The organism is Jannaschia marina, assembly GCF_013404595.1.
Classification (GTDB): Bacteria; Pseudomonadota; Alphaproteobacteria; order Rhodobacterales; family Rhodobacteraceae; genus Jannaschia; species Jannaschia marina.
Map to the genome: position 1 here is coordinate 160,824 of NZ_JABVAX010000005.1, position 55,245 is coordinate 216,068.

Genomic DNA, 55,245 nt, shown 5'->3' on the forward strand with positions numbered 1-55,245 from the left:
GGGCATCACCGCGCGCGCGCAGGCACTTGCCCGTACCCTCACCGATGCGGCGCTCGACGCCCATGTGGCCGCGCATCGCCGCTTGACCCACCCGGCAGAGATGGGCGACCTATTCAAGGCAATGGCGCTCGTTCCTCCGGGTGCCGCGCTGCCGCCTGGATTTGACCCATGACGCTCGAACGCCTGACGTCCGACCTGCTCGCCCCCGTGGCGCATGGCTTCTTCACCCGCAAGGGCGGGGCGTCCTCCGGTATCTTCGGAGGCCTGAACTGCGGCCTCGGCTCCTCGGACCAGACGGAAGCGGTCGAGATGAATCGCTCCCGCGTGGCCGAGGCGATGGGCGGCCCGCTCCATGGCGTGCATCAGGTCCACTCCGCCGACGTCGTCGTGATCGACGGCCCGCTCTGCGACGCGACCGACCCCGAGGGCAACCCGCGGCGGGCGGACGCGCTAGTGACGAACGTGCCGGGGCAGGTGCTCACGATCCTGACGGCTGATTGCCAGCCGGTGCTGTTCCATGACCCGGAGGCCGGGGTGATCGGCGCAGCCCATGCCGGATGGAAGGGCGCGCTCGACGGCGTACTCGAGGCGACGGTGGACACCATGGTCGGACTTGGCGCGGAGGCGCGGAACATCAATGCCGTCATCGGCCCCACGATCAGCCAGCGGAACTACGAGGTCGGACCCGACTTTCCCGAACGCTTCCTCGATCGAGAACCGGAGGCGAGCCGCTTCTTCTCCAACGGCGCGGCCGATCACTACCATTTCGACCTGCCGGCCTACGGCCTCTGGCGGATCCGCCGGACGGGCGCGACGGCGGAGTGGACGGGGCATTGCACCTATGCCGATCCGACCCGGTTTTATTCCTACCGCCGGAAAGTCCATTCGGGCGAGGCCGACTACGGCCGGCTGATCTCCGCAATCCGGCTCTGACGCGCGCTCCGGCGGAGCGGGGCCGAAGACTTTTCTCGGAAAAGTCTTCCCGCGCGCCGTTGGCGGAACGCGTCGTCCCAAACCTGCCACATTCCCGCCCCCGAAAGACCCGGGCCCGGTCGCACCGCCGCCCATCCCCGCCGCCATACCGTCGTCAACGCAACGCACGACACCCGGAGGACGCCATGTCCCGCCAGACCTGGATGGACCGCACCATCGAAGCCGCCCGCGACAGCGACATCCGGATGCCCTGGGCCCGCCGGCCGGCACCCGTCGCTCCCGCCGAGGAGGCCCCTGCGGCCCAGACCGCCGCCCTGCGCGCGCGACGCTGATACCTCTTTCCGATTGACCGGTCGTCGAGTCCCTCCGGCCGGTCGAACCCGAACGCGGCCTCCGTCTGCCAGCGGGCCGCGTTCGGCCTATTTCGCCGCCGCCCCCCGCCGCACGGCCCCCGCGACCTCCGCCTCGAGCGCCCGCACCGCCAGGGCCACGTCCGCATCGGTCGTGCGATGGTTCACGATCGCCGCCCGGAGGCAGGACCGCCCGGCCACGCGGGTGGTCGAGAAGACGGCCTGACCCGAAAGCTGCAGCGCCGCCGCCAAGTCATCGGCATCCCCCGCACGCGGGTGGATCACGCAGAGGTTCGAGACGACGGGTGCGGCGAGGTCCAGATACTCCGACGCCTCGGCCAATTCGCCCATGCGCGCGGCCTGACGGCAGTTGTCGGTGATCTGCGCCCCGAGCGCCGCCTGCCCCAGCCCCTCGACCGTGGCCCAGACCTTGAGCGCCGCGAAACCGCGCGACAGCTCGATGCCGTAGTCCGTCGCCCACCAGTCACCGCCCGCGAGCCCCGCGCCCCCGGCGGCGAGATATTCGGGCCGCTCGCGGTAGGTGGCCCGGTGCAACGCGGCATCCCGGATCAGGACCGCGCCGGCGGCATAGGGCACGGCCATCCACTTGTGAAAGTCGGTCGCGATGGAGTGTGCCCGCTCGATCCCGGTGGAGAGATCGCGCCACGGGGCCTCGGCCAGTCGCGTCCAGAAGCCGAAGGCCGCGTCGCAATGCAGCCAGAGCCCCTCCGCCTCGGCCAGATCGGCGAGCGCCGCGATGTCGTCGAACGTACCGAGGTTGACAGAGCCCACGGTCCCCACCACCGCCAGCGGATGCCGCCCCTCCGCCCGATCGCGGGCGATGGCGGCACGGAGCGCGCCGACGTCCATCCGACCGCCCGGCGCGGGGATCCGCGTGACCGCCCGTGCGCCGTGGCCCATGATCTCGAGCGCCTTCTTCACGCAGGAATGCCCGCCTTCGGCGATGTAGACGCGGATCTCCGGCAGCCCGGCGATCCCGGTCTCGCGCACGTCGGGGAACGCGCGCATCCGGGCACAGCCGAGCGCGAGGATCGTCGCCTGACTGGTTCCCGTCGTCATCAGCCCCGAGCCCCCGTCCCACCCGGCGACGCCGTGCAGCCAGTCGATCACCGCCCGCTCCACATGCGCCGCGCCCTGATCGCGCCCGCCGGCATTGGCGTTCATCGTCGCGGCCACCATCTCGGCCGCGACGCCCGTGGCCGTGCCCGTGCCGTGAACCCAGCCGAAGAAGCGCGGATGCGTGTTGCCCGTGGCATAGGGCACGATGTCGGTCAGGATCCGGTCGAAGAGCGCGCCCGTCCCCGCGCCCTCCCCGCGGATGGCCACGCGATCGGCCATGTCGTCGGGCGGCGCGCGCCAGGGCAGGTCGCGCGCGGCGCGCAGCCGGTCGACACAGGCGCTGGCGATCCGGTGCAACTCCGCTTCGAAGGTGTCCCAATCGGCGGGGTCGAGCCTGTGCCCCGCGCTCATGCGCCGCGTTCCATGTCCGAAAGCGACGCCCCGGTCGAGAGCATGTCTGGATCGAGCAGCAGTTCGATGACGGCGAGCGTGCCGCAGGCACGGGCCGCGTCCAGCGCGGGGGCGAACTCGGCCTGCGTCTGCACGACCCAGCCCTGCCCGCCATAGGCGCGCGCCAGCGCGGCGAAGTCTGGGTTCACAAGGTCCGTGCCCGAGACGCGGCCGGGATAGTGCCGCTCCTGGTGCATCCGGATCGTCCCGTAGCGGCCGTTGTTGGCCACGACGACGATGGGGGCCGCGCCGTGCTGCATCGCCGTCGACGCCTCGTTCAGCGTCATCTGGAAGCAGCCGTCGCCAGCGAGGCAGACGACCGTGGCACCCGGCCGCGCGATCGACGCCGCAATGGCGGCGGGGAAGCCGTAGCCCATGGAGCCCGAGGTCGGCGCAAGCTGCGTGCCGTGACGCCGCCACCGGTAGTAGCGGTGCAGGAATGCGGCATAGTTGCCGGCCCCGTTCGTCAGGATCGCATCCTCGGGCAATGTCGCGTCGAGATGTGCGATCACCTGTTCGAGCTTCACCGCGCCCGGCGTCTCCTTCGGCATGGTCCAGGCCTCGTAGTCGGCCCGGGCCTCCGCCTGCTGTCCGTGCCAGCCGGGCAGCGCATCGTCGCGCGCCGCGAGCGCGGCGATGACGTCGGCGGCCCGCGCGACGACGGCGACATGGGCCGACCAGATCCGGTTGATCTCGCCCGGATCGGCATGGACATGGATCACCTTCGGCGCATCGAGCGCCGGGTCGATCGTCTCGAACCCGCCCGTCGCGATATCGCCCAGCCGCGTGCCGAGCGCGAGGATCACATCGGCGCGCCCGAGCCGCTGCATCAGCTTCGGGTTCGGCCCGACGTTCAGGTCGCCCACGTAGGCAGGGGACGTGTTGTCGATGTGGTCCTGCCGCCGGAACGTCACCGCGACCGGCAGGCCGTGCCGCTCCGCCCAAGTGCGTAGGTCGTCGGCCGCCGCCTGTGACCAGCCGGGCCCGCCCGCGACCACGAGGGGGCGCTCCGCCTCGGCCAGCGTCGCGATCAGCGGGTCGAGATCGGGCACCGCCTGCACCGGCAGGGTGAGTGGCGGGCGGTCGAGCGTGGCGGCCTCGTCGCTCAGCATATCCTCCGGCAGCGCCAGCACGACCGGCCCCGGCCGCCCCGATTGCGCGACCGAGAAGGCGCGGGCGACGTACTCCGGCAGGCGCTCCGTCGCGTCGACCTCGGCGACCCATTTGACGAGCCCCCCGAAGAGCGCGCGGTAGTCGACCTCCTGAAAGGCCTCGCGGTCGCGGTGGGCCCGCGCGATCTGACCGACGAAGCAGACCATCGGCGTCGAATCCTGCATCGCGACATGCAGCCCCGCGCTGGCATTCGTGGCCCCCGGCCCCCGCGTCACGAAGACGACGCCCGGCCGCCCGGTCAGCTTGGCCGTCGCCTCCGCCATCATGGCGGCCCCGCCCTCCTGCCGGCAGACGATGTTGTCGATTCCGCTGTCGCAGAGCCCGTCGAGTGCCGCGAGGAAGCTCTCGCCCGGGACGGAAAAGACGCGCTCCACGCCCTGCAGGCGCAATTGGTCCGCCAGGATCTGGCCGCCGTGCCGCATCGTTCTACCCTCCCTCAGACCGCGTTGCAGTCGTTACGGAAAGGCGCACGAATGTCCACCGCCCTCGGCCTCTGCGGCTCCCTCCGCCGCGACAGTTTCAACCGCAAGCTCCTGGCCGAGGCGGGCCGGCTCTACGGCGGGCTGGAGGAAGCCGACCTGCGCCTGCCGCTCTACGATGGCGACCTAGAGGCGGCCGAGGGCTTGCCCGCCGGGGTCGAGACGCTGGCCCGTCAGATCGCCGATGCGCCGGCCGTGCTCATTGCCTGCCCGGAGTACAACAAGGCCCCGCCGGGCGTGCTGAAGAACGCGCTCGACTGGATCAGCCGTGCACCGGGCCGCGTGCTCGACGGCAAGCCGGTCGCGATCATGTCGGCCACCGCTGGGCGTGCCGGGGGCGAGCGGACGCTCGCCGCGCTGCGCCTCTGGCTCGTGCCCTTCGGCGCGGCGGTGCTGACGGGGCCGGATGTTCTCGTGGGTCAGGCGAGCGGGCAATTCGACGGTGCGGGCCGGCTGACGAACGAGATCAACCTGAAGGCCCTCACCACACTGATGGAGAAGCTCAAAACAGGCTCCTGACGATCAGGACGCCCGCCGCCGTCGCCGCGAGGCCCAGCGCCCAGGGCCGGATCGCCCGCCGCGCCACCCGCGCCGCGAGCGGCCGCACGAGCCAGAGCGTCACCGGCACCGCCGGCGCGAGCGTGAGCGCGAAAGCGAGGTGGCTGAGGCCGATCACCCCGGCCAGAAGGAGCGCGGCGATGGAGACGGCCATGCCGAAGGCGAAGAAGACGTTCTGCGTCGCCGCCGAGCGCCGGGTCTCGACCTCGGCATAGACGATGGCCATGGGAGGCGCCCCGATCCCAGTGAGCGTGCCCATGACACCCGCGACCGTGCCCGCGCCAAAGAGCGTCGGCGGCGTGAGCGGCAGGCGCAGGCCCAGGAGCGTCAGCCCGACCGCGAACCAGACGAGAAGCCCGGTCACGAGCGGCAGCGCGGGCGTGCCGACGACCCGCGTGGCGATCCAGGCGGCAATCGCGGCCCCGAGCGCGCGCCCCGCGAAGCCGGGCGGCAAGTCGCGGACGACGACCGAGGAGCGGTCGGCGAGGAACGCCCCCGCCCCCACGCAGAGCCCGACGAGGAGGACCGTGCCCGGCAGGTAGTCGGGTGCGAGCAGGGCCAGCATCGGCGCGGCCACCATGCCGTAGCCCTGTCCGGCGAGCCGCTGCACGCCCGTCCCGACCGCCACCGCGACAAGGCAGGCGAGCCAGACCCCGACGCCGGGCAGAAGCTCAGCCACGCACCGGAATCTCGATCAGGTTACCGTCCGGGTCGCGCACATAGAGCGAGGTGAGCGGCCCCGTCGCGCCGGTTCGCGCCACTGGCCCCTCCTCGACGCCCACACCGCGGTCCGCCAGATGCGTGGCCCAGCCGTCGAGCGAACCTTCGGTGAGAAAGCAGAGATCCGCCGTCCCCGGTCCCGGACATGCGGCCTTCGGCTCCCATTCCGCCCCCGCACGGTGCAGGTTGATCTTCTGATCCCCGAACCGCAGTGCGAGACGGGTCGAGCCGTCGGCGGGCCGAAACACCTCCCGTGTCATGCCGAGAACGTCCCCGCGTACCACGCCGCCGTCGCCTCCGGGTCGGCTACGGTCAGGACGAGATGATCGAGGGCAGTGACGCGAAACCGCCCTCTCTCCGCTTCGGAAATACTCAAGGACGCCACGCCTGGGGCCGCGCCACGTCAGACCCCCGCCGCGACGATGGCATCCGCCAGAAGCGGCACCGTCGCCGCGTTGAGCCCCGCGATGTTCATCCGCGAGTCGCCCACCATGTAGACCCCGTGGTCGCGCCGCATGGCCTCCACCTGCTCGGGCGTGGCCCCGAGGAGCGAAAACATGCCCCGGTGCGCGGCGAGGAAGCCGAAGCGGTCGGACCCGGTCCGCTCGCGCAGGGCGGCGGCAAGGCTTTCGCGCAGGCCGAGCATCCCCGTGCGCACCTCCTCGAGTTCCGCGGCCCAATCGGCGCGCAGGGCATCGTCGGTCAGGATCATCGACACGACGCGCGCGCCATGGTCCGGCGGGAAGGAGAAATTGAGCCGGTTGAGCGAGGCCATCGCCCCCTGCGTCACCTTAAGCTCCGCGGCCGAGGGCGCGATCGCCATCAGGAGGCCCGTGCGTTCCCGGTAGATGCCGAAGTTCTTGGAACAGGACGCCGCGATCAGCGCCTCGGGCACCTTCGCGATGAGGGCGCGCATCCCCGCCGCATCGGCGTCGAGCCCGTCGCCGAAGCCCTGGTAGGCGATGTCGACGAAGGGGACGAGGCCGCGCGCGACGCAGAGATCGGCCACCTGCCCCCATTGGTCGAGCGTCAGGTTCGCGCCCGTCGGGTTGTGGCAGCAGCCGTGGAGCATCACCACGTCGCCCGCCTTGGCCCGCGACAGGTCCGCGTGCATCCCTTCGATGTCCACGCCCCCGGTTTCCGCGTCGAAATAGCGGTACTCGGCAATCTCGATGCCAAGGTGCTTCGCGATCGCCGGATGGTTCGGCCAGGTCGGCGCAGACAACCAGAGCGTGGCCCCCGGCGCGGCCTTCCGCATCAGCTCCAGCCCCTGCCGGATCGCGCCCGTCCCGCCCGGCGTCGCGACGCAGGCCAGACGGTCGGCGGGCCGCGCGTCGCCCAGCACCAGCGTCGACAGCGCCTCGGCAAAGGCCGGATCGCCGGCGAGGCCCGTGTAGACCTTTGTGTCCTGCGTCTCGACCAATTGCCGCTCGGCGGCCTTCACGGCGCGCATCACCGGGGTCAGGCCGCTCGCGTCCTTGTAGACGCCGACGCCGAGGTCGATCTTGGTGTCGCGCGGATCCTCCCGGTAGGCGGCCATCAGCGCCAGGATCTTGTCGGGGGCCTGCGGGGTCAGGGCGTTCAGCATGTCAGCCTCTCTCGATCTTCAGGTCGGGATACATGCCCCACTCGGCCCAGCTGCCGTCGTAGAGCGAATGGTGGTCGTGTCCGAGCCGGGCGAGCCCGAGGTTCAGCACCGCCGCCGTCACCCCGGAGCCGCAGCTCGTGATGACCGGCCGGTCGAGGTCGACCCCTGCGGCAACGAAGGCCTGCGCGAGGTCGGGGCCGTCCTTCATGGTACCGTCGGCGCGGAAGAGCGTGGCGATGGGCACGTTCTTGGCTCCGGGGATATGCCCGGCGCGCAGGCCGGGTCGCGGCTCGGGCGCGTCGCCGCGGAAGCGGGGCGCGGCACGGGCATCGACGATCTGCGCATGGCCCAGCTTCGCCGCCTGCGCCACGTCCGTCACGTCGCGCATCAGATCCGGGTGGCGCGTGACGGTCATGTGCCGGTCGCGGATCGTGGGCGGCTCCGCCGTCACCTTCCGCGCCTCCGCCCGCCACTTGGCGAACCCGCCGTCGAGCACCGCCGCCGTCTGCCCGAAGAGCCGGAACAGCCACCAGAGGCGCGCCGCCGAGAAGACCCCGCCCGCATTGCCGTCGTAGATGACGACCGTATGGCCGTCGCCCACGCCCAGCTTGCGCATCCGCGACATGAACTTCTCGACCGGCGGGGCCATGTGCGGCAGGGTGCTGCGCCCGTCGCTGACCTCATCGAGCGCGACGAACCGCGCACCGGGGATGTGGCCCGCATCGTATTCGGCCCGCGCGTCGCGCCCGGCGTCCGGCAGGTACCACGAGGCGTCGATCACCCGCAGGTCGGGCGAGGTCAGCCGCTGCGCGAGCCAGCGCGTCGAGACGAGCGTGGCCGGATCGTCGCGCATCGTGTCGGTCGCGGGGTTGGACATGGAGCCTCCGACGTCGGATCAGGGTCGCCGGGGGGCTTACGCCCCTCCGCCCCCATGTGCAACGCGCCATCGCGCACGCGGGGCTTGCCACGGGCGCGCGCGGGCCGTATGGGGCGGCTTCCACCGGGCGGACACCCTTGGAGGCCGCCCCTCATCAACGGAGTAACATCATGGCTAAAGAGATTCCGGATCTCGTGGCACATGCACGGACGGGGACAGGCAAGGGGGCCGCTCGTCAGGCACGTCGGGACGGCATGGTCCCCGGCGTCGTGTACGGCGGCGGGGAAGACCCGCTTCCGATCCAGATCCCCTTCAACGACCTTCTCAAGAAGCTGAAGGCCGGCCGCTTCCGCGCGACGCTGTGGAACCTGAAGGTCGAGGGTCAGGACGACGTCCGCGTCATCGCCCGCGACGTGCAGCGCGACGTGGTCAAGGACCTGCCGACGCACCTCGACCTGATGCGCCTGCGCCGCACGTCGAAGGTCAACCTCTTCATCCCCGTCACCTTCGAGGGCGTCGACGGCTCGCCCGGCGACAAGAAGGGCGGCGTCCTGACGGTCGTGCGCCCCGAAGTGGAGCTGCGGGTGACCGCCGGCGAGATCCCCGAGGAGATCGTCGTGGATTGCTCGGGCATGGAGATCGGCGACACGATCACCATCTCGAACGTGACGCTGCCCTCGGGCGCGAAGCCCACGATCGACCGCGACTTCGTCATCGCCAACATGCAGGCCCCCTCGGGTCTCGCCTCGCAGAAGGACGACGACGAGGACGAGGAGACCGTCGAGACCGAGGTCATCAACGAGAAGAGCGACGCCGAGGGCGAAGAGGAGTAATCCTCTCCCTTTTCGACGAGACGCAAAAACGGGCGCGAAGGGAGACCTTCGCGCCCGTTTCGCATCCGCCCGGCCCTCCCCGCCCGGACGGATGCTCCGGCTGACGCGGCGGGGCAGCGCCGCGCGCTGGCTCAGTCGTCGCTCAGCGCGGCGTGCGTGCCGCGCACCACGAGCTTGCCCGCGCCCACGCCCGTCTTCACGACGGTTTTCGTGGCGAAGAGGCCGGCGTCGACGGTGTTGTCGACGACACGCTCGGCCGAGCAGGCGGAGACGCCGGCGACGAGGGCGACGGCAAGGGCGATACGGGTGAAGGACATGGCAGAACTCCGTGACGCGTCGGCGGTTGCGGCGGGTGGGACGTGCGACGCGCCGTCCCGGCCGTGGAAGACTGCGCTTCCGATGGCCGGGATATGCCAGCCAGGATCAAACAAGGAAAACGAATAAGAATTGCGTTTCAATCTAGTTTTGCTCATACATGGCCATGGACATCGCCCTTCTCCGCACCTTCCTCGCCGTCTCCGACACCGGCAGTTTCGTGGCGGCCTCCGCCCGGCTCTTCGTCACGCAATCCGCCGTCAGCCTGCGCGTCCAGCGGCTGGAGGATCAGCTGGGCCAGGTGCTCTTCACCCGCTCGAAGGCCGGGGTCGCGCTCACGCCCGCGGGGCGGGCCTTCGAGCGCTACGCGATCTCCCTCGTCAAGCTCTGGGAGGAGGCGCGCCAGCAGGTGGCCGTGCCCGAGGGCTTCCACCAGAGCCTCACGATCGGGGCGCAATACTCGCTCTGGCCCCGACTGGGGTTCCGCTGGATGGACGCCCTGCAGCAGGCCCGGCCGGACCTCGCCCTGCGCGCCGAGCTCGGGATGCCCGACCGGCTGACGCGGTTCCTGATCGAGGGCGTGATCCAGGTGGCGCTGACCTACCTGCCCCAGGCCCGCCCCGGCCTCACCGTCGTGCCGGTGATGGAGGACGAGCTCATCCTCGCCTCTTCCTTTCCCTCGGACGACATGGCGGCAGTGCGCGACGCCTACGTCTTCATGGACTGGGGCCCGGAGTTCACCCAGGCCCATGCCACCGACCTGCCCGACCTGCCGATCGCCGGCGTGACCCTCTCGCTCGGGGCCCTCGGGATCGACTACATCGTCAATCGCCGCGCCGCCGCCTATCTGCCGGCGCGGGCCGCGAAACCGCTGCTCGATGCGGGACGGCTCCACCTCGTCCCCGGCGCGCCTGTCTTCCCCTACCCCGTCTGGTCGGTCTTCCGCGACGACCTGCCCGATGACCTGGCGACGACCGCGCGCCAGACGCTGGCGGAGGTCGCCCAACGCGCCGAGGACGCGCAGGAAGAAGTCATGGACGAGCTGGAGCGCCTGACCGGTCATGCGGTCGAGACGCTGGGCGAGGACTAGCGCCGTCCCGCCCGGGACCGGCGGGTCGACTTGTCCCGTCTTACCCTCCGGGCCGCCCACCGGCCTTCGCGTAGACCGCGTCGATCATCGCCTGCGTGCCCCGCGCGTCCTCCAGCGTCCAGGGGAACGGGGCCTCGCCGCGCACCGCCGCCCCGAAGGCCTCGACCTGCAGGACGTATTGGTTCGGCTCGGTCCAGCGTTCGACCCGCGTGCCGTCGCCCGTGCGCACCTCCAGCCGCGCCACGTCGAAGACGCCGGCGTTGAAGGGGGCCGTCAGGCGGATGAGCCCGGCCTCGCCGTGGAAGAGCACGAACTGCTCCGGCAGCAGGCGCATCGAGTTGACGAAATGGCCCGTGAACCCCGGGAAGCGGACCGAGACGCGGGCCAGCACGTCGCAACCCTCCTCCCAGTCGATGTCGGCGTGGGTGATCGCCTCGGGCTCCTGCCCCGTGGCCCAGCGGACGGAGCCGTAGCTGTAGACCCCGATGTCGGGCAGCGCCCCGCCCCCGGTCGCCGCGGTGTTGCGGATGTTCCCGGGGTCGGCGGAATTGTCGTAGGTGAAGACGCCCTCCACGTGACGCAGCCGCCCGATGGCCCCCTCGGCCAGAAGCGTGCGCACCCGCTGCCACTGCGGATGATGGACGATCATGTAGGCCTCGGCGCAGACGCGCCCGGTCTCGTCGCGCGCGGCGATCAGCGGGGCGATCGCATCGGCCCGCATCGCCACCGGCTTCTCGACCAGCACGTGCTTGCCCGCGCGCAGGGCCCTCTCGGCCCATTCGGCATGCAGAGTATGCGGCAGCGGGATATAGACCGCGTCGACTTCATCGTCGGCCAGCACCGCGTCATAGCTCTCGTGCACCCGCAGCCCCGGTACGAGCGCCGCGAAGGGTGCGGCCTTCCCGGTCGAGCGGGTGCCCAGGGCGACGACCTGATGCCCCGCCGCCAGCTGGATCGCCGGCACCATATGGTTCCGCGCGAAGGTCGACGCGCCCAGCACGCCCCATCGGATCGTCATGTCGTCCGTCCTCCCGCGGCGGAGGCTAGCGCGCGATCACCTGCATCGCCAGTGCGCCGAGATAGACCGACAGAAGCACCACGCTCTCGACCCCGATGCCCGCAGGCCCCCGCCGCTCCCGCCGGATGAGCCCGGCGAGCAGCACAGCCGTCATCAGAAGCCCGACCGACAGCCAGAAGAGATCGCCGCGCGCGACCGCATGGAAGAGCGAGCCCTCGCGATAGGCCACGTCGGCCCCGGCAAGGAACAGCGTGTCGAAGGTGTTGCCCCCGATGATGCCGCCCACGGCCAGTTGCAATGCCCCCCGGCGCACCGCCGCGATGGTCGTGACGAGTTCGGGCAGCGAGGTGACGACGGCCGTCATCACCGCGCCCACCAGCGTCGCCGAGAGGCCGAAGCGCGTCACCATCACGCCCGCGGCCTGCGCGATCGTCCAGCCGCTGAGGCTCAGGAGGAGGGCGAGGCCCGCGAAGGCGAGCGCGGGGCCGCGGACGCTGCGCCCGGCCTCCGCCGCGTCTTCGGGCGTGTCCTCCCGCGTCTCGGGCGTGTCGACGGCACGCCACATCGGGGCCTGTCGCACCGCATGGGAAAGGTGCACGCCGTAGGCATAGGCCCCGACCATCAGAAGCGTCACCGGATGCACCCCGAAGAGCGTCACCGGCGGCGTGGCCCAGGCGACCACCGGCATCGTCAGGAGGGCGAGGAGCAGGACGCCCTGGAACAGGTTGGCGGGCTCGGCCGCCGCATGTTCGAGGTTCGCGCGCCGGTGCGTCAGATCGGCGAGCACGAGGAAGGCCGTCTGCGCCGCGATGCCGCCGACGCCGTTCGAGAAGGCGAGCGAAGCGTCGCCCGACCAGGCGGCGGAGATCGAGACCGTCAGCCCCGAGAGCGAGGTCGCCGCCCCGAGAACGACGCCACCCACCAGCGCCTCGCCCCAGCCCGCGCGGTCGGCGATCGTGTCGGCGAGCGCCGTCATCCGCACCGAGACCACGAAGACGACCGCGCCCGCCACGGCGAACACGGCAAGAAGGAGCGATGTGGAGAGATCGGCGAACATGGGCCTCGGGTGCAGGAGCGGCTCCGGGCTCAACCCGCAACCGCGCACCGCGTTCCCGTCACTTCAGCTGGCTGTCCTTGCTGCCCCGCCGGTTGATGCCCCCGCGCGGGGCCACCCGCGAGTCGCGCTGCCCGGCGCAATCGATACAGAGCTTCACGCCCGGCAGGGCCTGCCGCCGCGCCTCGGGGATCGGCTCCTCGCAATCTGCGCAACGGGTCAGGCTCTCGCCTTCGGGCGCGCGCCGCGCCTTGAGCCGCGCCAGCTCGTCGTTGATCGAGGCTTCGATCTGCTCCGAGACCGCACCGTCCTTCGCCCATCCACCGGCCATTTCTCTCTCCTTCGCCCGTCAGGCGCGTTCGTAGACGATGGGAACGAAGCCGCCCCACATCAGGCGCATCCCGTCGAAGGGCATCTCGGCCATGTCCATGCCGGGGTCGAAATCGGGGGCCATCATCTTCTCGCCCGCCGCATCGTGGGTCGCCTTGTCGGGCCATTCGATCCAGGAGAAGACCACGGTCTCGTCGTCTTCCTTCTTCACCGCCATCGGGAAGGACGTGACCTTGCCGTCGGGCACGTCGTCGCCCCAGGCCTCGACCATCGAGAGCGCGCCCATGGGCTTGAAGATCTTTTCCCAGGCCTCGCGTGCGTGCGCCGCATAGGTCTCCTTGTTCGCGGTCGGCACCGCCGCGAGGAATCCACCGTAGTAAGGCATATCGAACCTCCTCTTCTGGCACACAGACTACCACATCTTCACGCCGCGGCGAAAAGGCCGCCCGAGCGGACGGCCTCTTTGGTGTCTCCAGAGGAATCCGGATCCCCGGAGGCTCTGCTCAGGCGGGCACCATGCCCTTCTCGCGCGCCAGTTCCCGCACCCGCTTCGAGAGCTTCTCGAAGGCGCGGACCTCGATCTGGCGGATGCGCTCGCGGCTGACGTCGTATTTCGACGACAGATCCTCGAGCGTCACCGTCTCCTCGGACAGGCGCCGCTGGGTCAGGATGTCCTTCTCGCGGTCATTGAGGACGTCCATCGCCTCGGTCATCAGGCTGATGCGGGTGTCGAACTCGTCTTTCTCGGCATAGTCGCCCGCCTGGTCCGCGCTGTCGTCGGCCAGCCAGTCCTGCCATTGGGTCGTTCCTTCGCCATCCGAGCCGACCTGCACGTTGAGCGAGGCATCGCCACCCGACATGCGCCGGTTCATGGAGGTGACCTCCTCCTCGGTCACGCCGAGGTCGTTGGCGATGCGTTTCACGTTCTCGGGGCGCAGGTCGCCTTCCTCCAGCGCGCCGATGCGGTTCTTCGCCTTGCGCAGGTTGAAGAAGAGCTTCTTCTGCGCCGAGGTCGTGCCGAGCTTTACCATAGACCAGGACCGCAGGACGTATTCCTGAATCGCGGCGCGGATCCACCACATCGCATAGGTGGCGAGGCGGAAACCCTTCTCCGGGTCGAACTTCTTGACGGCCTGCATCAGGCCCACGTTCGCCTCCGAGATGACTTCGGCCTGCGGCAGACCATAGCCGCGGTAGCCCATGGCGATCTTGGCGGCGAGGCGCAGGTGCGACGTGACCATCTTGTGCGCGGCCTCGGTGTCCTCCTCCTCGACCCAGCGCTTGGCCAGCATGTATTCCTCCTCCGGTTCCAGCATGGGGAACTTGCGGATTTCCTGAAGGTAGCGGTTCAGACCGGCCTCGGGGTTCGGAGCCGGAAGGTTGGCGTAGGTATCTGCCATTGTGGTCTCCCTCATGTTAATGGGCTTAACACCCCGTTGAAAGGCGAGATGGGAAGCGCCCGTCGGGACTTCAAGATGTTGCGGATCACGGGGCCGTCAGACACCAGCGATCGGCGGTCATCGGGCCCTATAGCACCTGCGCTCATGCAGGAATACAGCCAAAACAGCGCATTCACCCTGCCCATTCGCACAATTAACGTCGTATTGTCGCAAGAGTTCCGCTGCGGATGCCCGCCGCCGGTTCAGGCCGCCCTGCGCAAGGCGGCAAGGAGCGCCGCCATGTCCGCCGGCACCTCCGACGTGAAGGCCATCTCGGCCCCCGTCACCGGATGCACGAACCCGAGATCGCGCGCGTGCAGGGCCTGTCGCGCGAAGCCCGCCACGGCCGCCGCGCCCGCATGCCCGCCCGGCAGCCGCCGCGCCCCGCCATAGGTCGGATCGCCCACGAGCCCGTGCCCCGCATGCGCCAGGTGCACCCGGATCTGATGCGTGCGCCCCGTCTCGAGCCAGCATTCGAGCAGGGCCGCGGCCCCGAAATCCTCCAGCCGCCGGGCCCGTGTCACCGCATGACGTCCACCCTCCCAGCAGACCGCCTGCTTCTGCCGGTCGCCGCGGTGCCGGTCGAGCCGGGTGGTGATCTTGAGCACGTCCGCCGCCTCCCAGCTCACGCCGCGCGTGCCCCGAAGCCGCGGATCGCCCGCGCTCGGGACGCCGTGACAGACGGCGAGATAGCGCCGCATGACGCTGTGGGCGGCGAATTGCGCGGCAAGCCCGTGATGCGCCGCGTCCGACTTCGCCACCACCAGAAGCCCCGAGGTGTCCTTGTCGATCCGGTGCACGATCCCAGGCCGCAGGCTGCCGCCCACGCCCGACAGATCGCCCCCGAAATGATGCAGGAGCGCGTTCACCAGCGTCCCGCCCGGCGCGCCCGGGGCCGGATGCACGACCATGCCGGCGGGCTTGTCCACCACGATCAGGTCGGTGTCCTCGTGCAGGATCGTCAGGGGGATGTCCTCGGCCCGCGTCTCGATGTCCGCCGCCGGCGGCACGTCGACGGCGATCTCCGCCCCCGCAGCCACCTTGTCGCGTGCGCCGGCCACGCGGCCGTCGACCGTCACGCGGCCCGCCTCCAGAAGCTTCGCCAACCGCGAGCGCGACAGATGCGCCTCGGCTGGCACGTCGCGGGCGATTGCCTTATCGAGACGCGCAGGCGGGTTCTCCGCGATGGTGAAAGTGACGCGCATGTCGGACATGGACGAGAACCCCGGGTTGCCCCCCGACCTGCGCTTCCTGAAGACGCTGGTGACGATCCTGACGGGGGTGATGATCGTCGGGCTGATAACGGTCGTCGGCCTGCTTGTCACCCGCCTGCCGGGGGCGGCCGTAACGCTGCCCGAGGCCCTCGAGATCCCGGAGGATGCCGAGATCGTCGCCGTCACCCAGGCCCCGTCCTACTGGCTCGCCACGACGACCGACGACCGCCTCCTCGTCTTCGCGCCGGATGGCGGCTTCCGGCGGGAAATCGCGCTCGACTGAGCTTTCTCCGCTTCTGAAATACTCGATCGCAACACTCAGAGCAGCGGACCGATGGAGGGCACGAGCGACGCGACCAGAAGCGCCGCCATCGTCCAGTTGAAGAGGCGCAGCCGTCCGGGCGAGGTCAGGAACCGCCGCATCTCGCGCCCGAGCAGCGTCCACGACGAGATGCAGGGCAGGTTCACGGCCCCGAAGGCCAGCGCGACCAGCAGAACGGACAGGACCGAGCCGTCGCCGTAGAGCGTCACCGCCGTCAGCGCCATGGTCCAGGCCTTCGGATTGACCCACTGGAACGCCGCCGCCTGCAGGAAGGTCATCGGCCGTCCCTCGGCCGTGGCCCGCTCGGGCGGCGCGGCGTTGGCGATCCGCCAGGCCAGATAGAGCAGGTAGGCCACCGAGACGACGGCGAGCGTCGGCCGCGCCCAGGGCAGAGCCTCGAAGACCTGCGCAAGGCCGAGGCCCACGAGCACGATCATCAGCGTGAACCCGAGCCCCACGCCGAGCGCGTGGGGCACCGTGCGCAAGAGGCCGAAGTTCGCGCCCGACGCCATCAGCATCAGATTGTTCGGCCCCGGCGTGATGGACGACACGAAGGCGAAGCCCAGAAGGGCGAGGAGTAGATCGGGTGTCATGGACCGCAGCATCCGCCAATCCGGCCGCCATGTCCTTGCGAAGATCGCGTTTTGGCGGCATATTTCGCAATATATGAGGCAAAGCAATCATTTCGACGACAGGATATTGCGCATCCTGGTGGAAGATGGACGGATCACCAATCAGGCGCTCGCCGAGCGCGTGGGCCTGTCGCCCTCGGCCACCCTGCGCCGGGTCCAGGCGATGGAGGCGATGGGTCTCATCAAGGGCTACCGCGCCGTGATCGACCCCGAGAAGGCCGGCATCGGCTTCACCGCCTACATCGCGGTCGGCCTCAACGATCACACCAAGGACGGGCAGGAAGGCTTCGAGCGTGCCCTCGCCAGCGCCCCCGAAGTCCGCGAGTGCCACAACATCACCGGCAACGTCGAATACCTCCTGCGGATCGAGGCGCGCGACCTCGCCGCCTACAAGCATTTCCACACCGAGGTTCTGGGCGTCCTGCCGCAGGTCGCGCGGCTGACGACCTATGTCGTCATGGGCTCGCCCAAGGACGAACGGGCCTAAGGCGGCCTCCCCCCGGGGCGCTGCCCCGGGCCCCGGAGTACTTGCGGCAGGAAGAGAGCCCGGCCGCCCCCTACCCCGGCGCGGCCGCCGACCCGGCCAGAAGCCCGCCGTCGATCGTGAGTTCCGCCCCGGTCATGTAGGCCACCTCGTCCGAGGCCAGCATGACCGCGAGTGCCGCCACCTCCTCGACCCGGCCGAAACGCTTCATCGGCGTATCCGCCACCAGGGCAGCCTCGCGCGAGGCCCGGTCGGGGCCAGTGCCCAGCATCGGCTCCCACATCGGCGTCATCACGGCCGCCGGGTGGATCGAGTTGCAGCGGATGTCGAGCCCCTGCCCCGCGCAATAGAGCGCGACGCTCTTCGTGTGGTTGCGCACCGCCGCCTTGGAGGCGGCATAGGCCGATGCTGCCGGAATGCCGACGAGCCCCGAGCGCGAGGAGATGTTGACGATCGACCCTGCCCCCTTGGCCCGCATCGCGCCGATCGCGTAGCGACAGCCGAGAAACGTGCCGTCGAGGTTCACGGCATGGACGGCCCGCCATGCCTCGAGCGTGGCGTGTTCCGGGTCGTGGGGCGGAGGCGCGTCGCCCTCGAAACCCGTGATCCCGGCGTTGTTCACCACCACGTCGATTTCCGGCTGCGCCTCGGCGAGCGCCGCCCAGTCGTCCTCCGCCGCGACGTCGAGGCGGCGAAAGCGGCCTCCGATCTCGCGGGCGACGGCCTCGCCGCCCTCGACCTCGATGTCGGTCACGAGAACCGTGGCCCCTTCGCGGGCGAATGCCCGGGCGATGCCCGCCCCGATGCCGCGCGCGGCCCCAGTCACGAGGCAGGTCTTTCCGGCGAGCCGGGGTTTCGTCGTCACTTTCATCTGATCTCCTGTCACGAAAGAGGGGCGGGTCGTTCGCCATGCCTGCGCCGGGATCGCCGGGACGGTCGATGCCCGCTCGCCGCTCACGCGCGGCCATCGGTTCTCTCTGTCGGCTCAGGTTTCGCCCGGGCCCGTCATCCGCGTCACCGGCCCATGTCGGGCGCAACGGGTCACATGGTCGTTCACGAGGCCCGCGGCCTGCAGGAAGGCATAGGTGATCGTCGGCCCGCAGAATTTGAACCCCCGCGCCTTCAGCGCCTTCGACACCTGCCGAGAGAGCGGCGTTTCGGCGGGCACATGCCCGAGGTCGGTCCAGGCATTGCGGATCGGCACGCCGTCGACGTGATCCCAGACGAAGCGCGAGAAGCCCGGCCCCGCCTCCTCCAGCGCGAGGAAGGCGCGTGCGCCCTCGATCGTGCCCTCGATCTTGCCCCTGTGGCGCACGATGCCCGGATCGCCCAGGAGCCGTTCGACCTCCGCCTCGCCCCAGCGCGCCACCACCTCGGGGTCGAACCCCGCGAAGGCGGCCCGGAAGGTCTCGCGCTTGCGCAGGATCGTGATCCAGCTCAGCCCGGCCTGAAACCCCTCGAGCATCAGCTGCTCCCAGAGCGCGCGGCCATCGGTCTCGGGCACGCCCCATTCGGTGTCGTGGTAGGCTTGATAGAGCGGGTCGTCCCCGACCCAGCCACACCGCTCCATGGCGATCTCCTCGCTGCTGCGCCGGTCCCAGCTACCGCCGGGCCGCGCCGTCTGGCAAGGGCCGGCCGCGCGAGTTTGCCTCGAATCCGCGGCGTTTTCCGCTGGACGTGGGGGCGCTTCGGCGGCGACGTTTACGAAGCCTTCAATCCGCCGTGCGACGCTCGCCGCAGCCTTTCAACCCCGGGAAGCCGATGACCCGCCGATCCCTCCTCTCCCCCTCCGACGAAGACCCGATCACCGCAGCGGTCGAGGCACGGGATCGGGATGCCCTCGCCCTCGTGCGCGAGGCGCTCGCCGCCGATCGCGTCTTCCTCGCCTATCAGCCCGTCGTCGGCGCGCTCACCGGCGACGTCGCCTTTCAGGAGGGGTTGATCCGCCTGCGCGACCCCACCGGCCGCGTCATCCCGGCGTCGCACTTCATCGACAGCGTCGAGAACACCGAACTCGGCCGGCAGATCGACTGCGCCGCGCTGCGCCACGGGCTCGACGCCCTCGCCCGCGTGCCGACGCTGCGGCTCTCGGTCAACATGTCGGCGCGCTCCATCGGCTATCCCCGATGGATGACGATCCTCGACCACGGGCTCGCCCGCGACCCCACGCTCGCCGACCGCCTCATCCTCGAGGTGACGGAGCGGTCGACGATGAAGGTGCCCGAGCTCGTGCGCACCTTCATGTCCGATCTCCAGTCACGGGGCGTCACCTTCGCGCTCGACGATTTCGGGGCGGGCCACACCAGCTTCCGCTACCTCAAGGAGTTCTACTTCGACATCCTCAAGATCGACGGCGGCTTCGTCGCCGGCTGCGACAGCGACGCCGACAACCAGTGCATCCTCGGCGCGCTGATCTCCATCGGCCAGCAGTTCGACATGTTCACCGTGGCCGAATCCGTCGAAACGGCGGCAGAGGCTCAGTTCCTCGTCGACGCGGGCATCGACTGCCTGCAGGGCTTCCACTACGGGGCACCGGCCACGCGACCGGCCTGGCTCGACCCGGCGACGGAACTTCGCCCGGCAGGCTGATCGACGGCGCGGCCGACCGGAGGGGACGGGCCTGGCGCAAGCCGATCCGCAGATTGATCCCGGGCACGGCGGTGCGCTTGGCGGAACACCGGTCCGCGGCACGAGCCTCGCCGGGCATCATGCAAGCGGCACAAGCCACACTGCCGATCCCGCGCCTGCCCGCCGTTCCTGCTGCGCCACCCTCCTGAGATAATCCCGACAAGAGCGTCGCGCCCCGACTGCCGCATCCGATCGTCGCAGATCCACCGTCCTGCAAGCCGATCGCCGGTGCCGCCCGCCGACATCGGCCGAAAGGCCCGCGGCAACGCGCGGTCGCCCCGTTGCCCGACGGCGGCGCGCCCGAGCACCGGCAGCCCTGCAAACCCGGCACCGCGCGGACCGCGGCGGCAACTCCATTTGATCCCGCGGCCCCCGCACGTTAGGCAAAGGCGAAACCAACGCTGGGGCATCCCGCCCCGTCTGCCGCGCGAAAGGACCTTCGCCATGACCAACGTCGTAATCGCCTCCGCCGCCCGCACCCCGGTCGGCTCGTTCCTCGGAAGCTTCGCCTCGACCCCCGCCCACGCGCTCGGGGCCGCCGTGATCGAGGAGGTGGTCGCCCGCGCCGGCGTCGAGAAATCCGAGGTCTCCGAGACGATCATAGGTCAGGTGCTCACCGCCGGCCAGGGCCAGAACCCGGCGCGTCAGGCTCACATCAACGCCGGCCTGCCCGAAGAGAGCGCCGCCTGGGGCATCAACCAGGTCTGCGGCTCGGGCCTGCGCGCTGTCGCGCTCGGCGCGCAGCACATCATGCTGGGCGACAGCCAGATCGTCGTCGCCGGCGGGCAGGAGAGCATGTCGATGTCCATGCACGCCCAGGCCATCCGCCAGGGTCAGAAGATGGGCGACATGAAGCTCGTCGACACGATGATCAAGGACGGCCTCTGGGACGCCTTCAACAATTACCACATGGGCCAGACCGCCGAGAACGTCGCCGAGAAGTGGCAGATCAGCCGCGAGGCGCAGGACGAATTCGCCGTCGCCTCCCAGAACAAGGCCGAGGCCGCGCAGAAGGCCGGCAAGTTCGAGGACGAGATCGTCGCCTACACCGTGAAGGGCCGGAAGGGTGACACCGTCGTCGACGCCGACGAATACATCCGCCACGGCGCGACCATCGAGGCCATGCAGAAGCTGCGCCCCGCCTTCACGAAGGACGGATCGGTCACCGCCGCCAACGCCTCCGGCCTGAACGACGGCGCGGCGGCGACGCTCCTGATGTCCGCCGAAGCGGCCGAGACGCGCGGCATCGAGCCGCTCGCCCGCATCGTCAGCTACGCGACCGCCGGCCTCGACCCGACGATCATGGGCGTCGGCCCCATCTACGCCTCGCGCAAGGCGCTCGAAAAGGCCGGCTGGAGCGTCGGCGACCTCGATCTGGTCGAGGCGAACGAGGCCTTCGCCGCCCAGGCCTGCGCGGTGAACAAGGACATGGGCTGGGATCCGTCGATCGTGAACGTCAACGGCGGGGCCATCGCCATCGGCCACCCCATCGGGGCCTCGGGCTGCCGCGTGCTCAACACGCTCCTCTTCGAGATGAAGCGCCGTGACGCCAAGAAGGGCCTCGCCACGCTCTGCATCGGCGGCGGCATGGGCGTCGCCCTCTGCGTGGAACGCCCCTGACGCGCGGAACGGAAACGGGCGCGCGCCCGTTTCCCCGCCATGGCGCTCCCTCTCCCCTACGACCAGCTGGTCTTCTCCGGCGGCGGGCTGCGATGCTTCTGGCACGGCGGCTTCCTATCGGAGGTCACGGCCGCGCATCCGCTCCGGCCGGCGCGTGTGACCGGATCGTCGGGCGGAGCGCTCGGGGCGGCTGCCTGGATCGCCGGGCGCGCGGAGCATCTGCGCGACGTCTTCCGCGACGCACTCGGACGGACGGATCGGAACGTAACGGCGGATGACCTCGACGACGAGGCCGGCCGCACCGTGCATCAACGGGTCTATACCGAGGTGATCGAGGCAACGCTCGACGACGCGGCGCTTGCGCGCATCGCCGACGGGCCGGCGTTTCAGGTCAATGTCTCGACCCCCGGCAACTGCGATTTGCCGACGCTGCGCGCCCTCGTCGGCGGCACGATCTATCAGGTCGAACAGCTCTTCGCACCGACGCCCCGCCCGCGCCTCTCGGCCATCGCAGGCATGGAGCAGCGACTCATAGACGGCCGTGCGGCGGCGCGGACCGGGCAGCTCCCGGGCCTCGTCCGCATGGCAGCGACGGTGCCGCCCGCCTTCCGGCCCGGCACCTGGGACGGAGAGCCGCTCTACGACGGCGGCATGGTCGACAAGGCCCCCCTGCCCGACCCCGACGCGGGGCCGACGCTCGTGCTCCTGACCAAGCGTTTCACCGCGCTGCCCGACGACGACGGCGGCCGCATCACCTACGTCCAGCCATCGGAAACGCCGCTCAAGGGAAGAAAACTCGACTTCACCGACCCCGATCTCGTGAAAGAGGCTTGGACTCTCGGCGCGAAGGATGGCAGTCGGTGGCGAAACGAAATAACCTGAAGAAACTATCGGAGGAAACATAATGACTCGCACAGCTATCGTGACCGGCGGATCCCGCGGCATCGGTGCCGCCATCTCCAAGGCCCTCAAGGATCAGGGCTGCCAAGTCGCGGCGACCTATGCCGGCAACGACGAAAAGGCCAAGGCCTTCACCGACGAGACCGGGATCAAGACCTACAAGTGGAACGTCGCCGACTACGACGCCTGCAAGTCGGGCATCGCCCAGGTGGAGGCCGATCTCGGCGGCGTCGACATCCTCGTCAACAACGCCGGCATCACCCGCGACGCGCCCTTCCACAAGATGACGCCCGAGCAGTGGCACGAGTGCATCGACACCAACCTGAACGGCGTCTTCAACATGACGCACAACGTCTGGGGCGGGATGCGCGAGCGCAAGTTCGGCCGCATCGTCACGATCTCTTCGATCAACGGCCAGAAGGGTCAGTTCGCCCAGGCCAACTACGCCGCCACCAAGGCCGGCGACATCGGCTTCACCAAGGCACTCGCGCAGGAGGGCGCGCGCGCTGGCATCACGGTGAACGTCGTCGCCCCGGGCTACATCAACACGGAGATGATGAGCACCATCCCCGAGAAGGTGATGAACGAGGTCATCCTGCCGCAGATCCCGGTCGGCCGGTTGGGCGAGGCCGAGGAGATCGCCCGCGCCGTCGCATTCCTCACGTCCGACGATGCGGGCTTCGTGACCGGCTCGACGATCTCGGCGAACGGCGGTCAGTACCTGGCCTGAATCCATCCGGACGGTTTTGTACAAAACGTCCGATCCGGGCGGCAAGGTTTGTACAAAACGCTCAAAAAAGGCCCGGTGTCCAAGCGGACACCGGGCCTCTCTCGTCCGTGGCTGCGGTCAGGCTGCGGCAGGTTGCCGGCGCGGCAGGACCGTCGGCATACGGAAGAAGCGGAGCATCGCGCGGAAGGCCTCGGCCCGTTCGCGGTGGGCGCGGGCGAAGGCCTCGTCATAGGTGGGGGAGGTATGCGTCTCGATCATGGCGGCTATTCCTTCGGTTCAGGTTCGTTTCCTTGACCTCAATATGATCCGCCCGTTTCAACTTAACAAACGAGACTTCCCAACGTATCGGATAAGATATACTTGATCGTTATGTCCGATCGCCTCCCCCCGCTCACCGCCCTGCGCGCCTTCGAGGCCGCCGCCCGTCACCTCTCCTTCCAGGCCGCCGCGGGGGAGCTCAACGTCACCCCCGCCGCGCTATCGTTCCAGATCAAGTCGCTCGAGGAACACCTCGGCGCTCCCCTCTTCCATCGCCTCAACCGCCGTGTCGAACTGACCGAAGCCGGACAAGCGCTCTCGCCCCAGGCAAGCGAGGGATTTCAAACGCTTACGGCAGGTTGGCGCGCGGCGAAACGGGTGCTCGACTCGGGCATCCTGACGGTCACCGCCGGCCCGGCCTTCACCGCGAAGTGGCTGGCGCCCCGGCTCTTCGACTTCGCCGGCAGCCACCCCGAGATCGAGCTGCGCTTCGCCGCGACCCTGCGGATGCTCGACTTCGCCACGGATGACGTCGATATCGCCATCCGCTTCGGTCCAATCGATGTCGCCGACGATCCGTCGCTCCACCTTGCGCTGACGATCGAGGAATGGGTGACGCCGATGATGCACCCTGATCTCGTGCCGAAGTATCCGACCGTCGAGAGCCTGCTCGACGCCACCTTCATCTTCGACGACTCGATGAAATTCCTGAAGAACACCGTCTCCTGGGCCGATTGGTTCGGCACCCACGACCTCGACACGCCGGACCTGCACGGCACCCACTTCAGCCAGGCCGACCACGCCATCGACGCCGCGCAATCGGGGGCGGGCGTCGTGCTGGGGCGGATCAGCCTGGGCGAGACGGCCCTGCGGCAAGGAAGCCTCGTGGCACCTTTCGAGACCGGGCTGATGCCCCGCGCCAACTTCCGCGTCCTCTGCCCGAAGGGGGCCGAGACGCGCCCCGGCACCCGGGCCTTCCTCGACTGGCTCGCGCGTGAGGCGGGGCGCATGGAGGGGCTGCGCGACGGGCGGCGCATCGTGCGCGCGGGGGACTAGACGCACGGTCATCGACCACCCGCGCAGGAAAAAGCCCGCCCCGGTTTCCCGGAACGGGCGGCGACCGCATCAGGTCGGATCAATGCGCGGTGGCGCTGAGCTTCTCGATCTCCTGCTTGATCGCCAGCTTCCGCTTCTTGAGCTGGCTCAGCGCAAGACTGTCCACCCCCGGGCTGCGGGCCTCGGCCTCGACCTGCTGAGAGAGAACCTCATGTTTCTTTCGCAACTCCGACAGATGGGACGTGAGCGACATGGCATTCTCCTCTGATGTTGATTACCCTCCGATAGCAGCACACCGCCCCCCCGCCTGTCACGGGTTTTCCCGGTCGGGCGGCAGTTTGTTGCGGCCGATATCCTTCATTCCAGCAGGAGTGCGCCGCCGTGTCGCAGTACCCGTTCCGCCGCCGCGCTGTGGTCGTTGCCGTCGTCCAGATGGGCCGGGCCCTCGTGCAGCACGAGCGGAGCGAGAAGCCGCATCGCGGCGCGCCGCCCCTTCCGGCCCTGCACCAGCACACGCTGCGCGGCCCGCCCCGCCCGCGCCGCGATCGGTAGGACGACGAGCGCGCCGAGCCGCGGCGAGAGGCCGACGATCATCTCCTCGAACCGGTCGGCGCGGGCGATCAGTGTGACGCTGCCCTTCGGTCCCGCCCGGCGCACCGCTGCGTCGAGCCAGCGCGGGAAGTCCCCCGCGTCGCGCAACGCCGCCTCGCGCGCAATGTCCGCCGTGGGTCGCCCGCTGCCGGCGGCGAAGTAGGGCGGATTGCAGATCACGTGATCGAAGCTGCGCCGCACGGCAGAAGGCGGGTCGAGCGCATCGCCCTCGACAACCTCGGCCCCGCCGTTCCGCCGGGCCAGCGCGGCCGTCTCCGGGTCGCATTCCACGCCGGTGAGCGAGACGCCGGGCACCCGATGCCCGAGGCAATACATCGCAGCGCCCACACCACAGCCCAGATCGAGCACGCGCTCCCCCGCCCGCGCCGGACAGGCGGCGGCCAGCAAGACGGCGTCGCTGCCGGCGCGAAAGCCGCGTGCCGGTTGCAGAAGCGTCAGGCGACCGCCGAGAAAGGCGTCGCGCGTGGTCTCGCCGGTCACGCGCTGACGGCGATGCCGTTGTCGACCATCACGTCCCGCGCGGCATCCAGATCGTCCGTGGCGACCATCATCCGCCGCGGCAAGATGCCGATAGACCCTTCGAGGACCGAGATGTTTTCATCGAGGACGAAGCACTCTATGTCTTCGCCGTCCAGAAGGGCGGTGGCAAAGGCGATGATCGACGGGTCGTTGGTGCGCAGCAGTTCCCTCATGGACAGACAGCTAGGAGCGCACCGCCGCCTTGTCGAGGACCAGAAGTGATGACCGAAGCGAAACCGATCAAGCCCCATGAACGCCTCGCCGCCGCGCTGGCCGACGACATGGCGGACGTCGGCACGCTCATCACCGCGCGCATGGCCTCCGAGAACGCGCCACGCATCCCCGAGGTCACCGCACATCTGGTCGAGGCCGGGGGCAAGCGGGTGCGCCCGCTGCTGACGGTCGCGGCGGCGCGGCTCTGCGGCTACGCGGGCGGCGACCATGTGAAGCTCGCCGCGACGGTCGAGTTCATCCACACCGCGACGCTCCTGCACGACGACGTCGTCGACGAGAGCCGGCAGCGGCGCGGCCGCCCCACGGCCAACCTCCTCTGGGACAACCAGTCGAGCATCCTCGTGGGCGACTACCTCTTTGCCCGCGCCTTCCAGCTCATGGTCGAGACCGGCAGCCTTCGCATCCTCGACATCCTCTCGGGGGCCGCCGCCACGATCGCCGAGGGCGAGGTGCTGCAACTGACGGCGGCGCGCAACCTCTCCACCACCGAGGAGACCTACCTGCGGGTCGTGCGCGGCAAGACCGCCGCGCTCTTCCAGGCCGCCTGCGAAAGCGGGGCCGTCGTCGCCGGCGCATCCGAGGATCACGTCGCGGCCCTCGCCGCGTTCGGCGACGCGCTCGGCATCTCCTTCCAGATCATCGACGACTGGCTCGATTACGGCGGAGCCGGGGACGGGATCGGCAAGAACCTCGGCGACGACTTCCGCGAGGGCAAGCTGACCCTGCCGGTGATCCGCGCGCTGGCCCGCGGCGATGCGGCCGAGCGCACGTTCTGGCGTGACGCGCTGGAGCGGGGCAAGTCCGATGATCTCGACCGCGCGCGCGCCATCCTCGCTCGTCACGGTACGCTCGAGGAAACCCGGCTCGAGGCCATCGCCTGGCGCGACCGGGCCAAGGCGGCGCTGGCCCGCCTGCCGGAGAGCGACCTGCGCGACATGCTGGGCGACCTGGCCGACTACGTGGTCGCGCGCGCGCTCTAGCGCAGGGTGCAGGCGCGCACCCACCAGCCGGGGCGTGCGAGGGCCGCCGCCGCCGTCTCCGCGACGGCCCGTGACGGGTAAAGGCCAAAGCATGTCGCCCCCGATCCCGACATCCGGGCAAGGGTGGCTCCGGTCCCGCCGATTGCAGCCAGCGCCGTGCCGATCTCCGGCGCAAGGCTGCGCGCCGGCGCTTCGAGGTCGTTGCGCATGGTCCCGAGCCACGGGATCAGCTCCGCCGCATCCGCCCAATCCGGCAGCGCGCCCATGTCGGCATTGTTCGGCCTGGCGAGCGCCGCGAAGACCTTTGGCGTCGCCACCGCGACCCCGGGATTCACGAGGACGGCGGGCAGCGATGGCAGCGCCACCGGCTCCACCTGTTCCCCGATCCCCCGCATCCGCGCGCCCCGCGCCAGAAGGCAGACGGGCACGTCCGCGCCAAGCGTCTCCGCCACCTCGGGCCCCGGCTCCGCGCCGACGAGCCGCAGCGCGGCCGCGGCGTCCGAGGAGCCGCCGCCGAGGCCCGCGGGATGGGGCAGGTTCTTCTCGAGGGAGACCGCCCGCCGCACCCCGACATGCGACAGCGCGCGCCGGATCAGATTGCTGTAGCCCGTGGGCACCCCCGCCGCGAAGGGCCCCGTCACCGTCAGCCCGTCGCCCGCCCCCGCCGCCAGCCGGTCGCCCACATCCGCGAAGGCCACGAGCGAGTCGAGCAGATGGTAGCCGTCCGCACGGCGGCCGGTGACATGCAGCGTCAGGTTGACCTTCGCGGGCGCGAAGCCGGGCTCCATCGGTCGGATCAGTTGTCGTCGGAGGCCGCTTCGATCGGGCCGACGCCGCCCTCCTCCTCGAGCACGACATCGAGGCCCACGTCGAGCTTGCGGCGGATGCGCTCCACCTGCTCCTCAGGCTCGAGCGAGAGCGCACGTTGCCACTGGAACCGCGCCTCGCGCTTGCGTCCGACCGCCCAGAGCACGTCGCCCAGGTGGTCGTTGATGAGCGGATCGAGCGGCCGCAACTCCACGGCGCGCTCCATCGGGTCGACGGCCTCCTCGTAGCGGCCGAGACGGTAGAGCACCCAGCCCAGACTGTCGGTAATGTAGCCGTCGTTCGGGCGCGCCTCGACCGCGCGCTCGATCATGTCGAGCGCCTCGTCGAGTTTGATGCGCTGCTCCACGAGCCCGTAGCCGAGGTAGTTCAGTACGTTCGGATTGCCGGGGTTCAATTCGAGCGCGCGGCGGAAGTCGGCTTCGGCCGCGTCCCATTCTCCCATGCGCTCGTGCGCGATGCCGCGCGCATAGAACAGAAGCCAATTGCGCTCCGTCACCTCGGGCAGAAGGTCGATCGCGCGGTCGTAGGCGGCCGCCGCTTCCTCGTAGCGGTCGAGCCGGCGCGCAAGGTCCGCCGCCGCCGCCCAGACCTCCACCTTGTCGCCGTGGCTCTCGGTCAGCGCGGTCAGCGCCGCGAGCGCCGCCTCGTCCTCGCCGGCGGCATGCATCACGTCGGCCCGCGCGATCTCGGCCTCCCAGAACGACGGGTTGTCCTCCGGGATGCCGTCGAGCGCCTCCGCCGCGAGCTCCAGCTGGTCCTGCGATTCGAGCAGCTGCGCCGTCAGAACGGCCGCCTCCACGTGGTCGGGCCGCAGAAGGCCCACGGCCCTGGCGCTGGAGATGGTGTATGTGGTGGAGGTCTCGCCCGCCAGAAGGGCCGCGAATACGAAGTAGGCCTCCGCCATCCCGTCGCGCGCATCGCGCAACAGGTCGAACGGCAAGGTCTCCCCGGCCTCGAGCCGCGCCTGCACGTCGCGCAGGAGGGCGGAACTCGTCACGTCGTTCGCCGCCGTCACCAGCTCCAGCGCATCCTCGCTCCGCCCGAGCTGCGAGAGGACCTGCGCGTGGGCGGCAATGCCGCGCGCGGTGGCCGAAAGCGGCCCGCTTTCGGATTCGCCCGACATGATGACGTCGGCGGCGGCGTAATCGCCCTCGAGCGCCAGCAGGTATGCCTTGTGCCGCAACGCGAAGGAGGTGAAGGCCTCGGTCTCCGCAAGCTCGTCGAAGGCGATGAGCGCGGCCTCGGTCTCGCCCCGGGCCGCCGCGACCCACCCTTTCAGTAGCCCGTCGAGCAGCGGACCGCCGACCGTCTCCTCCAGCAGGGTATCGACGGTCGCGTAGTCGCCGTCGATCAGCGCCTTCACCAGCCGCGCGTTGCTCGCGAACTGGCTCGGCATTCCGGCCTCCTCCAGAAGGTCGGCCACGTCGACCGCCGTTTCCACGTCGCCCAGCACCGCGAAGATGATGAGCGCGTTCTCCAGGATCTGCGGATCCCTCTCGCCGCTCTCCACGAGATCGGCATAGCTGTCGCCCGCGGCGGCGTAGTCGTTGTTGAACCCCGCGATCCGCGCCGAGAGATAGGGCCCGGCCACCCCCTGGGCGAGGGCCGGCAGCGGTGCCAGGACGGTTGCGGCCAGAAGCAGGGAACGGAGCATGACATACCTCTCTCGCGGGCCGGAGACCTCGCGTTTTGGCCACGCTAGGCGGCGGGGTCCGCGGATGCAACGCACCGTCGTCCGCGGCGGGTCCGTCCCGGCGCGACGGCCCTGCGGCATCGCGCGATCGTGATCCCCGATGCGCCGGCCGTCACATGTTGGGGTAGTTCGGGCCGTCGCCGCCCTGCGGGGTCGTCCAGATGATGTTCTGGGACGGATCCTTGATGTCGCAGGTCTTGCAGTGAACGCAGTTCTGGAAGTTGATCTGGAACTTCGTCTCCGCGCCCTCGCCCACGAATTCGTAGACGCCGGCCGGGCAATACCTTGCCGACGGACCGGCGTATTTCGGCAGGTTCACATCGACAGGCACGCTCGCATCCTTCAGCGTCAGATGCGCGGGCTGGCTTTCCTCGTGGTTGGTGAAGCTGAAGGCCACGTTGGTCAGCCGGTCGAAGCTGAGCTTGCCGTCGGGCTTCGGATAGTCGATTTCCTTGTGCTTCGCGGCCTCCTCTGTGGCGGCCGCGTCCGTCTTCCCGTGCGAGACGTTGAGCGGCGACCAGCCGGTCAGGTTGCGCAGCCACATGTCGGCACCGCCCACCACCAGCGACGCGGTCAGCCCGTACTTCGACCAGAGCGGCTTGACGTTGCGCACGCGCTTGAGGTCCTTGCCGATCGCGCCCTCGCGCACCTCCGTGTCGTAGGCGTCGAGCACATCGCCCTCGCGCCCCGACTGGATCGCCTCGAACGCGGCCTCGGCGGCCGCCTTGCCCGAGAGCATGGCGTTATGGTTGCCCTTGATGCGCGGCACGTTGACCATGCCCGCCGAACAGCCGAGCAGCACGCCGCCCGGGAAGGCCGTCTTCGGCAGCGACTGGTAGCCGCCCTCGGTGATGGCCCGCGCGCCGTAGGCCACGCGCTTGCCGCCTTCCAGAAGTTCCGCGACCATCGGGTGATGCTTGAACCGCTGGAACTCCATGTAGGGGAAGACATGGGGATTGCGGTAATTGAGGTGAACGACGAAGCCGACGTAGATCTGGTTGTTATCGAGGTGGTAGATGAACGACCCGCCACCCGCGTTCTTGCCGAGCGGCCAGCCCATCGTGTGCAGCACCTTGCCGGGCTGATGCTTGGCGGGGTCGATCTCCCAGATTTCCTTCATCCCGATGCCGTACTTCTGCACGTCGGACCCGGCGTCGAGCTTGTGATGCGCAATCACCTGCTTGGAGAGCGAGCCGCGCACGCCCTCTGCCAGCATGACGTATTTGCCGTGCAGCTCCATGCCCGGCTCGTAGCCGGCACCATGCGTGCCGTCGGGGTTCTTGCCGAACTCGCCGGCCACGACGCCCTTCACCCGCTCGCCGTCCATCACCAGTTCCGAGCAGGCCATGCCGGGGAAGATCTCGACGCCCAGCTCCTCGGCCTGCTCCGCCATCCAGCGGCAGACGTTGCCCATCGAGACGACGTAGTTGCCATGGTTGTTCATCAGGGGCGGCATGACGGCGTTCGGGACGCGCACCTTGCCTTCTTCGCCAAGGACGTAGAACGCGTCCGAGGTGACGGGCACGTTGAGCGGCGCGCCCTTGTCCTTCCAGTCGGGGATGAGCGCATCGAGCCCGGCCGGGTCGAGCACGGCCCCCGAGAGGATATGCGCCCCGACCTCGGAGCCCTTCTCGAGGACGACGACGTTCAGGTCCGCGTCCAGTTGCTTCAGACGGATCGCCGCCGAGAGCCCCGCGGGCCCCGCACCGACGATGACAACGTCGTATTCCATCGCTTCGCGCTCGATTGCGTCGGCCATCCCCGGGCTCCCTGTCTGTCTCTCCAAATCTGGCCCCATATGCTCGCATGTGTCGCAAGCGTCAACGCCTGCGCAACATCGTGTCGCAGCGTTTCGCCGCACTGCGTCACGTCACTTCGCCGCGGGGGGCCGCTTGTTGCCCGAACGACGCCCGCCGGAGGCCCGGATCAACCGGGCGGACCCTCCGTGACGCGCACCTCCTGCGACAGGAAGGTGGCGAACCCGAAGGACGTCAGGAACGACACCTCCGCCGCGTCCCGTCCCACGCCGATCACCGCCATCTCGCCGGGCCGCGCCATCCCGGTGGCGTCGACGAGGTGCCAGCCGCCGTCGAGCCAGACCTCGGCCGCCGCGTGGAAGTCCGGCGGCTCGACCCCCGGCGCATAGACCGAGGCCATGCGCGCGGGGATGCCCGAGGCCCGCGCGAAGGCGATCAGCACATGGGCATAGTCGCGGCAGACCCCGCGCCGCGACAGGAAGGTGTCCCGCGCCGTCGTCGCCACCGTGCTGCCTTCGGGGTCGTATGTGAAATGCGTCTCGATCCAGTCGCGCACCGCCGCGATGAGCCCGCCGCCCGCGAGGCCCGCGAAGTCGTCCATCAGCACAGCCTCGAAATCCTCGGACGGGCAGTAGCGCGACGGCATCAGGAACGGCGTCACATCCGCATCGAGCCCGCGCACCGGCGTCGCCTCGAAGATCTCGAGCTCAGGCGCGTCGCGCGTCACCTCCACCGTCGCGGTATAGGTCGCGTCGAACTGCCCGTTCGCCTCCATCCAGGCGCGGGTGCCGACTCCCGCTTCGGCCGCGATTCGCCGGAACTCCGCCACCGGCGTCGTCCAGAGCGCGTCTTCCACCACCCGCTGCCCGGGCGTGCGCGCCACCTCGACCTGCAGAAGCAGGTCGCACGGGGCCTCGAAGGCGTAGGAGAGGCGCGCGTCGATGCGGAGGTCGGTCATTCCTGCTCAGATATGCCGATCGCGCTCCGCGCCCAGCCTCACCAGTCGATGAAATCCTCGAAGTCCTCGATCAGCAGGCGCCAGAAGTCGAGGTTGTAGGCAAAGCTCTCGGTGCTGTTGCCCGCCTCGGCCAGCACCACGTCCATGCGGATGAACGGGTCGCCCTCGTCGTCAACGAAGGCCCGCCCGAAGCGGTTCTCGCGGTTCCAGTCGTTGATGCGCTTGGCGTTCATCGGAATATCGAGGTCGTATCCCGAGGAGAACTGCACCGAGGTGCATTGCGTGCCGTTGTTGCAGCCGTAGAAGAACACCGAGAAATTCGACTCCGACACCTTGGAGCTGATCTTCGGATCGCCCAGGTCGTCGGTGCCCATGGTGGCCAGGTACCCCGCCTCCTGCATGGCGCGCTGCACCCGCTCCGGGTCGGAGGCGCTGATCATGTCCTGGGCGAACGCGCTCCCGGCGACGCCGGCCGCGAGCGCGGCGATTGCGACTGTCTTCATGTAAAAAAACCCCCGTTACACTGATCCGACCGTGGCCCCTCGGCCCGGGCGGGGTCAAGTCACGCCACCAGCGCCTCGGCCTTCTTGAGGTCGACCGAGACGAGCTGCGACACGCCCTGCTCCACCATCGTCACCCCGAAGAGCCGATCCATGCGCGCCATCGTCACGGCGTGGTGCGTGATGATGAGGAAACGCGTGTTCGTGCGCCGCGTCATCTCGTCGAGCATGTCGCAGAAGCGCGTGACGTTCGCATCGTCGAGCGGCGCATCCACCTCGTCGAGCACGCAGATCGGTGCCGGATTGGCCAGGAACACCGCGAAGATGAGCGCGAGCGCCGTCAGCGTCTGCTCGCCGCCCGACAGAAGCGAGAGCGTCGAGAGCTTCTTGCCCGGCGGCTGGCACATGATCTCGAGCCCGGCCTCGAGCGGGTCGTCGCTCTCGACGAGTTCCAGCTTCGCCTCGCCCCCCTGGAAGAGATGGCGGAAGAGCGTCGCGAAATTCTCGTTCACCGTGTCGAAGGCATCGAGAAGCCGCTGCCGCCCCTCCTTGTTGAGCGCGGCGATCCCCGCCCGCAACTCGCTCACCGCCTGTTCCAGATCGGCCTTCTCGGCGACCAGCAGGTCATGCTCCGCCTGCACCTCGCGCGCGTCCTCCTCCGCGCGCAGGTTGACCGCGCCGAGTGCGTCGCGCTGCCGCTTGAGCGCATTCACCTTGTTCTCGATCGTCTCGACCGGCGGCAGGCTCTCGGGATCGACCTGCAGCACCTCCAGAAGTTCCGCCGGCGTACACTCCAGCGCCTCGTCGATCCGCTCTTCGGCATAGGCGACCGTCTCGCGGGCCGCATCGACCCGCGCCTCGGCCCGCGCCCGCGCCTCGCGCGCTTCGCCTGCCGCGCGCTCCGCCTCCCGCGTGGCCTGCATCGCCTCGCGGAGCGCCGTCTCGCCCGCGGCCAGGGCGTCCGAGGCCCGCGCCCGCCGGGTCTCCGCCCGCTCGATCTCGCCGGCGAGGTCGTCGCGCTGCCGCGACAGGTCGTCGGGCACCGCGCGCGCCGTCTCAAGCTCCGCCTCCGAGGTCGCGCGCCGCTCCGTCAGCTCGCCCAGCCGCTTGTCCGCCGATGCGAGCCGCCCGCGCCAGGAGTCCAGCTCCTTCTCGACCTGCGCCGCGCGCCGCGCCCGGGCTTCCGCGTCGCGCTTCACCTCGTCGGCCTGCGCGCGCCGGGCCATCATCGCCATCCGCGCCGCCTCGACCGTCGTGCGGATCGTCTCCAGCGCAGCGCGCGCCTCGTCGAGCGGGGCCAACCCGCGCCGGGCCGCATCGGCCTCGCGCTGCGCCTCCCGGGCTTCCAGCACCTCCGCCTCGTAGCGCGTCACCGCCATCTGCGCCGATTCGAGGCGCGAGGCGGCGGTGCCCTTCGCCCCCTCGGCCTGCGCCAGCCGCCGACCCGCCTCCGTCAGCGCCCGGTCGGCCGCACGCCGCGCCTCCCGCGCCTCGCCCTCCGCCGCCTTGCGCCGCCCGAGCGTCGTCACCAACGTCTCATGCGCGGCCTTCGTGCCCTCGGCGCGCTGCTGCGCCTCCTCCAGATCCTGCCGGAGCGAGGCCAGCCGGTTCACCTGTTGCAGGCGCAGGGCCGCCGACGACGGCGCGGCCTCTGCCGAAACGCGGTAGCCGTCCCACCGCCACATGTCGCCCTCGGTCGAGACGAGCACCTGCCCGGGCAACAGCCGCGGCTGCATCTGCGCGGCCTCCGCCGGATCGACGAGGCCGATCTGCCCGAGCTTGCGCCCCATCACCTCCGGGGCTTCGACGTAGGGTTCCAGCGGGTCGATCCCGTCGGGCAGCGCGGGCGGCGAGTCATAGGATGGCATTGCGGCCCAGCCGGTCTCCTCCGCCTCGGCCACGCCCACTTCCGACGCGCGCAAATCGTCGCCATAGGCCGCGCCGAGCGCCGCCTCGAAGCCCGGCGCGACCGTCAGGCGGTCGAGCAGCGGCTCGCCCTCGCCCGTGTCCCGCGCCAGCAGTTTCGCCAGCGCCGTCGCCTCCGCGCCGAGCGTGTTCGCCACGCCCTCGGCCTCGGCCCGCTCGGTGCGCGCGCGGCCCTCGTCGTCCTGTGCCGCCTCGCGCGCGGCTTCGGCCTCCACCGCCGCCGTCTCCGCCGCCGTGGCCGCGGCCTGCGCCGTCGCCTGCGCCGCGACCGCCTCGGCCACCTGCCCGTCGACCTCCGCGAGGGTCGCGCGCGCCGCCTCGGCCTGGTCGCGCGCCGTCCCGGCCTGCGTCTCCGCCTTGCCGAGCCGGGCCTCGGCATCCTGAGCCATCCGCATCACCGATTGGTGCCGCGCCGAGAGCCGGGCCAGATCCTCGGTCAGCGTCGAAAGTTCCTCCTCGCGGGCCGCGAGCACCGCGCCCGCCTCGGTCGCAGCGCCCTGCGCCTCGGCGAGCGCGGCGTCCTGCCCGTCGGCGGCGAGCGCAAGCTCCACCTCCTCGGCCTCGAGCCGAGCGATCGTTTCGCCCGCATCACGGTTCAGCATCCCCTCGCGCTCCGCATCCGTGGCCAGTTGCGCAATCCGGCCCTCAAGCGCGCGGATCGCCTCGCGCGCCTGCGCCTCGCGCTCGGCCAGCGTGTCGCGCTGCACCGTCAGACGCTGCAGGACGGCCCCGGCCACCGCCTCCTCCTCGCGCAGGGGCGGCATCGCCTCCTCCGCCTTGGCCCGCGCCGTCTCGGCCGACACGGCCAGCCGTTCCGCCGTCGCCGCCTCGGTCAGCCGCGTCCGCAGCGCCTCCTCCGCGGCCGCCCGCGCCGCGTCGGCCTCGCGCCAGCGCCGGTAGAGCAAGAGCCCCTCCGCATGGCGCAAATCGACGCCGATCTCGCGGTAGCGCGCCGCCTGCCGGGCCTGCCGGGCGAGGGTGGCCAGCTGCGCGGCCAGCTGCTCGACCACGTCGTCGACCCGCGTGAGGTTGCCCGTCGTCGCGTTCAGCTTTAGCTCCGCCTCGTGCCGCCGCTGGTAGAGGCCCGAGATGCCCGCCGCCTCCTCCAGGATGCGCCGCCGCTTCTGGGGCTTGGCGTTGATGAGCTCCGAGATCTGCCCCTGCCGGACGAGCGCAGGCGAATGCGCCCCCGTGGAGGCATCGGCGAAGAGCATCTGCACGTCCCGCGCGCGCACATCCTTGCCATTGAGCTTGTAGGCCGATCCGGCGTCCCGCGTGATCCGCCGCACCACGTCGAGCGCATCGGCGTCGTTGAAGGCCGCCGGGGCCGTCCGCTCCCGGTTGTCGAGCGCGAGCGTGACCTCGGCGAAGTTGCGCGCCGGGCGAGAGGAGGCACCCGCGAAGATCACGTCCTCCATGCCGCCGCCGCGCATCGCCGTCGGCCGGTTTTCCCCCATGACCCAGCGCAGCGCCTCGAGCAGGTTCGACTTGCCGCAGCCGTTCGGCCCCACCACCCCCGTCAGCCCGTCGGCGATCACGAGGTCGGTGGGGTCCACGAAGGATTTGAACCCGTTCAGTCTGAGGCGCGAAAACCGCATGTGGGGCAGTCTCCCCGCCCGAACGCACAGGTCAAGGCGGCAACGCCCCATCTGGCGTATCCCCGCCGCTTATCCACAAGATATTGGCCTGCATCCCGCATCCCTGCCCCCAGGCCCGGTCGCCTCACCGTGCGCAACCCTGCGGCACACGGGCGGAATCGCGCTTGACCGGTGCAACATCCGGGCGCATCACCGACGGGCAAGGTTCCCTCGGCCAAAGGCCAGCGAGGGATGAAATGGGAATGCGGTGAGGGGGATCCAAACAGGAACCCGAGGCCGCAGCCGCCCCCGCGACTGTAAGCGGCGAGCGCGGTGCCACGATGCCACTGGAGCGGAGATCCGCACCGGGAAGGCGGCACCGGGCGACGACCCGCAAGCCAGGAGACCAGCCTCGCCGCAACATGAACCAGCCCGTCGGGTGTGACGGGCAGATCGGAGAAACAGACATGCATATCGAACCCGGTATCGTGGACGGGGCCAAGATGGGCCTCGCCGTCGTCACCGCCACCGGCGTGGGCGCCTATACCGCCAAGGCCGCCTGGGACGACATCAGGCACAACGGCACCGCCGCCCTCGCGCTCCGCGCGGCCCTCGCCACCGTCGGCACCTTCGTCTTCTTCGAGGTGCTGCCCCATTTCGCGGTCGGCGTCTCCGAGGTCCATTTCATCCTGGGCACCACGCTCTTCCTGATCCTCGGGCTCGCCCCCGCAGCCATCGGCCTCGCGGCGGGCCTGCTGATCCAGGGCATGTTCTTCGCGCCGAGCGACCTGCCGATGTTCTTCGTCAACGTGACCACGCTTCTCGTGCCGCTCTTCGGCATCTTCGCCCTGTCGAAGCGCGTGATCGCGCCGCAGACGGCCTACGTCGACCTCAGCTACGGCCAGGCGCTCAAGCTGTCGGCGGCCTATCAGGGCGGGGTCGTGGCGTGGGTCGCCTTCTGGGCCATCTACGGCCAGGGCGTCGGGGCCGAGAACCTGTCGAACGTCGCCGCCTTCGGCGCGGCCTACATGCTCGTCGTCCTCATCGAGCCCCTGGCCGATCTCGCCGTGCTGGCCGGGGCCAAGGCGCTGCGCCGGCTCGACGGCTCGCCCTTCGTGACGCCGCGCCTCCACAACGCGGCCTGAGCCCGACACCAGACCGACGCGGGACGGCTCCGTCACCGGGGCCGTTCCGGCGTCGACGATTCCAAAGGACATCCCATGGCAAAGATCCCCGCCACCATCGTCACCGGCTTCCTCGGGGCCGGCAAGACCACACTCATCCGCCACCTGCTGCAGAACGCGGACGGCCGTCGCATCGCGCTCATCATCAACGAGTTCGGCGACCTCGGCGTCGACGGCGGCATCCTCAAGGGCTGCGGCATCGAGAGCTGCACCGACGACGACGTGGTCGAACTGTCGAACGGCTGCATCTGCTGCACCGTCGCCGATGACTTCATCCCGACGATGGAAGCCCTGCTGGCCCGCGACACGCCCCCCGACCATATCGTCATCGAGACGAGCGGTTTGGCCCTGCCGCAGCCCCTCGTGCGCGCCTTCAACTGGCCCGGCCTCAAGACCAAGGTAACCGTGGACGGCGTCGTCACCGTGCTCGACGGCCCCGCCGTGGCCGCCGGCACCTTCGCCTCCGACACGGACGCCGTGGACGCGCAGCGCGCCGCCGACGATGGCCTCGACCACGAGACGCCGCTGTCGGAGCTTTATGCCGATCAGGTCGCCTGCGCCGACATGATCGTGGTGAACAAATCCGACCTGCTGGGCGATGGCACCCCGGCTCTCGTCGACCGTCTGAGGAGCGAGAGCCGCGACGGCGTGCAGGTCGTGCCTGCCACCATGGGCGCGCTGCCCGCCGACGTGCTGCTCGGCCGGGGCCAGGGCGCGGAGGACGACCTCTCCGCGCGCCACGAGGTCCACCACCATCACCACGATGACGACGATCACCACGACGACCATCATCACGCGCACGAGCACGGCCACGACGCCTTCGAGAGCTTCGTCGTCGACGCGCCCGAGGTGACGGAGCCGGCGGATTTCGCGGCCAAGGTCTCGGGCGTGATCCGCGATCACGACATCCTGCGCCTCAAGGGCTTCGCCAGCGTCGCGGGCAAGCCCATGCGCCTCACGCTTCAGGCCGTCGGGCCCCGGGTCGATCACTACTTCGACCGCCCCATCGGCGACGACCCGCGCGGCGCGCGCCTTGTGGTGATCGGTCAGGCCGGGCTCGACCGCGCCGCCATCACCGCCGCGCTCCAGTGAAGATCGGCCCCGCCGACCCCCGGGCGGCGGGGCCGGCCACGCTTCTGGCGGACAGTCATGCACTGATGCGCTCGCTCTTCCCGGCCGAGGCCTGTCACTTTCTGGATCTCGACGCGCTCGCCGCGCCCCACATCCGTTTCGTCGCCGCCACCGAGGGCGGGACGACCCTCGGCACCGGAGCGCTCGCGCTGATGGAGGGCTACGCCGAGGTCAAAAGCATGTTCACCGCCCCCGAGGCCCGCGGCCGCGGTGTCGCCGATGCGATCCTGCGCCATCTGATCGACCTGGCTGCCGTCGAGGACCGCCCCCTCCTGCGCCTCGAAACCGGCACCGGCCTCGACGCGGCCCACCGCCTCTACCGCCGCCACGGCTTCACCGAGTGCGGCCCCTTCGGCAGCTACGCCGATCATCCGCAGAGTCTCTTCTTCGAACGTTCGCCCTGAGCCGCCGAAAAGCCGCGGGGGCGCGCCCGGACTTTCGTACAAAACGTTCAAACCCCCTCACGGAGTTTGTACAAAACGTTCAATCTCCGACCGGCGCTTGCAATCTGGACCTAACCCGCGCGGGCGAATTCAGCCGGCCGCCGCGACGGCGATCCGCGCCGCCAGCCGCGCGTTGTTGAGCACCAGCTCGATATTCGCGGCCAGCGCCTTGCCCTCCGTCACCGCGTTGAGCCGGCCCAGCAGGAACGGCGTCACATCCTTGCCCGTCACCCCTTCGGCCTCCGCCGCCACAAGCGCCGCGTCGATCGTCGCCCCGATGTCCGCTGCGTCCAATGCGTGTTGCGCGGGAATGGGATTCGCCACGAGCATCCCCGTCCCGAGCCCCAGTGCCCGGTTCGCCCCCCGCACGGCGGCGATCTCGGCCGGGTCGTCGAACCGTTCGCCCGCAATCACGCCCGAATGCGGCGTATAGAAAGCCGGGAACTCCGCCGTTCCGAACACCGCAAGCGGTACCCGGAGCGTCTCCAGCATCTCGACCGTGCGCGGGATGTCGAGGATCGACTTCACCCCGGCGCAGACGACCAGCACGTCGGTCGTCGCCAGCTCCGTCAGGTCCGCGCTGACGTCCATCCCGTCGCCACGATGCACCCCGCCGATGCCACCCGTCGCGAAGGTGCCGATGCCCGCGAGCGCGGCGATCCGCATGGTGGCCGAAACCGTCGTGCCGGCCGTCAAGCCCTTGACAAGACAGGCCCCAAGGTCGCGCGACGCGGCCTTGACCACCGCGCCGCCCCGGCCCAGCCGCTCCACCTGATCGGCGTCGAGCCCGGCGCAGAGCGCACCGTCCACCACCGCGATCGTCGCCGGCACCGCCCCGCCCTCGCGCAGCACGCCCTCGACGCGCAGGGCCATTTCGGCGTTCTGCGGCCAGGGCATGCCGTGGCTGATGATCGTCGATTCCAGCGCGACGACCGGCGCACCTTCGGCCAGGGCCGTGGCGACCTCCTCGGTCATCCGGATGGGGGGGATCTGGGTCATCGAGGCACTCCGTCTTTTGCGCCCTCTTGCACCCAATGCGCGCCTCCCGCAAACCCCGAAACGAAGGAGAGCCCCATGCACCTGCTTGCCGCCCAGCCCGGAGCCGTCGACGACGGGGAACCCGTCGACCTCGGTCAGACGCCCGGCGAGGTCGTGGTGATTTCCGCCGCCGACACCGAGCTTGCCGCGCTCTCGGAGGCCCGCGCGACGATGGCCGACCCGCCCGAGCTGCGGCTCGCGTCGCTCATGCATCTGCGCCACCCGATGTCGGTCGACCTGCACCTCGACAGCTGCGCGACCGGGGCGAAACTCGTCGTCGCGCGCATCCTGGGCGGCCGCGGCTACTGGACTTATGGGCTCGAGCAATACGCCGCCCGCCTCCACGACGCCCGCATCCCCTTCGCTGCCCTTCCGGGCGACGACAAGCCGGATGCGGAACTCTTTGAACTTTCTACCGTTTCCCGATCCGACTACGAGGCGCTCTGGGCCTGTCTCGTGGAGGGTGGGCCGCAGAACGCGGCCACGTTCCTGTCCCACGCGAAGGCCATCGTGACGGGCAGCGAGCGCCCCGCCCCTGCCCGCCCGCTCCTGCGCGCGGGGCTCTATTGGCCCGGCGCGGCGGATGCGGCGCTCGACGACCTGAGCGCCGCCTGGACCGACGGCGCTCCGGTCGTGCCCGTCATCTTCTATCGCGCACTTCTGCAGGGGGCGGGCCTGAACCCGGTCAATCGGCTGGTGAAAGCGCTTCTGCGGCAGGGGCTGAACCCGATGCCGGTGTTCGTGGCCTCCCTGAAGGACCCGGTCAGCCAGGCGACGCTGGAGACGCTCTTCAAAGCCAATCCCCCCGAGGCGATCGTGAACCTCACCTCCTTCGCGGTCGGGGACGCGGAGGCGAACCCCCTCGCCGCGCCCTCCGCCAACGCGGCCCCGGTGTTTCAGGCCGTCCTGTCGGGCGGCACGGAAGACGCGTGGGAGACCGGCCTGACCGGCCTTTCGGCCCGCGACATCGCGATGAACGTCAGCCTGCCGGAACTCGACGGTCGCGTCCTGACGCGGGCCGTGGGCTTCAAGGGCGAGGCCTTCTTCGACGCGGCGACCGAATGCCCCATCGCCACCTGGAAGGCCGCGGGCGACCGCATCACCTTCGTCGCCGAGCTCATGGCCAACTGGTGCCGGCTGCGGCGCCGCGCGCCCTCCGAGCGCCGGGTCGCGCTCGTCCTTGCCAACTACCCGAACCGCGACGGGCGGCTTGCGAACGGCGTCGGCCTCGACACGCCGGCGGCCACCGTCCACGCGCTGCGCCTGATGCAGGCGGCGGGCTACGACACTGCGCCCCCCGCCGACAGCGCCGCGCTGATGAAGCAGCTTCTCGCCGGGCCGACCAACTGGCTCACCGACCGGGCCGAGCGCACGGGGGGGGCCCGGCTCTCGCTCGACGCCTACCGGGCGTTCTACGCCGCGCTGCCTCTCAAGGCCCGGCAGCAGATCGAGGACCGGTGGGGACAGCCGGAGGAGGATCCGTTCTTCTCCGCTTCCGAAATACTCGATCCGGACGCAGCCGCCGGCGGTAGTTTCGCCCTTTCGATCCACCGGTTCGGCAAGGCCCATGTCGCGTTGCAACCGGCGCGCGGCTACAACGTCGACCCGACCAACAGCTACCATTCCCCCGACCTCGTGCCGCCGCACAACTACCTCGCCTTCTATGCGTGGTTGCGCGCGAACTCGGACGCGGTCGTCCATATGGGCAAGCATGGAAACCTCGAATGGTTGCCGGGCCGCGCGGTGGCCCTCGGGGCGGAGGACTGGCCGGAAATCGCCCTCGGACCGCTGCCGCATCTCTATCCGTTCATCGTCAACGACCCGGGCGAAGGCACGCAGGCCAAGCGGAGGGCGCAGGCGGTGATCGTCGATCACCTGACCCCGCCGCTCACGCGCGCCGAGAGCTACGGGCCGATGCGCGATCTCGAGGCGCTGGTTGACGAATACTACGAGGCCGCCGGCGTCGACCCGCGCCGCATCGACCTTCTGCGCCAGGAGATCCTGAGCCTCGCCTCGGTCACGGGGCTCGACGTCGACGCGGGGTTCGAGGGCGACGCGGGCGACCTCGCGAAGCTCGACGCCTACCTCTGCGAGTTGAAGGAAGCCCAGATCCGCGACGGGCTGCACGTCTTCGGGCAATCGCCGGAGGGGCGGCTCGCGCGGGATCTGCTGCAGGCCCTGCTGCGTCTGCCGCGCGGGACGGCCGAGGGCGAAGAAAGCCTGCCGCGCGCCATCGCCGCCGACCTCGACCTCGGGTTCGATCCGCTCGACTGCGACATGGCCGCACCGTGGACGGGCGGGCGACCGGAGGCGCTCCGGCTCGTCGACGAGGGCAGCCCCACGACGCAAACGGGGGCGGGGGCCCCCACCCAAGGAAGCGGTCAGACGATATCGTCCTCGCCCTGGCGCACCAATGGCGACACCGTCGAGCGGATCGAAGCCCTCTCCGCCGCCCTCCTCGACGGCACGGCGCAGGCTCCCGGCCCCCGCACGGCCGCCGTGCTCGTGGATGCCGAGACCCTGCGCGCGACCCTCGCCGCCTGCGGCCCGGCCGAGGGAAAGGGCCTCCTCACCGGCCTCGCGGGCCGCTTCGTCGCCCCTGCGCCCTCCGGCGCCCCGACCCGGGGCCGCCCGGACGTCCTGCCGACGGGGCGCAACTTCTACTCCGTCGACAGCCGGGCCGTGCCGACGCCCGCCGCCTGGAAGCTCGGGTGGAAATCGGCGTCGCTGCTGATCGACCGGCACCTGCAGGACCACGGCGACTGGCCGCGCGCCATGCTCGTCACGGCCTGGGGCACCGCCAACATGCGCACGGGCGGCGACGACATCGCCCAGGCGCTCGCGCTCATGGGCGTGAAGCCCCGGTGGGATGCGGCGAACCGGCGCGTGGTCGGCTACGAGATCATCCCCGCGACCGCCCTGGGGCGCCCCCGCGTCGACGTCACCCTGCGGGTCTCGGGCTTCTTCCGCGATGCCTTCCCGCAGCAGATGGCGCTCGTCGACGGTGCCGCGCGCGCCGTGCAGGCCCTCGATGAACCCGAGGCCGACAACCCCGCCGCCGCGCGCGCGCGGGCCGGACAATCGGCGGCGCGGGTCTACGGCTCGAAGCCCGGAGCCTATGGCGCGGGCCTGCAGGCGATGATCGACGAGAAGCTCTGGGCCGACGCCGCCGACCTCGGGCGCGCCTATGTCGAATGGGGCGGCTATGCCTACGGGCAGGGCGAGGGCACGGCCGATCATGCGGGCCTGCGCGAGCGGCTGGGTCAGGTCGAGGCCATCGTCCAGAATCAGGACAACCGGGAGCACGACCTCCTCGACAGCGACGACTACTACCAGTTCGAGGGCGGGGCCGCGGCCGCCGTCGAGATGCTGCAGGGCGAGAGGCGACCGGTCTACCACAACGACCATTCGCGCCCCGAGCGACCTGTCATCCGCACGCTGGAGGACGAGATCGGCCGCGTCGTCCGCTCCCGCGTCGTGAACCCGAAGTGGATCGCCGGGGTGAAGCGCCACGGCTACAAGGGGGCCTTCGAGATCGCGGCGACGGTGGACTATCTCTTTGCCTTCGCCGCCACGACGGGCGCGGTGCGCGACCATCACTTCGACCTCGTCGCGGAGGCCGTGCTCGCGGATGAGGACACCCGCGACTTCATCGCCGACGCCAACGCCCCCGCGCTCGCCGACATCGCCGACAGGCTGGCCGAGGCGATCGAGCGGGGCCTCTGGACGCCACGTTCGAACTCGATCCGGGGGCTGGTGGAGCGGTTCGGGCGCCCCTGATCCGCCGGTCGCGACGCGCAGGCCCGGTTGCGCGACGTCTGGACGCCGACCGCGACAACGCCCATCCTCGGGACGGCGTGAAGGTGAGGTCCGGCTGTGAGTGAAAGCGAGAGTGCCCGGTACGGGGTCGAGAGCGAATGACCGCGCTCTATGACACGATCGGCGTGGATTACGCCCGCCTGCGCCGCCCCGACCCCCGGATCGCGGCGCGGATCGCGGAGGCGCTTGGCCCGGCGGAGACGGTGCTGAACGTAGGGGCCGGGGCCGGCTCCTACGAGCCTGAGGGCCGGCGCGTCACGGCGGTCGAGCCCTCGGCAGAGATGATCCGGCAGCGCGCGCCTTCGGATGCGACGGTCGTGCAAGGCTTCGCCGAAGACCTCCCCTTCGACGATGCGAGTTTCGATGCGGCCATGGCGGTACTGACGATCCACCATTGGCGCGACCCGGCCCGCGGCCTGGCCGAGATGCGGCGGGTGACGCGCGGGCCGATCGTCATCCTGACCTACGACCCGGCGTTCCGCGACTTCTGGCTGCTCGACTACGTTCCCGGCCTCGCCGCGCTGGACGAAGTGCAGATGCCCCCTCTTGCCCGCTTCCAAGATTGGCTCGGCCCGGTCGAGATTTCCGCGGTCGAGATCCCCCATGATTGCCGCGACGGCTTCCTCGCCGCCTACTGGCGCAGGCCGGAGGCCTATCTCGACCCGCGACTGCGCGCGGCGATGTCGTCCTTCCGCGCCCTGGGCGACGTGTCGCGGGAGATGGCCCGGCTGAACGCCGACCTCGCCTCGGGTGCCTGGGACGCGCGCCTCGGCGCGCTCCGCTCGCGGGAGGCGCTCGATTGCGGGTATCGGCTGGTGGTGGCCCCGGCCATGTGACGCCCCCCGCGGATCGAAGAGGCGTCGCCCCCTAGGTGTCGCTCCATTCGAGGTCAGCGCCCACACCGCGCAGCTTGGCGATCAGGTCGGGATGCGCACGGTCGAGCGGGTCTGCGTTGCGGATGACCGAGCGCCCCTCGATCTGCATCGCTGCAATCAGCAGACCGACAACCACGCGGATGATGTAGGGGGCCTCCACGACGTTCGGCCGCAACTCCTCCGCCCGCATCAGCAGGAGACGATGGGGGTCGCTCAGGTTCGTTCGCGCCCCCAACTTGGCCAGTTCGGCGGACCAGAAGAGCGCACCCTCGTAGACCTTGTTCCAGAAGAGCACCTCACCCTTTGCCTGAATGCTGGCTCCGATGATCTGAGGCAGGATGTCGGCAGGGAAATAGGGCCACGGTGCGGCTTCGATCTTCGTGATCCCCTCGGGTGTGAGTGGACGTTCGACGCGGAAGTCGCTCGGCCCGGTCAAGACGGCGTCGCCTTCGATGCGGACGTTGAGACCGACCTTGCGGAACTGGCGGACGATCAGCTCCATATCGGCGGTGACGGAACTGCGGATTGTCAGGGTGCTCCCCGTGGCCGCGCCTATGGCGGCATAGGTGGCGACTTCGTGGTGATCGTCGATGACGGCGAACCGCCCGCCGACGAGCCGATCCGTTCCCTCGATAACGAGCCGCGAGGTGCCGATTCCTTCGATCCGTGCGCCCATACTGACCAGCATCTCGCAGAGGTGGCGGACATGCGGTTCACTCGCCGCGTTCGTCAGGACGGAGCGCGCGGGGCGGGACGCCGCGAAGAGGGCGAAGGTCTCCGTCGCGGTCACGGACTGGTAGTCGAGCCAGATATCGGCCCCCTGCGACTTCGGCCCGCCTTCGATGGTGCAGAGGCCGCCGTCGATCTCCACCTCGCATCCGAAGGCGCGCGCGATCAGGAGATGGGGATCAATCTCACGGATGCCGAGCGCGCAGCCCTTCGAGCCGAGATCGATCGCGAACTGCCCGAACCGATGAACGATCGGGGCAATCAGCAAGACGGCGGACCGGATACCGGACGGCACGTCGCCCGTCGCGTCGGCGCGCAGGGCGGCATGATCCAGCGTGACCTCGTGCCGGATCCGGTCGATCACGGCGCGGCTGCCGAGTTGCTCGAAAAAGGTCGCGATCTTCCGTCCGTCGCTGATCGGGGGAAAGTTGGTGAGCGTGACCGTTTCCTCGGTCAGCAGCGACGCGCACATCATCGGCAGGGCCGCGTTCTTGTTGCCCGACACCGCCAGATCGCCCGAAAGGCGCTTGTTCCCGCGAACGATAAGAGACGACATGCTGCGCTTTCCATTTGTCCGTTACAGCTCTTGCGCGAGCGCCCGATCCACGCGGACCGGCGCGGGCGAAAGCAGCAATGCGGCCTCTCCGAACACGGCCGCGCGGACCCGTCAAGGCAGAGCCGTTGCGATGCCCTATCCAGGCCTGCGGGCGCGCACGGACGGGTGCGAGACGTCGCAAGGCGATCGCCCCGACCGTTGCCGCAAGACATGAGGATCGGTCGTCCGAGTTGAATGCCGTTAGGGCCGACACTCCAGCGACATCTTTACGAGCGCGATGTCGCCAATGGCGGTGCCGGGACGGACGGTGCAGCCCGTGACCTCCTCGGTGGCGGCGACGGCGGCGAGGACGACCTGTGCCAGACCGGGCCGCCAGGCAGGGTTTGTTCGAGTGGCCTGCGCGGTCTCGAGGTTCCAGTTGACGCGGAAGTCGTGGCCACCGGCGCTGGCCGTGCCCGTCCGGTTCAACCCGTCGAGCGGGTGCGGGGTGTTGCAGGCGGCGAGCAGGAGAAGGACGAGCAGCGGACGTGTCATCGGGCCATCAATCTCCCGTTAAGGTTAATGTCAGGTTAAGGCGCGCAGCGGGTCGGGGAGACTTGCGGTGGGGGCGTGACCGGATCGACCTTGCCCGCACGCCTCGGTTGCGCTCCCTGCGAAGGATTGCGCTCCTTCGGCAGAGGCCGTCCAGCGTGACGAGGGTGCCGCCCCGCTTGACGACCGGACGCCTTCACCGGACAGTCGCGCCAAAGCCCCGGGAGCCCCGAGATGACAGACGCCGATACCGACCGCCACAACGCGAAGATGGCCAAGAAGAAGGCCGCGCGCGACAAGATCATGGCCACCAAGACCGAGGAGAAGGGCCTCGTCATCGTCCATACGGGCAAGGGCAAGGGGAAGTCGTCCTCGGCCTTCGGCATGATCTTCCGCTGCATCGCGCACCAGATGCCATGTGCCGTCGTGCAGTTCATCAAGGGCGGTATGGGAACCGGCGAGCGTGACCTCATCACCACGCATTTCGGCGATCTCTGCGAATTCCACACCATGGGCGAGGGCTTCACCTGGGAGACGCAGGACAAATCCCGCGACATCGAGATGGCGCAGGCCGCGTGGGCCAAGGCAAAGGAGCTGATCCGCGACCCGAGGAACCGGATGGTCCTGCTCGACGAGATCAACATCGCTTTGCGCTACGACTACGTCGATGCTGGCGAGGTGGTGGCCTTCCTCGCCGCGGAAAAGCCACCGATGACCCATGTCGTCCTCACTGGGCGCAACGCGAAGGAGGAGATCCTCGAGATCGCGGACCTCGCGACCGAGATGGAACTGCTGAAGCATCCCTTCCGCTCGGGCGTGAAGGCGCAGGCGGGGGTTGAGTTCTAGCCGCCCGCCAGATCGAGGAGCATGTCGAGGCGCGGCAGCTCGCTGTCGTCCCCGACCGCGCCGTCGCGGCCGCGCCAGGCGATCGAGAGCGCGCATTTGACAGCGCCCCATTGCAGCAGACGCTCCGGCGCGACGCCGAGCGCCGGCGTCCAGAGCGCGATGCGCGCGGTCACGCGGGCCGGGTCGGCGGTCTCGGTGCTGCACCCGCGCGGGTTGCGCAGGGCATTCGCCAGCTCGTAGGCCGGATCGCCGCGCAGGCCCTTCGGGTCGAAGACGCGGGGGCCGTCGCCGGTCAAGATGACGTTGTCGTGGTGCAGGTCGCCATGGAGCGGCACGTCGGCTGGGGCACTGTCGAGGAGAGCGCGCCCGAGATCGGTCGCCCGTCCGAAGAGTGCACGCGTCCGGTCGGTTCGGTGCGACCGGCCGGCCAGGTCGTCGAGTTGCGCGGCTTGCGGCGTCAGCCCCCGGACGGTGGGAGGCGGAGCCGTATGAAGGCGGGCGGCGGCCGCACCGAGCAGCGCATCGGCCCTTGCGATATCGCCGCCGCGCGCGATGTCGCCGAGGGTGGGGCCGGGCAACCAGTCGATCAGCTGGGCAGCCCCGTAGGCCGCCAGCAGGCGCGCCGCCCCGCGGTCGGAGTGGGCTCTCAGCCAGTTCACGCCCGACGCCTCGTTGCCGGGGTCGCCGCGCAGATAGACCTTCAGCGCGGCCTCCGTCCCGTCCCCCTGCGTCACGCGCCAGACGGCGGCGGCGGCGGTCGCCGCGACGAACCGCGCGCCGGTCGTCCCGAAGGGCAGCGGGTCGGGCACGGCGAGCGCGAGACGGATCGGGCCGCGCGCGGTGCGCGCATCGACGGGGCGGCCTCGCTGCGTCACACTCACCCAGGGCTGCGCCGCCGCGACGGCCCGCACGCGGGGCATCAGGGGCCGCCAATCGGACCCGAGCGCACGCGCTACTTCTGAGGGGCAGAGGCTCCGCGGTGCGCGGGCCGCGATCTGTCGCCGAAGCTCCGCCGCGATCGTGTCGTCCGCGACGGTCATCGGGGCGTCAGCCGAGCGCGGCGTCGCAGCGGCCGCAGACCCCGTCGTGCCCGTGGTGCCCGACGTCGGGCAGGATCTTCCAGCAGCGCTGGCACTTGCCCCCCTCCGCCTGTGCGAAGGCCACGGCCACGCCCGGCGTGTCGTCGAGCGCGAACGCCCCGTCCGGTGCGGCCTCGGTCGAGACGCTGATGGCGGAGGTGATGCAGATGTCCTCGAAGGCCACGTCCTCGAGGATCGCCGCCGTTTCGGCGTCCAGATGCACCGTCGGGGCCGCCTCCAGCGACGCGCCGATGGCCTTGTCCCGCCGCGCGGCCTCGAGCGCCCCGAGGACGACGCGCCGGACCTTCCGGATGCGCGCCCACTTTTCGGCCAGCGCGTCGTCGCGCCATTGCGGGGCCGCCTCGGGGAAGTCCTGCAGGTGGACGGAGCTGTCGTCGCCCGGGTGCACTTCGAGCCAGACCTCCTCCATCGTGAAGGGCAGGATCGGCGCGAGCCAGGTCGTCAGACGCGCGTGCAGGATCGAGAGCACCGTCCGCGCCGCCCGGCGGCGGGTGGTGTCGCCGTCGCAGTAGAGCGCATCCTTGCGGATATCGAAGTAGAAGGCCGAAAGGTCCACGGTCGCGAACTGGAAGATCGCCTGGAACACCTCCGCGAAGTCGTAGCGCGCATAGGCGTCGCGCACCTGCACGTCGAGCTCCGACAGACGGTGCAGGACCAGCCGCTCCAGCTCGGGCATCTCAAGCGTGTCGAGCGGAGCCTCGTCGGTCATCGAGCCCAGCATGAAGCGCATCGTGTTGCGCAGCCGGCGATAGCTGTCGGCCACGCCCTTGAGGATCTCGGGCCCGATGCGGTGGTCGGCGGTGTAGTCGACCTGCGCCACCCAGAGCCGCAGGATGTCGGCCCCGTATTGGTCGACGATGTCCTGCGGAGCGATGGTGTTGCCGATGGACTTGGACATCTTCATGCCCTTCTCGTCCATGGTGAACCCGTGGGTCACAACAGCGCGATAGGGCGCGCGCCCCTTCGTGCCGCATCCCTGGAGCATCGAGGAATGGAACCAGCCGCGATGCTGATCCGTGCCTTCGAGATAGACATCGGCGATCCCGTCCTCGGTGCCGTCCGCCCTGTCGCGCAGGACGAAGGCATGGGTGGAGCCGCTGTCGAACCAGACGTCGAGGATGTCGAAGACCTGCTCCCACTCCTCCGGGTCGTAGTCGTTGCCGAGGAACCGCGCCTTGGCCCCCGGCTGATACCAGGCGTCGGCGCCCTCGGCCTCGAAGGCCTCGATGATGCGCGCGTTGACGGCCGGGTCCCGCAGGAGGAAGTTCGGTTCGTCGGCCTTGGTGCCCTTGCGCGTGAAACAGGTGAGCGGCACGCCCCAGGCGCGCTGGCGAGACAGCACCCAGTCGGGACGGTTCTCGATCATCGAGTAGAGCCGGTTGCGCCCGGTCTTCGGCGTCCAGGTCACGAGCTCGTCGATGGAGGTCAGCGCGCGCTGACGCACGGTCTCGCCATAGCTGTCCTGCCCGTCGCCGACCGCCCGGTCGATGGCGGCGAACCACTGCGGGCGGTTTAGGCGGATGACCGGGGCCTTCGAGCGCCAGCTGTGCGCGTCGGAGATCGTGATGCGCTTGCGGGCGAGGAGCGCCCCGACCTCGACGAGCTTGTCGATGACCGCCTTGTTCGCGCCCCCGGGCTTCTTGCCGTCGCGGCTGAGGATGTACTGCCCGCCGAAGAACGGCAGATCGGCGCGGAAGGAGCCGTCGGCCTCGATGTTATAGGTCATCGGCAGGCCGTGCGTCTGCCCGATCTGGTAGTCGTCGTCGCCGTGGCTGGGCGCGGTGTGCACGAAGCCCGTGCCCGCATCGTCGGTGACATGGTCGCCGGGGAGAAGGGGGACGTCGAAGTCCCATTCTCCCTCCGCGCCATCGGTGCCGCGGAGGGGGTGGGCGCAGACGAACTCGCCACAGCTTGAAGCATCAGCGAACCCGCAGATGAAACGATATTCCAAGACGCGCGCAGCTTCAAAAAAGCCTTCTGCGAGAGCCTCTGCCAAGACGAAGCGGTCTCCGGCCTTTGCCCAGTTATCGTTGCCAGCGGATGTCACTTCGTAAAGCGCATAAGTGATCGACGGTCCGTAGCAGATCGCCCTATTCGACGGCAGTGTCCAAGGCGTCGTCGTCCAAATGACGACGGACGCGGGCTTCTCAGAATATGACAGGCCCTCGGTGTGCGCACCGAAATCAACGACCGGAAACTTCACCCAGACCGCATCCACCTGCCGGTCGTGGTACTCCACCTCCGCCTCGGCGAGCGCGGTCTTCTCCACGGGAGACCACATCACCGGCTTCGAGCCCTGGTAGACGAGGCCGTTCATCAGGAAGGTCTGGAACTCCGCCGCGATCACCGCCTCGGCGTGGTGGTCCATCGTCAAGTAGGGATCGGCCCAGTTGCCGGTGATGCCGAGGCGCTTGAACTCCTCGCGCTGCACGTCGACCCAGCCGGCGGCGAAGTCGCGGCACTCCTGCCGGAATTCGACCACGTCCACCGCGTCCTTGTCGCGGCCCTTCTTGCGGTAGGCCTCCTCGATCTTCCATTCGATCGGCAGGCCGTGACAGTCCCAACCCGGCACGTAGCGCGCGTCGTGGCCCATCATCTGCCGCGAGCGGACGACCATGTCCTTGAGCGTCTTGTTGAGCGCGTGGCCGATATGGAGGTTGCCGTTGGCGTAGGGCGGGCCGTCGTGGAGCGTGAAGGGCGTTCTGCCTTCCTTCTCACGCAGGCGGTCGTAGACGCCGATCCGCGCCCAATGCTCCAGCCAGCCGGGCTCGCGCTTGGGCAGGCCGGCGCGCATGGGAAACTCGGTCTGCGGCAGGTTCAGGGTCGATTTGTAGTCGGGGGTTTCGGGGGTCTCGGCGCTCATCGGTGGCGTCCTTCGTCTCGGAATGTCGTTGAGGTCAGTGCGATCTCCGGCACCTTTGCCCGGCCGCCCCGAGGATCAGGGCGCCGGGGGGATAATTCGCGTCGATATGAGCACTCGTCCCGTCATCGCGGGCGTTATAGGCACTGCGAACAAGGAACGGCAAGGAGTGTGCGCGGGTGACGAGTATCGGGATTGCAGGGGCTGGAATCGGCGGGCTGTCGGCGGCGACGGGACTCGCGCAGGCGGGACATGCGGTGACGGTCTTCGACCAATTCGAGACGGCGCTGCCCGTGGGGTCCGGCCTCGTGGTGCAGCCGGTGGGCCTCTCGGTGCTCGACGAGCTGGGGGCCGGCGATGCTGCGCGTGCCCTCGGGCAGGCGATCGTGCGGATGGCAGGGCACGAGGCGGCGACCGGGCGGCAGGTGCTCGACGTGACCTATGACCCGGCAGGCCAGGGCCGCGTGGGCCTCGCCATGCATCGGGCGGCGCTCCACGGCGTTCTCCTGCGGGCGGCCGAGGCGGCGGGCGTCACCTTCGAACTGGGCGCGCGGGTCACGGGGCGCGATGGGCAGTGCTTTCGGATCGGGAACCGCATGACCGGTGCCTTCGACCTCCTTGTCGACGCGGCCGGTGCCGGCTCGCCCCTTTCGCCACTCCGGGCGCGCCCTCTGCCCTATGGCGCGATCTGGGGGACGGTCGACTGGCCCGAGGAGACAGACCTGCCCGGCGACGAGCTGCGGCAGTGTTACCGCCGCGCGGCCCACATGATCGGCGTCTTGCCCATCGGGCGGCAGGTCGCGGGCGGCCCGCGGCAGGCCGCCGTCTTCTGGTCGATGCCGCGGGACCACCATGCCGCATGGTGTGCGATGCCGATGGAGCGTTGGCGCGATCAGGCCACAGCGCTCTGGCCCGCCGTCGCCCCCTTTCTCGCCCGCGTCGAACACCACGGGGCCATGACCATGGCACGCTATTCCCACGGCACGCTCGGGCGGCCCCACGGCGATGGGATCGTGCATATCGGCGACGCCTGGCACCGCGCGAGCCCGCAGCTCGGACAGGGGGCGAACATGGCGCTTCTGGATGCGGCGGCGCTGGTGCGCGCCGTCGCGGCCGGCCCGCTGAGCGAGGCGGGGCACCGAATGCACAACGCCCGCCGCCTGCACGTGCGCGCCTATCAGGCCGTCTCGGCGGCCTTTACGCCGATGTACCAATCCGACAGCCGGCTCCTGCCCGTCCTGCGCGACCGAGTCCTGTTTCCGGTAAGCCAGATCTGGCCCGGCACGCGGATCTTGCCACCGCTCGTGCGGGGATCCGTGCTACCGCCGATCCTCGCGGGTCTCGGCTCGCCTTAACCAATCCTTCACGTTTCGCGGCCAGGCTCCGACTCGGAGGACCTGCAATGACCCTTTCTCTGATGATCGCCTTTCTCGGCACCGCCTTTCTGGTGTTGCTTCCGCTCTGCCTGCCCCTGCCCCGCAGGCGGCTGCGTATCCCGCACCGCTGAACGCCGGAGACGGCACGGCGGCACCGGCCGCATCCAGTCCGGACTGCCCCATGGCCGGGCTAGACCCGGCCATCTCCCGACCATCCGGGGTAACCCGCGGGCGAGAGATCGTCGGGTCGAGCCCGACGATGACGCGCATCGCGGGCCAGCCTCCCGGGGGTCAACTCACCCGTGGCGGTGGTCTTGCCGGAAAACCCCCGCTTGACGGCCCTGCAGGCCGAACCGCTACCTGCGGGGCGTTTCGCGGTCGGGAACATCCCCGACGGGGGGCACGCGCTGTTCTTCCGATGCGGGATCGTCCCCGCCCGAGGGGGCATCGCCATCGGATCCGGCCGGCGGCGCTTCGTCAGCCTCCCGCGCCGACGCGTCCGGCCCATTGTCCGCACTGTCGTTCGGCGACAGCTCATCGCCCTCTCCGCCCGGCACATCCGTCCCGGCCCCGTCGGGCCCGGCCCCGCCCGTCCAGCGGTAGAGCCAGGCGAGCCCGCCCATCGCCGCCGCCAGCGCGATCAGCGCACCGACCCGCAGGAGCCCGTCGAGCGACCAGACGTCGATCAGAAAGACCTTGAGCATCGTCAGCGCGAGGACGCCAGTGCCTGCCCGCCGCCACGTCTCCGACCGCGTCGCCACGCCCTGATAGAAGAGCCCAGCCCCGAGGAGGATCAGGACGACGGTGTAGGTCGTCATCTCGGGCTGCGAGACGCCGTTCCAGAACTCCATCCCCTCCGGTCCCTGCCACATGTGCCGGATCGTCAGCACGACCCAGGCCGCCAGCAGCCCGAGGCCCAGAACGCCGGGGAAGAGCGTCCAGATACTGCCCGGAAGCCGACGCGCCAGATCGCGCCAGAGTCCGAGGAGCAGGAGCGCCGGCAGGAGGTAGGCCGGGATGAGCGTATTCAACACCGGCCAGCCGCGAACCAGCTGGTCGCCGTAGGAGGCGAAGAGGGGATTGCCCAGCGTCAGGACGGCCAGGGTGGACACGAGCGCCAGCCCCCCGAAGACAGCCGCCAGCCCGAGCCGCAGCCACCGCAACCTCGTGCTGCGCGCCCAGACCACGAGTTGTCCCCAGGCGAGCCCGAACCAGAGCGTCGCCGTCAGCCCCGTGGCCACATGGGGCGTGTCGGCGTCGACCGCCATGAGCCCCCGCCACAGCAGCACCGTGAGCAGGAACCCGAACGCCCCGAGCGCCGCCGTTTCGGCCACGGCGAGCGGCTCGACGCGCCGTTCCGCCCCGGCGTCGCGCAACCAGAGCGTGGCGAGCGCGAAGCCCGCGACCGCGCCCCCAAGCGAGATCAGCACCGGCAGGAGCGGCATATCGAGGTGCCAGTCGAGCCCCGGCACGGCGGCCAACCGCCAGAACGTGAACGGTGCGGCGAGGACGACGAACCACGACAGGAGCGGCAGGCGGAAGCGCCGGTCGAGCCAGGCCGCGCCAGCGGCCATGAGCGCGACCGACGCGGTCAGCGCGGCCTCGCCCACCACCTGCCCGAGCGCATAGGCGATGAGCGTCGTCGCCACGAGCGCGGCAAGGGAGGGGCGCAGACGGTCGTCGCCATCGCGGCGCGCCCAGGCGGTCGCGGCGAAGGTCAGGCCCGCGGCGACGGCAAGCGCGTGGAGCGCCCAGGGGTAGGCTCCTAGACGCCCCGGTGCGTCGGCCGCGAGATGCAACACGAGGCCCGTCGTCGGGGCCGCAAGCACCGCGCCGAGCGTCCAGCCGAGGCGATGCGTGGCCTCGGGTTCCACGGAACGGATGAGGGCGAGAAGCGAGATCGCGCCACCCGCAAGCAGGACGAGGGTGATCGTCGCCTCTCCCTCCGGCAGGGGTGCAAGGACGATCAGGGCGATGAGCGCGGCGGCAGGCGCAAGTGCCGCGTCCTGCACCCCCCAGGCCCGCCGCGCCCAGAAGGACAGCGCGCCGACAAGGAGGACGCAACTGCCGACGGCCGGCCAGAAGGCAACCCAGCTCGGCAGCACGGTGAGCGCCGCGACGACGGCGATGGTGACGAAGGCCAGTGCCTCCTCGATCGGGGGACGCGCGCCGCGCCGGACGGCCTCGACGACCATCGGCCCCGAATGGTCGGGCAGGGCCTTGGTGATGGGCAGTGCGACGCTGGCGAGCGCCACGGCGAGAATCGCCACCTGGTGCCAGATCGCCGTCTCGGGCGCGCCCGCGACAAGGAGGGTCGAGGCCCCGAGGCCCGTCGCCAGGGCCAGCACGCTGACCCAGCGGCCCCGCCACCGCCGCACCGCGTCGACGCCGAGACCGACGAGCGCAAGGAGCAGGAAATAGCCGTGCAGCGGCCGCAGGTCCGACCCGCGCCCGCCCCCGACGACGAAGGGGGCCGCCGCACCACCGACAAGCCCGATCGCCACCAGAAGCGGCCCGTGGAACCAGCCGAGCACGATGGCCGCCGCCGCCACGACCGACAGGCCGGCCAGCGCACCGCCCTGTCCGATGAGGTCATAGAGATGTCGCGCGCCGAGGATCGCGCCGAAGAGCGTGACGATCCCCGCGCCCGAGAGGATCGACGGGAGATAGGCCGTGCTCGCCGTTTCGTCGTCGCCGAAGCGGCGGCGGATCCACTCGCCCCCCGCGATGAGCGCGAGGCCGAAGACCAGCGCGGCGATGACGCGCACGCGCGGTGGCAGGAGGCCCCGTTCGGCCCCGTATTGCACGAGGAAGATGCCGGCGAGCGTCAGGGCCGCGGCGGCCGCGACGTAGAACCAGTTGCCCTGGAGCCAGGCGAGGCCGCGATCGACGAGGCTGGGGCCGTCGCGGCGCGGGCGCGCGGCCCCGGTCGGTGCCGGCGGCACGAAGGGCGTCGGGCCGCGGCGGCCGGCGCGGCGAACCGCGGTCGAGGTGGTGGTCGTCGTCGCAGGAGCCCGCGTTCGGGCGGCCACCGGAACCGGT

General features: G+C 70.2%; 53 protein-coding genes and 1 riboswitch (2 of these 54 running past the window's edge). Of the genes, 21 read left to right on the forward strand and 32 right to left on the reverse strand.

What is annotated here, in order from left to right; genetic code table 11:
* From HSX43_RS11185 to HSX43_RS11195, 3 genes are all read left to right on the forward strand, one after another.
* Positions 1–172: the final stretch of a class I SAM-dependent methyltransferase gene (locus HSX43_RS11185; RefSeq protein ID WP_179380208.1), read on the forward strand. It extends 887 nt beyond the left edge of the window; the window shows 172 of its 1,059 coding nt (coding positions 888–1,059); the start codon falls outside the window, past its left edge; the stop codon is at positions 170–172.
* Entirely contained in the window at positions 169–933 is a 765-nt protein-coding gene (pgeF, locus tag HSX43_RS11190) for a peptidoglycan editing factor PgeF (protein WP_179380209.1), read from the forward strand. Before HSX43_RS11185 ends, pgeF begins: the two co-directional genes overlap by 4 nt.
* A gap of 185 nt (positions 934–1,118) precedes the next feature.
* A complete protein-coding gene (locus HSX43_RS11195) occupies positions 1,119–1,265 on the forward strand; it encodes a hypothetical protein (RefSeq protein ID WP_179380210.1) in 147 nt (48 codons plus the stop codon).
* Positions 1,266–1,352: 87 nt separating this feature from the next.
* Here the strand turns inward: HSX43_RS11195 and HSX43_RS11200 are convergent, their stop codons facing one another.
* Together HSX43_RS11200 and HSX43_RS11205 are read right to left on the reverse strand one after the other, a co-directional pair.
* Complete coding sequence (locus tag HSX43_RS11200; RefSeq protein WP_179380211.1) at positions 1,353–2,774, reverse strand: pyridoxal phosphate-dependent decarboxylase family protein; 1,422 nt, start codon at positions 2,772–2,774, stop codon at positions 1,353–1,355.
* Complete coding sequence (locus HSX43_RS11205) at positions 2,771–4,408, reverse strand: thiamine pyrophosphate-binding protein (protein WP_179380212.1); 1,638 nt, start codon at positions 4,406–4,408, stop codon at positions 2,771–2,773. Before HSX43_RS11205 ends, HSX43_RS11200 begins: the two co-directional genes overlap by 4 nt.
* Positions 4,409–4,459: 51 nt before the next feature.
* Here HSX43_RS11205 and HSX43_RS11210 point away from each other — a divergent pair, with 51 nt between their 5' ends.
* Entirely contained in the window at positions 4,460–4,984 is a 525-nt protein-coding gene (locus tag HSX43_RS11210; RefSeq protein WP_179380213.1) for an NADPH-dependent FMN reductase, read from the forward strand.
* Here the strand turns inward: HSX43_RS11210 and HSX43_RS11215 are convergent.
* From HSX43_RS11215 to sseA, 4 genes are all read right to left on the reverse strand, one after another.
* A complete protein-coding gene (locus tag HSX43_RS11215) occupies positions 4,968–5,702 on the reverse strand; it encodes a TSUP family transporter (RefSeq protein WP_179380214.1) in 735 nt (244 codons plus the stop codon). The two genes, HSX43_RS11210 and HSX43_RS11215, sit on opposite strands and share 17 nt — an antisense overlap.
* A complete protein-coding gene (locus HSX43_RS11220) occupies positions 5,695–6,003 on the reverse strand; it encodes a VOC family protein (protein ID WP_179380215.1) in 309 nt (102 codons plus the stop codon). Before HSX43_RS11220 ends, HSX43_RS11215 begins: the two co-directional genes overlap by 8 nt.
* Before the next feature lie 143 nt (positions 6,004–6,146).
* Positions 6,147–7,331, reverse strand: a complete 1,185-nt coding sequence (locus HSX43_RS11225; protein ID WP_179380216.1) for an amino acid aminotransferase — start codon at positions 7,329–7,331, stop codon at positions 6,147–6,149.
* Position 7,332: 1 nt separating this feature from the next.
* Positions 7,333–8,184 carry a 3-mercaptopyruvate sulfurtransferase gene (sseA, locus tag HSX43_RS11230; protein ID WP_179380277.1) on the reverse strand — a complete coding sequence of 284 codons (852 nt, stop codon included), beginning with the start codon at positions 8,182–8,184 and terminating at the stop codon, positions 7,333–7,335.
* A 194-nt stretch (positions 8,185–8,378) separates the two neighbouring features.
* Between sseA and HSX43_RS11235 the strand changes: the two genes are divergently transcribed.
* Positions 8,379–9,041 carry a 50S ribosomal protein L25/general stress protein Ctc gene (locus HSX43_RS11235; RefSeq protein ID WP_179380217.1) on the forward strand — a complete coding sequence of 221 codons (663 nt, stop codon included), beginning with the start codon at positions 8,379–8,381 and terminating at the stop codon, positions 9,039–9,041.
* 131 nt (positions 9,042–9,172) lie between these two features.
* Here the strand turns inward: HSX43_RS11235 and HSX43_RS11240 are convergent, their stop codons facing one another.
* Positions 9,173–9,358: a hypothetical protein gene (locus tag HSX43_RS11240; protein WP_179380218.1), complete on the reverse strand. Its 186-nt coding sequence runs from the start codon at positions 9,356–9,358 to the stop codon at positions 9,173–9,175.
* 164 nt (positions 9,359–9,522) lie between these two features.
* On the opposite strand from HSX43_RS11240, the gene HSX43_RS11245 reads away from it, so the two are divergent.
* Positions 9,523–10,446: a LysR family transcriptional regulator gene (locus tag HSX43_RS11245; protein ID WP_179380219.1), complete on the forward strand. Its 924-nt coding sequence runs from the start codon at positions 9,523–9,525 to the stop codon at positions 10,444–10,446.
* Positions 10,447–10,486: 40 nt separating this feature from the next.
* Here the strand turns inward: HSX43_RS11245 and HSX43_RS11250 are convergent, their stop codons facing one another.
* From HSX43_RS11250 to HSX43_RS11275, 6 genes are all read right to left on the reverse strand, one after another.
* A complete protein-coding gene (locus HSX43_RS11250; protein ID WP_179380220.1) occupies positions 10,487–11,464 on the reverse strand; it encodes a Gfo/Idh/MocA family protein in 978 nt (325 codons plus the stop codon).
* 25 nt (positions 11,465–11,489) lie between these two features.
* Positions 11,490–12,521: a sodium:calcium antiporter gene (locus HSX43_RS11255; protein WP_179380221.1), complete on the reverse strand. Its 1,032-nt coding sequence runs from the start codon at positions 12,519–12,521 to the stop codon at positions 11,490–11,492.
* Between the two features lie 58 nt (positions 12,522–12,579).
* Positions 12,580–12,849 carry a DksA/TraR family C4-type zinc finger protein gene (locus tag HSX43_RS11260; RefSeq protein ID WP_179380222.1) on the reverse strand — a complete coding sequence of 90 codons (270 nt, stop codon included), beginning with the start codon at positions 12,847–12,849 and terminating at the stop codon, positions 12,580–12,582.
* Positions 12,850–12,867: 18 nt separating this feature from the next.
* Positions 12,868–13,233, reverse strand: coding sequence for a DUF1428 domain-containing protein (locus tag HSX43_RS11265; protein WP_179380223.1), 366 nt, complete (start codon positions 13,231–13,233; stop codon positions 12,868–12,870).
* A gap of 118 nt (positions 13,234–13,351) precedes the next feature.
* Positions 13,352–14,248 carry an RNA polymerase sigma factor RpoH gene (rpoH, locus tag HSX43_RS11270; RefSeq protein WP_179380224.1) on the reverse strand — a complete coding sequence of 299 codons (897 nt, stop codon included), beginning with the start codon at positions 14,246–14,248 and terminating at the stop codon, positions 13,352–13,354.
* A gap of 242 nt (positions 14,249–14,490) precedes the next feature.
* Positions 14,491–15,501, reverse strand: a complete 1,011-nt coding sequence (locus tag HSX43_RS11275; RefSeq protein ID WP_179380225.1) for an RluA family pseudouridine synthase — start codon at positions 15,499–15,501, stop codon at positions 14,491–14,493.
* Between HSX43_RS11275 and HSX43_RS11280 the strand changes: the two genes are divergently transcribed.
* Entirely contained in the window at positions 15,473–15,784 is a 312-nt protein-coding gene (locus tag HSX43_RS11280; protein WP_235962624.1) for a DUF6476 family protein, read from the forward strand. The two genes, HSX43_RS11275 and HSX43_RS11280, sit on opposite strands and share 29 nt — an antisense overlap.
* Before the next feature lie 35 nt (positions 15,785–15,819).
* Here HSX43_RS11280 and HSX43_RS11285 read toward each other — a convergent pair whose 3' ends face one another.
* Positions 15,820–16,416 (reverse strand): LysE family translocator, encoded by a 597-nt coding sequence (locus HSX43_RS11285; protein ID WP_179380226.1) that lies wholly within the window; start codon positions 16,414–16,416, stop codon positions 15,820–15,822.
* A 73-nt stretch (positions 16,417–16,489) separates the two neighbouring features.
* On the opposite strand from HSX43_RS11285, the gene HSX43_RS11290 reads away from it, so the two are divergent.
* Positions 16,490–16,942: an Lrp/AsnC family transcriptional regulator gene (locus HSX43_RS11290; RefSeq protein WP_179380227.1), complete on the forward strand. Its 453-nt coding sequence runs from the start codon at positions 16,490–16,492 to the stop codon at positions 16,940–16,942.
* Positions 16,943–17,012: 70 nt separating this feature from the next.
* On the opposite strand, the gene HSX43_RS11295 is transcribed toward HSX43_RS11290, so the two are convergent.
* Together HSX43_RS11295 and HSX43_RS11300 are read right to left on the reverse strand one after the other, a co-directional pair.
* A complete protein-coding gene (locus tag HSX43_RS11295; protein ID WP_179380228.1) occupies positions 17,013–17,810 on the reverse strand; it encodes an SDR family oxidoreductase in 798 nt (265 codons plus the stop codon).
* 114 nt (positions 17,811–17,924) lie between these two features.
* Positions 17,925–18,509: a DNA-3-methyladenine glycosylase I gene (locus tag HSX43_RS11300; protein WP_179380229.1), complete on the reverse strand. Its 585-nt coding sequence runs from the start codon at positions 18,507–18,509 to the stop codon at positions 17,925–17,927.
* Positions 18,510–18,700: 191 nt separating this feature from the next.
* Here HSX43_RS11300 and HSX43_RS11305 point away from each other — a divergent pair, with 191 nt between their 5' ends.
* The 4 genes from HSX43_RS11305 (at position 18,701) to phbB (ending at position 22,817) form a co-directional block, all read left to right on the forward strand.
* Positions 18,701–19,528 (forward strand): EAL domain-containing protein, encoded by an 828-nt coding sequence (locus HSX43_RS11305; RefSeq protein ID WP_179380230.1) that lies wholly within the window; start codon positions 18,701–18,703, stop codon positions 19,526–19,528.
* A 483-nt stretch (positions 19,529–20,011) separates the two neighbouring features.
* Entirely contained in the window at positions 20,012–21,187 is a 1,176-nt protein-coding gene (locus tag HSX43_RS11310) for an acetyl-CoA C-acetyltransferase (RefSeq protein WP_179380231.1), read from the forward strand.
* A 39-nt stretch (positions 21,188–21,226) separates the two neighbouring features.
* Entirely contained in the window at positions 21,227–22,069 is an 843-nt protein-coding gene (locus HSX43_RS11315) for a patatin-like phospholipase family protein (protein ID WP_179380232.1), read from the forward strand.
* A 22-nt stretch (positions 22,070–22,091) separates the two neighbouring features.
* Complete coding sequence (gene phbB, locus HSX43_RS11320) at positions 22,092–22,817, forward strand: acetoacetyl-CoA reductase (RefSeq protein WP_179380233.1); 726 nt, start codon at positions 22,092–22,094, stop codon at positions 22,815–22,817.
* A gap of 117 nt (positions 22,818–22,934) precedes the next feature.
* Here the strand turns inward: phbB and HSX43_RS11325 are convergent, their stop codons facing one another.
* Positions 22,935–23,075 carry a hypothetical protein gene (locus HSX43_RS11325; protein WP_179380234.1) on the reverse strand — a complete coding sequence of 47 codons (141 nt, stop codon included), beginning with the start codon at positions 23,073–23,075 and terminating at the stop codon, positions 22,935–22,937.
* Between the two features lie 111 nt (positions 23,076–23,186).
* On the opposite strand from HSX43_RS11325, the gene gcvA reads away from it, so the two are divergent.
* Entirely contained in the window at positions 23,187–24,131 is a 945-nt protein-coding gene (gcvA, locus tag HSX43_RS11330) for a transcriptional regulator GcvA (protein ID WP_179380235.1), read from the forward strand.
* Between the two features lie 79 nt (positions 24,132–24,210).
* Here the strand turns inward: gcvA and HSX43_RS11335 are convergent, their stop codons facing one another.
* The 3 genes from HSX43_RS11335 to HSX43_RS11345 form a co-directional block, all read right to left on the reverse strand.
* The gene (locus tag HSX43_RS11335) at positions 24,211–24,384 is read right to left on the reverse strand and encodes a YdcH family protein (RefSeq protein ID WP_179380236.1); all 174 of its coding nucleotides are present in this window, start codon (positions 24,382–24,384) and stop codon (positions 24,211–24,213) included.
* Between the two features lie 104 nt (positions 24,385–24,488).
* The gene (locus HSX43_RS11340; protein WP_179380237.1) at positions 24,489–25,223 is read right to left on the reverse strand and encodes a tRNA1(Val) (adenine(37)-N6)-methyltransferase; all 735 of its coding nucleotides are present in this window, start codon (positions 25,221–25,223) and stop codon (positions 24,489–24,491) included.
* Positions 25,220–25,435, reverse strand: a complete 216-nt coding sequence (locus HSX43_RS11345) for a putative signal transducing protein (RefSeq protein ID WP_179380238.1) — start codon at positions 25,433–25,435, stop codon at positions 25,220–25,222. The genes HSX43_RS11340 and HSX43_RS11345 overlap by 4 nt, the downstream gene beginning before the upstream one ends.
* Before the next feature lie 48 nt (positions 25,436–25,483).
* On the opposite strand from HSX43_RS11345, the gene HSX43_RS11350 reads away from it, so the two are divergent.
* Positions 25,484–26,476 carry a polyprenyl synthetase family protein gene (locus HSX43_RS11350; protein WP_179380239.1) on the forward strand — a complete coding sequence of 331 codons (993 nt, stop codon included), beginning with the start codon at positions 25,484–25,486 and terminating at the stop codon, positions 26,474–26,476.
* On the opposite strand, the gene HSX43_RS11355 is transcribed toward HSX43_RS11350, so the two are convergent.
* From HSX43_RS11355 to smc, 6 genes are all read right to left on the reverse strand, one after another.
* On the reverse strand, positions 26,473–27,264 hold the full coding sequence (locus tag HSX43_RS11355; protein WP_179380240.1) for a 4-(cytidine 5'-diphospho)-2-C-methyl-D-erythritol kinase: 792 nt from the start codon (positions 27,262–27,264) through the stop codon (positions 26,473–26,475). The two genes, HSX43_RS11350 and HSX43_RS11355, sit on opposite strands and share 4 nt — an antisense overlap.
* A gap of 8 nt (positions 27,265–27,272) precedes the next feature.
* Entirely contained in the window at positions 27,273–28,958 is a 1,686-nt protein-coding gene (locus HSX43_RS11360; protein ID WP_179380241.1) for a tetratricopeptide repeat protein, read from the reverse strand.
* A gap of 151 nt (positions 28,959–29,109) precedes the next feature.
* Entirely contained in the window at positions 29,110–30,756 is a 1,647-nt protein-coding gene (locus tag HSX43_RS11365; protein ID WP_179380242.1) for an electron transfer flavoprotein-ubiquinone oxidoreductase, read from the reverse strand.
* Positions 30,757–30,923: 167 nt separating this feature from the next.
* The gene (locus HSX43_RS11370; protein WP_179380243.1) at positions 30,924–31,712 is read right to left on the reverse strand and encodes a transglutaminase-like domain-containing protein; all 789 of its coding nucleotides are present in this window, start codon (positions 31,710–31,712) and stop codon (positions 30,924–30,926) included.
* A gap of 38 nt (positions 31,713–31,750) precedes the next feature.
* A complete protein-coding gene (locus tag HSX43_RS11375; protein WP_179380244.1) occupies positions 31,751–32,215 on the reverse strand; it encodes a YbjN domain-containing protein in 465 nt (154 codons plus the stop codon).
* Between the two features lie 59 nt (positions 32,216–32,274).
* Entirely contained in the window at positions 32,275–35,736 is a 3,462-nt protein-coding gene (gene smc, locus HSX43_RS11380; RefSeq protein WP_179380245.1) for a chromosome segregation protein SMC, read from the reverse strand.
* A gap of 185 nt (positions 35,737–35,921) precedes the next feature.
* Positions 35,922–36,144: riboswitch (cobalamin riboswitch) on the forward strand.
* Positions 36,145–36,182: 38 nt separating this feature from the next.
* Between smc and HSX43_RS11385 the strand changes: the two genes are divergently transcribed.
* The 3 genes from HSX43_RS11385 (at position 36,183) to HSX43_RS11395 (ending at position 38,434) form a co-directional block, all read left to right on the forward strand.
* A complete protein-coding gene (locus tag HSX43_RS11385; protein ID WP_179380246.1) occupies positions 36,183–36,860 on the forward strand; it encodes an energy-coupling factor ABC transporter permease in 678 nt (225 codons plus the stop codon).
* Positions 36,861–36,935: 75 nt separating this feature from the next.
* Entirely contained in the window at positions 36,936–37,991 is a 1,056-nt protein-coding gene (cobW, locus tag HSX43_RS11390) for a cobalamin biosynthesis protein CobW (RefSeq protein WP_179380247.1), read from the forward strand.
* A complete protein-coding gene (locus HSX43_RS11395) occupies positions 37,988–38,434 on the forward strand; it encodes a GNAT family N-acetyltransferase (RefSeq protein ID WP_328795304.1) in 447 nt (148 codons plus the stop codon). The genes cobW and HSX43_RS11395 overlap by 4 nt, the downstream gene beginning before the upstream one ends.
* A gap of 129 nt (positions 38,435–38,563) precedes the next feature.
* On the opposite strand, the gene HSX43_RS11400 is transcribed toward HSX43_RS11395, so the two are convergent.
* The gene (locus HSX43_RS11400) at positions 38,564–39,472 is read right to left on the reverse strand and encodes a pseudouridine-5'-phosphate glycosidase (RefSeq protein ID WP_179380248.1); all 909 of its coding nucleotides are present in this window, start codon (positions 39,470–39,472) and stop codon (positions 38,564–38,566) included.
* Positions 39,473–39,547: 75 nt separating this feature from the next.
* Here HSX43_RS11400 and cobN point away from each other — a divergent pair, with 75 nt between their 5' ends.
* A complete protein-coding gene (gene cobN, locus HSX43_RS11405; protein WP_179380249.1) occupies positions 39,548–43,291 on the forward strand; it encodes a cobaltochelatase subunit CobN in 3,744 nt (1,247 codons plus the stop codon).
* A gap of 137 nt (positions 43,292–43,428) precedes the next feature.
* Positions 43,429–44,166 (forward strand): class I SAM-dependent methyltransferase, encoded by a 738-nt coding sequence (locus HSX43_RS11410; protein ID WP_179380250.1) that lies wholly within the window; start codon positions 43,429–43,431, stop codon positions 44,164–44,166.
* Positions 44,167–44,197: 31 nt separating this feature from the next.
* On the opposite strand, the gene HSX43_RS11415 is transcribed toward HSX43_RS11410, so the two are convergent.
* Both HSX43_RS11415 and HSX43_RS11420 read right to left on the reverse strand, forming a co-directional pair.
* Positions 44,198–45,490, reverse strand: a complete 1,293-nt coding sequence (locus tag HSX43_RS11415; protein WP_179380251.1) for a UDP-N-acetylglucosamine 1-carboxyvinyltransferase — start codon at positions 45,488–45,490, stop codon at positions 44,198–44,200.
* A gap of 240 nt (positions 45,491–45,730) precedes the next feature.
* Positions 45,731–46,024 (reverse strand): hypothetical protein, encoded by a 294-nt coding sequence (locus tag HSX43_RS11420; RefSeq protein ID WP_179380252.1) that lies wholly within the window; start codon positions 46,022–46,024, stop codon positions 45,731–45,733.
* A 231-nt stretch (positions 46,025–46,255) separates the two neighbouring features.
* Here HSX43_RS11420 and cobO point away from each other — a divergent pair, with 231 nt between their 5' ends.
* Positions 46,256–46,867 (forward strand): cob(I)yrinic acid a,c-diamide adenosyltransferase, encoded by a 612-nt coding sequence (cobO, locus tag HSX43_RS11425; RefSeq protein WP_179380253.1) that lies wholly within the window; start codon positions 46,256–46,258, stop codon positions 46,865–46,867.
* On the opposite strand, the gene HSX43_RS11430 is transcribed toward cobO, so the two are convergent.
* Complete coding sequence (locus HSX43_RS11430; RefSeq protein ID WP_179380254.1) at positions 46,864–47,907, reverse strand: DUF3253 domain-containing protein; 1,044 nt, start codon at positions 47,905–47,907, stop codon at positions 46,864–46,866. The genes cobO and HSX43_RS11430 overlap by 4 nt on opposite strands.
* Positions 47,908–47,914: 7 nt before the next feature.
* Complete coding sequence (gene ileS / locus HSX43_RS11435) at positions 47,915–50,830, reverse strand: isoleucine--tRNA ligase (RefSeq protein WP_179380255.1); 2,916 nt, start codon at positions 50,828–50,830, stop codon at positions 47,915–47,917.
* A gap of 176 nt (positions 50,831–51,006) precedes the next feature.
* On the opposite strand from ileS, the gene HSX43_RS11440 reads away from it, so the two are divergent.
* Positions 51,007–52,182: an FAD-dependent oxidoreductase gene (locus tag HSX43_RS11440; protein ID WP_179380256.1), complete on the forward strand. Its 1,176-nt coding sequence runs from the start codon at positions 51,007–51,009 to the stop codon at positions 52,180–52,182.
* 377 nt (positions 52,183–52,559) lie between these two features.
* On the opposite strand, the gene HSX43_RS11445 is transcribed toward HSX43_RS11440, so the two are convergent.
* On the reverse strand, positions 52,560–55,245 hold the 3' portion of the coding sequence (locus tag HSX43_RS11445) for a DUF2339 domain-containing protein (RefSeq protein ID WP_179380257.1). 245 nt of this gene lie beyond the right edge of the window; 2,686 of the gene's 2,931 nt are visible here — the last part of the coding sequence; its start codon lies off the right edge, out of view — the gene reads right to left on this strand; the stop codon is at positions 52,560–52,562.

Bases quoted from the DNA above. Each gene is read 5' to 3' on its own strand.
- rpoH (WP_179380224.1), bottom strand. From the start codon at position 14,248: ATGGCAGATACCTACGCCAACCTTCCGGCTCCGAACCCCGAGGCCGGT.
- HSX43_RS11415 (WP_179380251.1), bottom strand. From the start codon at position 45,490: ATGTCGTCTCTTATCGTTCGCGGGAACAAGCGCCTTTCGGGCGATCTG.
- HSX43_RS11345 (WP_179380238.1), bottom strand. From the start codon at position 25,435: ATGAGGGAACTGCTGCGCACCAACGACCCGTCGATCATCGCCTTTGCC.
- HSX43_RS11250 (WP_179380220.1), bottom strand. From the start codon at position 11,464: ATGACGATCCGATGGGGCGTGCTGGGCGCGTCGACCTTCGCGCGGAAC.
- HSX43_RS11410 (WP_179380250.1), top strand. From the start codon at position 43,429: ATGACCGCGCTCTATGACACGATCGGCGTGGATTACGCCCGCCTGCGC.
- HSX43_RS11275 (WP_179380225.1), bottom strand. From the start codon at position 15,501: ATGTCCGACATGCGCGTCACTTTCACCATCGCGGAGAACCCGCCTGCG.
- HSX43_RS11375 (WP_179380244.1), bottom strand. From the start codon at position 32,215: ATGAAGACAGTCGCAATCGCCGCGCTCGCGGCCGGCGTCGCCGGGAGC.
- phbB (WP_179380233.1), top strand. From the start codon at position 22,092: ATGACTCGCACAGCTATCGTGACCGGCGGATCCCGCGGCATCGGTGCC.
- HSX43_RS11385 (WP_179380246.1), top strand. From the start codon at position 36,183: ATGCATATCGAACCCGGTATCGTGGACGGGGCCAAGATGGGCCTCGCC.
- HSX43_RS11280 (WP_235962624.1), top strand. From the start codon at position 15,473: ATGGTGAAAGTGACGCGCATGTCGGACATGGACGAGAACCCCGGGTTG.
- HSX43_RS11430 (WP_179380254.1), bottom strand. From the start codon at position 47,907: ATGACCGTCGCGGACGACACGATCGCGGCGGAGCTTCGGCGACAGATC.
- smc (WP_179380245.1), bottom strand. From the start codon at position 35,736: ATGCGGTTTTCGCGCCTCAGACTGAACGGGTTCAAATCCTTCGTGGAC.
- HSX43_RS11265 (WP_179380223.1), bottom strand. From the start codon at position 13,233: ATGCCTTACTACGGTGGATTCCTCGCGGCGGTGCCGACCGCGAACAAG.
- ileS (WP_179380255.1), bottom strand. From the start codon at position 50,830: ATGAGCGCCGAGACCCCCGAAACCCCCGACTACAAATCGACCCTGAAC.
- HSX43_RS11290 (WP_179380227.1), top strand. From the start codon at position 16,490: ATGAGGCAAAGCAATCATTTCGACGACAGGATATTGCGCATCCTGGTG.
- HSX43_RS11210 (WP_179380213.1), top strand. From the start codon at position 4,460: ATGTCCACCGCCCTCGGCCTCTGCGGCTCCCTCCGCCGCGACAGTTTC.
- HSX43_RS11200 (WP_179380211.1), bottom strand. From the start codon at position 2,774: ATGAGCGCGGGGCACAGGCTCGACCCCGCCGATTGGGACACCTTCGAA.
- HSX43_RS11195 (WP_179380210.1), top strand. From the start codon at position 1,119: ATGTCCCGCCAGACCTGGATGGACCGCACCATCGAAGCCGCCCGCGAC.
- gcvA (WP_179380235.1), top strand. From the start codon at position 23,187: ATGTCCGATCGCCTCCCCCCGCTCACCGCCCTGCGCGCCTTCGAGGCC.
- HSX43_RS11360 (WP_179380241.1), bottom strand. From the start codon at position 28,958: ATGCTCCGTTCCCTGCTTCTGGCCGCAACCGTCCTGGCACCGCTGCCG.
- HSX43_RS11310 (WP_179380231.1), top strand. From the start codon at position 20,012: ATGACCAACGTCGTAATCGCCTCCGCCGCCCGCACCCCGGTCGGCTCG.
- HSX43_RS11295 (WP_179380228.1), bottom strand. From the start codon at position 17,810: ATGAAAGTGACGACGAAACCCCGGCTCGCCGGAAAGACCTGCCTCGTG.
- HSX43_RS11205 (WP_179380212.1), bottom strand. From the start codon at position 4,408: ATGCGGCACGGCGGCCAGATCCTGGCGGACCAATTGCGCCTGCAGGGC.
- HSX43_RS11245 (WP_179380219.1), top strand. From the start codon at position 9,523: ATGGACATCGCCCTTCTCCGCACCTTCCTCGCCGTCTCCGACACCGGC.
- cobN (WP_179380249.1), top strand. From the start codon at position 39,548: ATGCACCTGCTTGCCGCCCAGCCCGGAGCCGTCGACGACGGGGAACCC.
- HSX43_RS11400 (WP_179380248.1), bottom strand. From the start codon at position 39,472: ATGACCCAGATCCCCCCCATCCGGATGACCGAGGAGGTCGCCACGGCC.
- HSX43_RS11325 (WP_179380234.1), bottom strand. From the start codon at position 23,075: ATGATCGAGACGCATACCTCCCCCACCTATGACGAGGCCTTCGCCCGC.
- HSX43_RS11355 (WP_179380240.1), bottom strand. From the start codon at position 27,264: ATGGAGCCCGGCTTCGCGCCCGCGAAGGTCAACCTGACGCTGCATGTC.
- HSX43_RS11300 (WP_179380229.1), bottom strand. From the start codon at position 18,509: ATGGAGCGGTGTGGCTGGGTCGGGGACGACCCGCTCTATCAAGCCTAC.
- HSX43_RS11305 (WP_179380230.1), top strand. From the start codon at position 18,701: ATGACCCGCCGATCCCTCCTCTCCCCCTCCGACGAAGACCCGATCACC.
- HSX43_RS11350 (WP_179380239.1), top strand. From the start codon at position 25,484: ATGACCGAAGCGAAACCGATCAAGCCCCATGAACGCCTCGCCGCCGCG.
- HSX43_RS11225 (WP_179380216.1), bottom strand. From the start codon at position 7,331: ATGCTGAACGCCCTGACCCCGCAGGCCCCCGACAAGATCCTGGCGCTG.
- HSX43_RS11365 (WP_179380242.1), bottom strand. From the start codon at position 30,756: ATGGCCGACGCAATCGAGCGCGAAGCGATGGAATACGACGTTGTCATC.
- HSX43_RS11235 (WP_179380217.1), top strand. From the start codon at position 8,379: ATGGCTAAAGAGATTCCGGATCTCGTGGCACATGCACGGACGGGGACA.
- HSX43_RS11370 (WP_179380243.1), bottom strand. From the start codon at position 31,712: ATGACCGACCTCCGCATCGACGCGCGCCTCTCCTACGCCTTCGAGGCC.
- cobW (WP_179380247.1), top strand. From the start codon at position 36,936: ATGGCAAAGATCCCCGCCACCATCGTCACCGGCTTCCTCGGGGCCGGC.
- HSX43_RS11255 (WP_179380221.1), bottom strand. From the start codon at position 12,521: ATGTTCGCCGATCTCTCCACATCGCTCCTTCTTGCCGTGTTCGCCGTG.
- HSX43_RS11335 (WP_179380236.1), bottom strand. From the start codon at position 24,384: ATGTCGCTCACGTCCCATCTGTCGGAGTTGCGAAAGAAACATGAGGTT.
- HSX43_RS11420 (WP_179380252.1), bottom strand. From the start codon at position 46,024: ATGACACGTCCGCTGCTCGTCCTTCTCCTGCTCGCCGCCTGCAACACC.
- HSX43_RS11240 (WP_179380218.1), bottom strand. From the start codon at position 9,358: ATGTCCTTCACCCGTATCGCCCTTGCCGTCGCCCTCGTCGCCGGCGTC.
- cobO (WP_179380253.1), top strand. From the start codon at position 46,256: ATGACAGACGCCGATACCGACCGCCACAACGCGAAGATGGCCAAGAAG.
- HSX43_RS11315 (WP_179380232.1), top strand. From the start codon at position 21,227: ATGGCGCTCCCTCTCCCCTACGACCAGCTGGTCTTCTCCGGCGGCGGG.
- HSX43_RS11260 (WP_179380222.1), bottom strand. From the start codon at position 12,849: ATGGCCGGTGGATGGGCGAAGGACGGTGCGGTCTCGGAGCAGATCGAA.
- HSX43_RS11220 (WP_179380215.1), bottom strand. From the start codon at position 6,003: ATGACACGGGAGGTGTTTCGGCCCGCCGACGGCTCGACCCGTCTCGCA.
- sseA (WP_179380277.1), bottom strand. From the start codon at position 8,184: ATGCGCGACGATCCGGCCACGCTCGTCTCGACGCGCTGGCTCGCGCAG.
- pgeF (WP_179380209.1), top strand. From the start codon at position 169: ATGACGCTCGAACGCCTGACGTCCGACCTGCTCGCCCCCGTGGCGCAT.
- HSX43_RS11285 (WP_179380226.1), bottom strand. From the start codon at position 16,416: ATGACACCCGATCTACTCCTCGCCCTTCTGGGCTTCGCCTTCGTGTCG.